Raw genomic sequence first — 57,311 nt, 5'->3', positions numbered from 1 at the left:
GGTCGAAGTTCACCTCCGGGTCCTCGGCCAGCAGGTAGAGCCGCCGTAGGTGTCTCCAGATCCGAAGGGAGCCGAGGTCTCTGGTCTCGTGGAGATTGATTTCCAGGACGCGGGCGCCGAGTGCGCGGGCGGTGCGGACGCAGTCGCGGTTGGCGTCGCGGGTAATGACGACCAGAGTGTTGCCCGGGGTGCGGATTTCTGCCACCGCCGCGACAATGGACAGGCAGTCGTCGTCGAGGCCGACGACCGCGGTGATGCGACGGGCGAAGCGAATCCGAGCGCGATCGATTTGTGAACGGAACAGTCGGAATCCGGTGGCGATGGCGGCGGTCAGAAGTGTTGCGATGGCGACGAATCGAGCGACGTCGAGGGCGACGGGCATCTGACCACACCACGCGTGGGTTGGGTCGGTCGGCGGGACCACGGGATTCTCGAAACTGCCGACGAACAGCGACAAGGACGACGCCAAGGGCCCTATGCCTGGCATCGATGCGCCGTGACAACGCCAGTACGACGAGACGGCGAGGAGCGCAGCTGCGATCGCCGTGGATGCCAGGACGATCGTGGAGAAGCCGATCGGCCAGCTGCGTCGGGCCAGCCAGTGAAAGCCGATCGCCGCGCCGAACAGAACCACGATGGTCAGCACGGTCACCCATGAACCGGGTGCGCCGAACCATCCGAGCCACCCGATCCCCGACGGCCGAACCCCTGGGGCCAGAGCGAGTACGCAGAGGTAGACGACGGCCGAGACGACCGCCAGACCGCTCGCCACAGCTACCCCCGTGAACGTCCGCGCGTACGGGTGGTTGCCGGCTCCGCTGGTCACCTCACGGCCTCGAGACGATGTCGTGCGCTGGCAACCTCGTGAAGTCATGGGTCATGAATAACATTGATGCGCGACCTATCCCTGGTACAGACCCAATTGTCGGGCGCGGGCGGTCAATTCGGCGGCGCGCCGCCTTTGATGGCCGAGGTCGGCGGCGTCAGGGTCGAGGTCGAGCCGGACCGCCGCACCATCGACGGTGACCGCGAGGAGATGGGTGTTCGTGGAGTCGAACGACAATCCTCGGATTCCGCCGGTGGTCGGCCGGTGGATGCCGATCGGTTCCATCGTGTCGGCGGTGAACACACGAACATGCCCGTCCGCGAATCCGAAGGCTACGTACCGGTTGTCGCCACTGAGCGTGACGCCACCCGCGCGGTCGATGGTCTGCCACGGGAAGTAGAAGCGATTCCATTCAGGCTTGTCGGGGTCGGTGAAGTTGCCGCGTGCGCCGCAACCGAGGTTCGCGGTGGCATCTCCGCCGTGGTACAGGAGGCGCCCGTCGTCGGTCACAGTCAGGGCTTCGATGTCCTGGGCGCAGCCCGTCCCACCTTCGGAGATCACCTTCATCGACGCGGGGTCGACGTGCAGTGTCAGGCCGATGTTGGTGCCCACGAAAATTCGGGAGCCGGTGCCGGCGACGCTCGTGGCGCGCGTTCCGGAGGGGAGAGATGTCACTCGAAAGTCCCCGGACGCCACGGACAGAACACCCAGTCCGGCGTTGCCGCACGCGACATACGCGGTGTCCGAGGTGGCCCAGGCGATGTCGAGCGGAACACAGTCAGGCAGCGGGATCGTGCTTGTCGGGCCGGCATTCAGTGGCACCAACAGAGCGCTGGTTTCGGAGGTGGCGGTGTCGACCGCGGTCACCAGTGCGGTGGTGCCGTCGGCAGACACTGCCACACTGCGCGCGAAGGTATCGTCGCCGACCGGCAGCCTGTGAGTGGACGCCACGGATGCATCGGTGACGTCGACGGTGACGAGGGATCCCGAATTCGACAATGCCAGTGCTTGGTCGCTGTCAGCGATCTGTTCGGCATCGCTGAAGGCGCCGCCGTCGACCTCGATTGGTGTGCCGAAAGGCGATGGCCAGTGGATGATCTGGCGGGTATTGGTGAGACCGGAGATTCCGCCGCCGTCGACGGTGAGGGCGGAGAGCGCGCCGCTACCACCGCGGAGCCGTTGCGGCGCGTTGCCGAATTCCACATCGTAGGCCACGACGTCCGGCCCGTCGGCGACCAGCAGCCAGTCACCGGCCGGCGACCAAGCCATGGCCGGCGCAACGGCATCGAGTCTGATGGTGCGGTACCTGACTCCGTCGCGAATGACGGACACGGTGCGGCGCGCGTCTTCGAGCTGCGCGACCGGACCCCGCGGTGAGGCGATACGCGACGCCCGAGAGGCGTCGAAGCCACGTGCTTGGGTGGGTGGGGAACCAGCGGTGACGGCGTCGGGGAGGGGGGTGCTGAATGCGCGACTGAACTGGGCTCGTATCGCGGTACCCGTCGAGTTCGATTGCGACAGAACGTCGAGATTCAAGTACGGATTGGTATCCCACGCCGCTTCGAACTGTTGAGAGCCGGAGAAGGATTGGATCGCGTCGTCGATGTTCTGCTGTGCCCCGCCGAGGCCGTTGAAGATGGTGATGCCGCCGAGGATCAGCAACACGGCGGCGAGGGAGCCGGCGCGGCGCCAGGTGGTGCGCCGACGCTGTCGGCGTTCGGATGCGGTCAGATAGGCCGCGACCTCGGTGGGGATGGCCGTGGTCTGCTGGGCTCGGGTGTACCCGCGATACTTTGTGAGTGATCGTCCCGATGCCAGCGATCGTGGTGGCCGTCCGTGATTGTTCCAGTGGTCGGCACGTTCGAACAGCTCACTGCGGGTGCGTTCTTCGTGAGGCAGTTGCCGGACGACGCCGGTCACCTCCGCGGCCGAGTGATCTGGGTGGGCGGTAGGAGACACCATGATCTGGGGTGCCGAGATATCCTGGGCGAACCGGGCCTCGATCTGGCAGTTCTCGGAGGAACGCCAGCCGGGGGTGTCGACCACCACGACGACGGCGGCACCCCAGATGCCGGACTTAATCTCCGCCATCCATGGGACGGTGACCGGGATGCTGCGTTGATCGATCCACACCTTGTGCCCCTGAGCACGGAGACGATCGGCGAGTGCGGTCGCGGGGCCGGAACCGTCCGACCGGCTGTAGGAGATGAAGACATGCCCGCTCATGAGGTGGCCTCGATCGGATCAGCGCAGGGTTTCAGTGCGAAGGTCGACCGGGTGCGGTCGGTGAAGATGTCTCGGGTCTCGGCCGGATAGCATACCCACTGCCGGTCCCGAATCCGTTGGAACAGAACGTCGGTGGAGATCCCGCAGCCTGCGCATGACGGGCCCCTCCACCATGTGCCGTTGCGTGCTTCCGTCCACAGTTCGTTCGTACCTTGCCAGGCGATCGAGGTGATGGGGCTGTTGTGTGGTCGCCATCGGCCGGCGAGGGCGATGGAACCGTCGGCGGGAAGGTCGATCTCGGTGACGACACCCGCGCTCGTCCCGATCGCAGCCGTTGTTCCGTCGGGTGTGAGTGCCACCGCGGTGGGTGTGCCCTCGCCGAAGATGGAGCCAGGTATCCACGGCAACGATTGTCCGGATGGTGCCACCACCGAGGTGCTGCTGGGGCGCAGGTCTACCGTCGTCGATCCGTTGACTACGTGAACGACGCCGTCGTCGGCGAGCCTGACCGACGCCGAACCTGCCGCAGCCGACCGTGAGGATTGCACGTTCAGTGCCGGAGGCCTGGGCGCGCTGGTGACCTCGGTGAGGTCGGCCAGCACGCCGACACCGACGGCCGAGCAGATGACGCTGTTCCCGTCGGTGCTCGGCGAGAAGTCGTCAACGGTGCTCACCGACCCGCACACTCGCGAGGTGGCACCGTCGACCGTATCCACCACCTGCGGCCCGCTGGCGGGGGCGGAAAGCAGGACGCGACCGCGGTTGTCGAGGACAAGAGTGCTCACCGAGCGTGGAGCGGCGAGCCCGGTCGGGGTGAATCGGCCGCCGACCGGTGCCATCCACAGCTGTCCGTCGTCGCCCACTGCAACCAGTTGCTTTCCTGATGGCGAGATCGCGGCGTCGTAGATCTTCCCGGTGGGGAGTGCGGACCGATGCGCGACCGCGCCAGACGCCGCATTGATCGCGACAAGGTCGCCGTTCTCCTCCGCGAGTGCCCAGACCGTGTCGCCGGGGCCACCCTGGAGGTCGTAGACGGCGTCGTAGGAGCCGAGCGTGCGCGTAACCGGTTGCCGCGCACCGCTGGGCACGGAGAGACGCGTGAGTGTCTCGGACCCGTAATAAGCCATCATTGTACCCGAGTCCGAGATCTGCAGGTGCGCAACGTTGGAGGCGGGTGCATTCACCGTGGCCCCGGAGGACACCTCGGTGAGACGGAGCGTGTTGTCGGCGGCGAACGTGGCTGCTATACGCCCGTCGGGTGTGGCGTCGACGAGGTAGAGCGAGGAGTCGGTCAGCCGTCGCCGGTCGGTCATCGCACCGGTCGTGAGGTCCCATCGGGCGAGCGTTCCTTCTCCGTCGGCGCTGATCGCGACGGTCGGATCGTCACCGACGACGAATCCGTTTATCGCGGCGTTGCGGGTGTATCCCAGGACGCCGAGATCCCACGGATGCGACATGGCCTGCATCAACACTCCGTACGTGGAGTCGGGCACGGCGCGGCCGTTGGCCGACTGCTGGTCGATGAGTCCGCCGAGCTTGAGTGCTTGCAGGTCAGCGCGGTCGGCGCTGTCGTCGACGCTGAGCAGAGTGCCGGCCAGAGTGTTCGCGGACTTCAGATTTTCGACGGTGCGCCAGCCGGTGACCGCGATCGCGATCACGCCCAGCAGCGCACCTGCGCGAAAGATCCAGCGCGCGTTACGCTTCCACCATTCGCGGCGAGAGGTGCGCTCGGATGCGGCGAGGTACTCGGTCAGCTGCGCGCTGGCCCCGGCCGGTGTCCCGTCGGCGGTGGCACGGGTGATGGCCTTGCGGTCGGCGATGAGGTAGTGCGGGTCTCGGTCTGCCGCAACCCACGCCGCGGCCTGCGCCTCGAGCCCCTGGGCGTCGCGGTAACGACCGAGATCGAACTGCAGGGCAGTGAGCAGGGAGGAGTTGCGTGTACCGATGTCGGCGGTGTCCCACAGAATCCAGTTGAGTTCACCGAGGAACGCCGGGACATCGCCGGCGCCCACCGGTGCGACTCGTACCGGCACGAGTCGGGTTCCGTCCCAACTGCGTAGGGTTTCCAGCAGCTCACGATCGGTGATCAGGCCGGGCGAAATGGCGACGATCGCGGCATTCGGTGCCGCGACCCCCGCGAGTGAGGTGGTCGGGATGGCGTAGACGCCGCGTTCCTGCAGGATTGTGGCGATGGTCCGGAGTGCGGTGATGTCGGCGCCGGAGCCGATTACGAGCGTGCGTTCGCCGACCTCGTCCATGCAGCCAGTTCCTCTCGGTACGCCACCCTTGTCGGTCGTCGGTGGCCGTGGTGTGGTGAAGCCGACGAGCGATAGCCCACCCAAATTACCCGGTGGCTCGACCCGGTGCATTCGCCCGAAGGGATGAATCCGGTGGGTGACTACGAGATTCGTCCCGAAGGAACTACGAGTAGGTGGAGCCGTTCCACCGCAGGGTTGTGGTCGTGATCGTCCCGTCGGCACAACTCGGTTCGCAGTTGTTCGCCGACGACTTGATCACGTAGCGGCCGTCGCCTCCGGGGCCCTCGAGTTCGGCGGAGTAGTAGGCATGGGTCGTGGTTTCGTACCCGAGGTCGTCGTGCTGCCACCCGATCTCCTCGTAACCGGATGCATTCGGCACCAGGGTGATCACCCCGTTGTAGCGTCCCGGATTGTAGGTGAGGAACGCGTTGCCGGTCGCGTCCGTGATCGGATCGGCGAAGCGGAGTTCGTCGTCGTAGATGGCGACGGTCTGCTGCAATAGCTTCTTGCCCGTGCGGTCGACCACGGCCACACAGCCGCGGCCACCGAGTCCTTGGCCGTCGCGGCTCAATCCGATGGTGACCGAGCCGATTTCAGGGTGCTTCATTGTCCGCTTCTCATCGATGGTCCCGCAGAGATTCTTCAACCCGGCGTCGGCGCCGATCCTGATGAACAGGCCTATCTCGTATGCACCCGACCCCAGGGCCAGTGTTGACAGTGTGTCGCCGATGACGACGGTGTACTGCGCAACCGTCAGCAGGGGGAGCAGCCGCGTCCGGAGGGAGGCGATCTTCTTGGTGATCTGATGTCTGCTCTGCAGTTCGTTCCATGCGGCATCGGGGATGTGACCGCTGATCTCTCCGACGATGTCGGGTGCGTGTTCGATCGCGCAGGTGGCGACCTGCGAGAGACCGGCTACGAGCGCGGCGGCGTCGGCTGCCGTCACCGCTGCTGTGGCGCTGTCAGCGGCGCACACGCCCATCACACCCATTTCGAGTGCGGTGAGTGCGGTGGGGTCATCGACGAGTTTCACCATCTCCTGCCAGATCAACCCGTATGCGACTGAGGCGGTCGAAATCCTTGTGGTGATCTTGGTGGCGAGCCGGCCACTGAACGACGCCTCGGTGAAGCCGATGTCGACCCCGGATCCAGGGGGTAGAACCCACGTGCGTGATCGTTCGGACGCCGGGATCCCGAGGCTGTCGGTACCTTTCGCGAGAAGGTTGGGCATCATGGCGGCGAGACTGCCGGAGAACGCCTCCTGGTGGGCCCACGCGGGTGTCACCGGAGCGGTGACGATCATCGCGACTCCGCGGTTGTTGCGAATCTTGACCACCGCGGTGTCGCTGTTGCCGGGATCGCTTCCGACGCAGACCAGCATGGGAGAGTCTTTGCCCTCGAGGAAGACAGGCGCTTCGAGCCATTCGGGCCTGGGTTGGCTCTCGCACGTGGGGCTGTGTGTCCGTAGTCCGGCTGCCTGGGTGAGGAAATGGTTGGCGTCGGTGAAGTAGACGCCGAAATTCGTGAGGTGAGAGATCTCGGCTGTGGCGGATCGCCTGTCTGCCGACAACACACTGACTGTTGCCGAGGCGGATGTCGGGTCATCCGGCGACGACCCGCTCGGTATACCGAGGAACACGACTTCGGTGTCGGCGGGGACCGGGTCGTCGAATCTGTAGGTGAACGTGAGGGGAGCGGCAGGTTGGCCCGAGGAGAGTGTCAGATCCGCGCGACTGATTTCGTGATCGTCGCCGGACGCGGCCGTCGCGGCCACGGTCATGGTTGCGTCTGGCGGAGCCGCTGTGCCTGGGACGGTGACGGTCCATGCCTCGGACACGGAGACTTCCGCGCCGTCGCCGATCGGGACGGTCGTGTCAATGACAGAGGGTCCCTGGGGAAGTGGGACGCCGGATGTCTCGTCGCCTGGCGTGCAGGCAACAGCAGTCAGGGCGAGCACCGCGCACAGCAGGAATGCAAGGAAACGTGCTGGAGCTGAGTTCATCTGGCTGTGCCTCCGACCGGCCGGTAGGGAGAACCCGCGTGTTCGCATGGGGTTACAGGGACCACGCGGGCGCGGTTGTTTACCAGTACTTTTTCTGCCATCCGGATCGGTCTCTGTTCAGGGCGTCGTGCTGCATTCTGAGGACCTGATCCTGACGGCGTTGCCGGCGACTCTGCTCTAGTTGCTGCTGCCGCTGGGCGAGGTCCTTCTTCTTTCGCTGTTTCTTGGACTTCCGGCTCGCGAGCCAGTCTTCGGCGGCCTGCTGGCGGGCTGCGCGGCGTTGCGCCTGCTCCGCACGCTGCTCCTCGCGGGCCCGCATGAATGCTTGGCGCTGTTCGAGTCTGAAAGCCTGCGGCGTCCCTGCCTTTTGCTCGAGTACGCGCGTCATCGTGATCGTTTGCCACTGCTGGTATTGATGGAGGTGAACGCTGGCGCCGATCCTGGGGACGCCTGCCGCCAACCATGCAATCACATCTTCGAGACCGTCTGCGGCGAGCCTCATTGGTGGGTGGTGACCAGCCAGCGAGTTGTCGACGGTGAGCCGCCCGGGCCGGCTCTGGTGGACGAGGATTGCTGCACTGACTTTCGCTGGTGCCACGATGGCCGCGAACTTCGCAACGGCATCGCCGAAATCGCTTCGGATGAGACGAGGGTTGTCGGCTGGCCCGGCGAGGATGGCGTCGCCATACCAACGGTAGTCATCGGGCGTCCACAGTTTCGAGTCGATCAGGAACACCCGGTCGCCGCAGACGAGGGCGTGGTCGATGTCGGCGTGGTCGGTGCCTGGATATCGGAGACCATGGACGATCTGGACCCCATCGGTTGCATGCAGCCTTGCCAGCTCAGAGATGAACAGCTCGTGGGATTTGCGTTCACCGACGAACCCTTTGAGTAACGCCTGATCGTCCATCCGGGACTGTAGCGCTGAGTTCGATACCAATCCCTCGCCGGGGTTTCCGTACACGCGTTGAGCAAGAATCTGCAAGTCGATAGGTGCCTGACCAGGCTGCCCGGTGGGAGTCGACATGGACGTACCGTATCGGACGCGTCCTGTCCCGCGCAGCCTTCGAACGGACGAGTCACGACTCCTCCGTGAGCCACTAGACTCCTCCTGACCATAGTCAGGCACTCACCTCCAGGGGGAAGTAGATGGGCGGTCCACCGCGTCCGACGATGACGGGTGAGAGTCCCGCCACGCATGTGACCTTCAACTCGATCACGAACAATCCACAGGTTGGAGACGAGCGGAACTTCGTGAGGATTCGTGAGGCTGGGGTAGGAAACTATGTGAACGAAATCGTGTTACGGCCGGGTAGTTCCTACCAGGTCATCACCTTTTTTCATAACAATGCCAAGTCGAGCTTGAATGATGGCGGCAAAGGGATTGCCAAGGATGTCTCCATCAAAGTGCATGCGCCGTCCGTGGTGCAGCCGAATGAGCGCGGCATGATATCCAGCACGATTTTCTGTAGTAACGCGGAACCGTTGCAAGTGTGGGACGAGGCGTACGTTACAGCGCACACGCCAGTGCAGCTGAGGTATGTATCCGGGTCAGCGCGAGTCACGAGCAACGGTGAGGTAAACGGTCAAACGCTCCCCGCTTCATTCTTCACGAGCGGTGCACTACTAGGCTATGACAATCTCGATGGCAATCTTCCCGGATGCGCTCAGTTCGCCGGAATGGTCGTGTATGAGATAACAGTTCAATCCGTCACGAAGCCATTGCCAGGCACGGCTGACCCCGACGACAGCCTCGCAGGACCCCAACAGAAAGCGCTGGCGCTCCTTCACGAGCAGGATTACGCCGGTGCGTATTCCGCTTTCACGTCTCTCCGGAAGCTTCGCGCCCGTCGCGAAGGCACCAGTTCGAAGATGTATCTGTCAAACCTACGGTCCTCTATCACGTGCCTACGATTACTCCATCGGTACGGCGAAGTACTGCCACTAGCAAAGGAGCTATCGCAGGCGAGTGACCGAGCGCTGGGGCCGACTCACTCCGATTCGATCGAGGCAAAGACTTGGTGGGCGGCTTCGGCGCAACACGCTGACGACCCTGTCACGATCGCAGACCTTCACATAGAGCTTGCCGACGCCTACTACACCAAAGGCGACATCCTTTCAGCTGAGCGCGCGATGGCCACAGCCGTCTATTTCGAGAACAAGGCCCTGAACGGTTCCGGCGACGCCACAGAAGAGGTCGCCGATAAGACGAGCAGGACACAGAACGGAGAGAAACTGAGAAAGCTGGCTAAGTCGGCCGGCGTCGGCGCGCTGGCTGCTGGCGCTACGGCGGCGATCGAAGGCGCGGTCGGGCAGCTCTTCGACTGAGTCGGTAGCAGAAGGGCCGCACGCTCTCGCGCGATCCACGCGGACCCTGGCCGGAAGGCATCTGGCAGGATCGAGGACGGGTGGTTCGGTGAAATCTCCTGGCCGACTACGTACTTCGTCACCGGTGAGCAGGGTGCGGAGACAATTGCGCGGAGTGGTGCCGATCAGGAGCCGGATGAGAAATACCCGGCCACCACATACGCAGCGTGGTCGTCGAGGACATGGCGACCGCGGTCGTAGCATCGCAAGGTGGTCGACAAGTCGGCGTGCCGTGCCGATAGCTGCACCGTGCGCGGCGGCGCCCCGGCATCCAACGCCCCCACCACAAATGTGTGACGCAATGTATGCGGTGACACCGAGACACCGGTGATCCGAGCCGTCTTCGCGAGTCTCTTGACCACACGGTCAGCCGATCGACGGGTCATCCGTGAGCCGTCGCGACGGACGAGCAGCGGTCCGGTGGACCGCGCTGCCGCAGCGTCGTCGACTGCGCGCTGCACGACTGGCGGCAGAGGTATCAGAGCGGGTTTGCCGCCCTTTCCGACGAAACGCACGCACCGGTGCGCTTCTGTGATGACGGCGCAATCCTCTACGTCGAGCCCACATGCTTCCGATACCCGTAGCCCCATATGTCCCATGAGAAGGACGAGGGCGAGGTCCGCCGGCCCCGACCGGCGCGCCGCGCCACTGAGCCGCTGCATCTCGTCACGGGTCAGCGCGATTCGGTCTCCGGGGTCACCGCCGGCACGCGGCCGCCGGACCAGGCGGCACGGGTTCTTCACCACCAGGTCGTCGTCGGCGGCGAGATCGAATAGCTGGCTGAGAGTTCCGACGCGGTGGTTGATAGTCGACGGGCTGTTCTTGCGGTCGTCGCGTAACCAGCGCATCCACAGTTCGATGAGCGGCCTGGTGATGCCGTACAGCGGATCCTGATTGTGTTCGTCGCACCAGCGCAACCACATCACGAGGTCTGACCGATACGCGACTTGCGTATTCGTGTTCTCCCACCGAGCCAGAAAGGTCTCGATGTAGAAGTCGAAATCGGCGCGTGAAAGTTGAGTCGCCTGCGACATGTCATCCTCCAAATCATTGTGGCGGTACTTCACGTGCCACCCTTCATGAAACTAATGAGTGTGACGAAATATATTGCATGCGATGGTAATTCGTAGCATTTGCGGGCCAAAATGCCGATCCGCGACATCTAAATGTGCGACGCTGGATACGCTGCGCGGCTATCCAGCTTGACGAACTCAGAGTAGAGATTCGAAATGAAGAGCACGAGACTGCTGGCGGTGATCGCTGCCGCCCTGTCGGCTGCGGCGGTGGGTGTCGCCGCACCGCTTGCGTCTGCTACGCCCGCCGGCAATCTGTCGCCGGTAGTGGAAGAGAAATGGAAACCTCTGCCGCAGGTCTACAGCGGGGTCAACGATCCTGGTAGCGGCCTGCAATTTCCCTATGGTGGAATCCTGAGTGTCAGTCAGACCCGCGACCTGTACCGATCCGGCGTCCTCCCGGCCGTTACCGGGCTCAACATTCGTGCCGGAGATCTCAGTGAGATCGCACGCGTCACGCGATCGACCATCGAAGAGCAGCGCTTGCTCACCGAGAACGGGTGCATTCTTCTGATGTACTCGCCGACAGCCATGTACAACCGAGACACCGGCGAGATGACTCACTGGGCAGGCCATTGGTACCGCGGTCTCGATGTATGTACTCCGTGACGCTGCGCAGCTCGTTCTCGGAAAGCTCCCGTGAGGTCTTGACCACCGACGCGGAGGCCATTCGAGATCTCGTTGAGTCCTTCACTGGCCAGACCGGCACCCCCGGATGGGCGGTCGCCAAATGGGGGTGGACCTGGGGTCCTTCGAGTGGACCAATCGGCGCGAGATGGCCTGTTCATGACGGGCTCGCTCTTTAACATTCGTGTCATGTCGATACTCAGTCTCTCGTGCCGGCCTACACGCGTCGCTGCATTCGTGGTCGGCGGCCTGTGCGCAGGCGGTGCCGCTCTGGCCACCCTCACTGCGCCGCCCGCCTCGGCCGAACCGACCGGGTGCATTGCCGGGTCGGCATTCATGGCGGCGGCCTCCTACTGCAGTGGTGGCACGGGCGAACACCGCGTTCAGGGAGCGTGTCTCACATCGTCGGGCGCGGCCACCCTGCTACCCGCATTCGGGCCCTGGCAACCGTCCGGGCAAATCTCGATCGTCACCGTCGGAGCCCCTACCCAAGGCGGCAGCTGCGTCCTACCGGTGCTCGCACGGACGGACATCCGATGAGAGTGACTGTCGATTCTGGGTGCACGATCGTCCTCCACGGGCGCGTGGGTTCGGCACCGAGTCATAGCGGGAGGTGACCATGAAGCGACGGCCGCGTCGAAGAGCCGACCGACCGTGGAGTACTGCCGCGGCGACCGCTTCGGTCGTCGTCGGCCATCCCCCGAGTTCGTGTGGACCTACATCACCGATCCTGACCACACCGCGCACGTGTTACCGGGGACGCTGACCACCCGCGCCGAGAAACCGCCGCCCTATGGTGTCGGCGACCTATGGCATGGCCGCGCGCGCTTCTTCGGCATGACCTACGACTGGAGCGGTGCGTTCACTCAGGTCGAGACGGACAAGCTCATGGAGTTCCGCTCGACTGAATCGCGATTCCCGTTCATCACCACCGACACCCTCGACGAGGTCGACGGAGGCACCCGCTACTCCTGCCGCGCGGTCGGCAAGCCCCTTATCGGTGGATGTGTCGGCCGACTTCTCGACGCGGCAATGGCAAGGGCCTACCAGCGCGTGCTGCAACGCCACCTGACGAAACTGCCTGGCCACATCGACACGTGGGCCGCCGGGCGGCGGTGACCGCGGCTCTTGGGGTCCCGACGCGTCTGGGGGCGAACATAGTTCAGGTTATGGGCGGTTCGTCACCTACCTCTTTGACAGGCCGCGTCGGGTTGCGCTGGTAGGTGTCGGCTGCGCTGATCTGGTGAGGGGGCATAACGAGCGTCGTCGACCGCAGCTGATTCGACTCGGCCAGCGACCGCCTGACACATCCGCCTACAGTGCTCGCGCAATCAGATTCGCGATCGCCCGGCTTCCAAGGGGCGTCGGGTGGCGGGGCTGGGTTTGGGACTGTGAAGCGTTGCCCTCGAACCAGCGGGCTGCGCCGGCGCACGCGTCATGGCCGACCGCGGCGGAGGCCACGTCGACGAATGTCATCGCCCGGGTGACTGCGGCTGTCCGGAGGATCGCGTCGAATCGCTTGAAGAAGGTCTGTAGGTAGGCTGCGTCGGCGTTGCTGATGTTCGCCTGGCCGGGGCACCCGGTCCGGCCGTAATAGCCGCCGTGTCCGACGAGGACCACGCGCGCGTGGGGTGCCCGAAGGGCGATGGAGTTCAGAGTCGCGCCGATCTTCGGTGCGACCGCGGTCAGGCCGGAGGTCATCCGGTCTGCCATCGCTCGATCGTGTCGACACCGAGCGTCCTGACCGAACCTGGGCGTGAAGCAGGAGGAGACGATCGACCACCAGCGGAGGTCGTTGCCACCGACGGAGAGGGTTACCAGTCGCGTGGACCACGACAGCGCGTTGATCTGGACGGGTCGGGGACCGAACGATGTCGTCTGTCGGCTGGTCGTGACGTCTGCCGTCGTGGCGTTGACACAGGCAACCGAGGTGAAACTCATCCGGAGCTGGGCGGCGAGGTGCGTCGGGTAGGCGTCGCGCGTGCGGCCGCACCCGTCCGGCTGCTGCGCTGAGGTCAGAGTTGGCGCTGCGGCGCGCGAGTCTCCCAGGGCGACGTAAGCGGGTGTCGCCGGCGCGGCGAGAACCGACGGTACCGACACACAACTGATCGCGAAGGCGAGAACGGCGATGAGCGCGAGGCGGAACCGGGTCACGGCAGGAGTATCCCAGCCGTATCGGCGAACGTTACGAGTGGTCTGGCTCGCCGTCTGACAGACCCGTCCGTGGCGCCCGTCTGCCGAGTGAGAACAGCCCGTTCAGTCGATACAGAGCTTCGAGTCGACGGGCTAGCGTCGGGGATGTCAACCCGCGGTTCGATGGGGTGCGGGCGGGTGTGATCCGTGCAACTTTGCCTCCGTGGTCAAGAAGCGTCGGTCATCATTGCCCCCATGGTGGTGCGACGGCGCGAGTGCGCGCGGATCGGAGTCGTCGATGATCACCCGTCGATCGTCGCCGGGCTGCGAGCGATTCTCAGTGACCAACCGGATCTGGTGTTCAGCGCCGGCGCGGCAACAGTGTCGGAGTTGCTGGCGACGACCCGAGATCTCGATCTGGTCGTCCTCGATCTCCGGTTGGAGGACGGGAGTTCACCGCAGATGAACGTCGACCGTCTCGGCGAACTCGACATCCCAGCTGTTGCCTACACCTCTGGAGACGAGCCCTATCTGGTCCGGTTGGCAGCCAGTGCGGGGGTGAAAGCGGTGTTGCGCAAGAACGTTGACGACGACGTACTTCTGGCTGCCATCCGAGCGGTGCTCTCGGGGGAGGAGACCCCGACGGTGGATTGGGCGGCTGCCATCGATGCCGACGACGACTTCGTCGATCTGCCACCACAGCTGCGACGTGTCCTCGAGCTGTACGCAGCAGGCGAATCCACTGCCGGGGTTGCCAAATCGATGAACTTGTCCCCGGACACCGTCAGTGACTACGTCGGTCGGATCAGAACGAAGTACGCCGCAGTGGGGCGACCCGCGCCTACCCGGCAGCATTTGATGTTTCGAGCGATAGAGGACGGATGGCTACCGATACCGCGGCGGCTACGACGGCGGAAATAGCGTCTGATCGCGACGTCGCACTCGACGAATCCGCGGGCCAGCGTATTCTCCGGCAGTTCGCTGTCTTCATCGCCTGCGGCTACCTGGTGTACCTGGTGCTCACTGCCCCGGCTATCGCCGCGTCACTGGCAGTGATGCACATGTGGTGGACGGTCCCCGCGCTGGCTGTCGTGTTCGGTCCCGGGCTCGCGCTGGGGCCGCTCGCGTGGCGAGGGTCGCCCCGAGCGCTGCGAGTGTGTGCAGGGGTTGCGGCCGGCGGATATCTGATGGCGGTGGCCACGTGGGGTTTCGGCTGGAACGGCGCGCACCTTTCCGGAACCACCGGCATATGGTTCTTCTCCTTTTGTGGATTGGCTGCGATCGCCGCCGCGTTGGCCATGCGTCCGACCTACGCCTTTGTCGTGCTTGTGGTGGTGGTGGTTTCGACCATCACAATCAACTATGTGGTCCGCGACGTCGCGCGCAGCGGCCTGTTCGTTCCGGACATGGCGTGGGCGTTCGCATTCTCGCTCGTGTACTTCGCCGCCGCCGTGATGGGGATGCGTACCGCAGCCGTTCTCGATGACACGCGGGCGCAGGCCTACCGAACGGCGGCGGCCGCCGCGGCGTCACAGGCTCGTGCCAACGAGCGGCAACGGTTCAATCAACTCACCCACGACGGCGTCATGGCGACCCTGCTGGTCGCTGCTCGCCGAGGGAACTCCACGCAGTTGGCAGCTCAAGCCCAGGCCACCTTGCACGCGCTCGACCGGATCCGAAGCGACACCGACACCGACGGCACGATGACCCCCGACGCTGTTCTGACGCATCTCAGCGAGGTGACGGCCACGGTGGACCCGACCCGGCGGTTCGAGGTTCGCCGGACAATCAACAGCTCAGACGCCGGCTATCCCGCCATGGTGGTCCGTACAGTCGCGGCAGCGGCAGGGGAGGCCGTGCGCAACAGCGGCCGTCACGCGCGGGCGTCGAAGACGATTGTTTCGGTGGAGATCACGGATGACCGGCTTCAGATAGAAGTAGCCGACGACGGGGAAGGTTTCGAACCGTCGGCAGTGCCGGCCGACCGTCTCGGAATCGCCATCAGCATCCGTGAACGGATGTCGCAGATCGGTGGTTCCGCCACCATCGAGTCGGCGCCGATGCGCGGTACTCGTGTGTGCTTGGAGTGGGAGCGGTGATGCTGACCCCGACCGGTGGGCGCGAGGACATTCGCGACCTGCTCGGAATGCGAACGCGCGGTGCGTGGCTCATCATCGGCAGCTACCTCAGTGCGATGGTCATCGTGACCGTGGCCACGGTCAACAGTTACACCACTCCCTGGGTGGCGGCACTGGGACCGCTCATCCTGATAGCCGCGACGCTCGCGCTCGTCCTCGTCCCCGGCGATCCGCTCCCGTTCGGGACAACGCTGGTGCTGACCGCCTCGGGGCCGGTGGCCTGTGCACTTGTGTTGTCGGCGACCCCCGCGGTTCTGAGTTCGCCTCTGCAGACCTGGGTACACGGCGGCGGGACGTCGATCTACTGCTTCATGAATGTCCGCGGCCGGCGGATCGCGCCCTGGGTCGGCTTGCTCGGAATGGTGCTTGTGTTCGCGGTGTGGGCCGTCGCTGATGGTCGGGGCGCTGCGTATGGCATCAGTTTTGTTGCCATCGACGCAGCCCCTCTGGCAATGGCGACTCTCCTGTCGTTCACTCTTCGGCCCACGGCGAAGGCGGTGTTCTCGCTGCGGGCGCAGACAACCGAACGCGTCGCCGAACTGGCTGCGCAAACCGCCGGTGCCGATGAGCGCGAGAAGCAATCGCGCCACCTCGATCGCCTGGCCCGTCCGATGATCGAGAAGATCGCGTCAGGCGAGACCCTCTCCACCGCAGAGCGAGCAGAGTGCGCTCTGCTCGAGGCCCACCTGCGCGACCGGCTGAGAGCGCCTATTCTGTCCACCCTCGAACTCGACGAAGCCGCGTACAGCGCGCGACAGCGGGGCGTGGAGGTCATCTTTCTCGACGACTCCGGAACGCCAGAACAGGACCCCGCCGTCATCGCCTCAGTGCGTGACGCAGCCGCACACGCCCTGCAGGAGGCGGCCGGCGGGCGCGTGTGCGTACGCATGTGGCCATCCGGCCGGGACACCCTGGCGTCGGTACTCGTGACCGATGCCGCCGGCACACGACGCACCGAGATCACCGCCGGCCAGATCGAGGAACGTCCTCGTCTCGGAACCTAGGCGACCCCCATACGCGCAGACCGTTCGCTTGACTATCCATGCCCCCCGGGGCGGTGGCACCAACTCGGGTGCCCCCGCAAGATCGGTCTGTCGCCGACACTAAGACCGTCATTAACGTCACTTCCATCGGCCATAGCAGACCAGCAGGAGTGCAACGATGACGATTCAGGCTCTTGATTCGGTAGGGCGGCCTGCCCTCAGCAAGCGGGAGATCGAGGTGCTGACCGTGTGGCTCGCGTGTGACTCCAAGCAGCAAGCCGCCCGACGACTCTTCGTCGGTGAATCCACGGTGCATACTCACCTCACTCGGATCCGCGACAAGTATCGAGTCGTCGGCCGACCCGCGCCGTCGAAGATCGCCCTGCTCATCAGGGTGATCGAAGACGGAATCTGCACACTCGAGGACATTGCCAGCCTTACTACGTTGTTTGACCAGGCAACTGAAGTGCAACGCAGGCAACAACATCCGAATAACGGTCGGAACCTCGGCTGAGGCGACTCCGCGATGATCTGAACGTCGTCAGAGCGCGTTCAGGATCAGATTTGCGATCGCTCTACTTCCGAGCGGCGTCGGATGGCGGGGTTGGGTCTGGGACTGCGAGGTGTTTCCTTCGAACCATCGGGCCGCGCCGGAACATGCGTCGTGCCCGACGGCGGCGGAGGCCACGTCGACGAAGGTCATCGATCGGTTGACGGCGGCTGACCGCAGGATCGCGTCGAATCGCTCGAAAAATGCCATCACGAATGCGGCGTCGGCGTTGCTGATGTTCGCCTGGCCGGGACAACCGGTACGACCGTAGTAACCGCCGTGTCCGACGAGAATCACCCGGGCATTGGGCGCGCGCGAGGCGATCGTGTTCAACGTTGCGCCGATCTTCGGTGCGACCGCTGTCAGGCCGGAGTCGATTCGTCGCGCCACGGAGCGATCGTTGCGACACCCAGCGTCCCGGCCGAACGCGCGCGTGAAGCAGGAGGAGATCAGCGACCACCACTGGAGATCGTTGCCGCCGATCGACAGGGTCACGAGTCGCGTCGACGTGGATAACGCACTGACCTGAACGGGGCGCAGGCCGAACAACGTCAGTTGCGGGTTGGTCGTGACGTCCCTCGTGTACGCGTTGACGCAGGCAACCGACTTGTAGAACACGCCGAGTTGCGCGGCGACATGCGTCGGGTAGCCGTCGGGCGTGCGGCCGCACCCGTCTGGCTGGCGGGCCGAGGTTCGGGTGGGCGCGGCGGCGCGGGAATCGCCCAGGGCGACGTACTCAGGCGCACTCGGAGCTGCCGGCGCCAGCGGCGCGACGATGCAGCTGACAGCGATGGTGAGAATGGCGATAACCGCCAGACGGGATCGGGTCACGCCGAGAGTATCGACGACATTTCGCCCAATGTGACTGTGCTGCCGGGTAATTCGTCCGTTCGGGTGAACCGTTGTCCATCGTTCGGCCCACGGCTCGGGCAGTACCTACCCTCTTGGTGCCCCCACCAGGGCTCGAACCTGGGACCTGCGGATTAAAAGTCCGTAGCTCTACCAACTGAGCTATAGGGGCAGGGCCCCGGCGAGCCGGGGCGTCGATGAGTTTACAACGTCGGACGGCGACCTGAACGGGCCCCTCTCCGTGCGTGTCGCGGGGGCGGCGACTTTCGCCCGTTTGCCTCCCTGAGCAGGCGATTTGTGGTTTGCGCGAGACGTGTCATAAGCTATCCAAGCTCCCAACGGAGAACACGACCGGCCCCCTTCGTCTAGCGGCCTAGGACGCCGCCCTTTCAAGGCGGTAGCGCGGGTTCGAATCCCGTAGGGGGTACGCCTGCCCGGTACTCGGCGACGAGGACCGTGCAGATAATTTAACAAGGCCCTGTGGCGCAGTTGGTTAGCGCGCCGCCCTGTCACGGCGGAGGTCGCGGGTTCGAGTCCCGTCAGGGTCGCCAAAAGGTTTCGGTTCTTTGAATCGGTTCCTTCCGGCCAGGTAGCTCAGTTGGTACGAGCGTCCGCCTGAAAAGCGGAAGGTCGTCGGTTCGATCCCGACTCTGGCCACCTGCAAATCCCCAGCAGTCCAACTGCTGGGGATTTTTCTTGCGCGGCGAGTGGCGTGACCGACCTGGGTGGATTTGCCCGCAGTGAGTCAATGCACAGTGGGTCAATGGTCCCAAAAGCCAACGGCGCCAATAGATTCACTCGAACGTACTACGCGGTGGGCTTTGCGGTTCGCCGCTCGAGCGGGCATCATTGTGCGGTGAACGCGATACCGGGGGGTACGCCGCGTGGACCCTCATACAGTCATCATCCGAGTACGACCGAGAAAGACGCCGCTCATCCGGCGTACAGGTACGAGTACAAGGACCCTTACGCACCCATGTCCACCGCGAAGCAGGTGGCGCTGGGGTGCGGGATCTCGCTGGTGCTGATCGCCTTCGCGGTCACAGCGTTTCTCCTCGGCAGTTCATGAGCTGAGTTCAGAACGGCGGCGGGTTGTCGAGGAAGTCCTGACGGTCGGCCTCGAGTTCGGCTTCGCGCTGTTTCCGATTGCGGGCACGCTCCGCCCGCCGACGCGCCAGTTTCGCGGCGAGTCGGTTCGTGGTCGGACGCGGATCGTCGTCCGGTGCGATCGTGCGCGGTGACGGCGGCGCCTGCGCTGCCTGTTCGAACCGGATTCGACGCAGGTTGGGGAACAGATCCTCCAGGGTCTCCGCGTCGCCGCGGATGGTGACACCCTCCGGAGTGACGTACTCGGTGACCAGGCGGCCGTCCTCGTCGCGGTACTGCTCGTCGACCCAGTCGCCATGTGTCTTGAGGAGATGACCCGCGCGGCACTTCGCGTTCAGGTTGTCACTCGACGTCGCGCCGCCTTGGGCGGGGCTGGTGTGGTCGTACTCGGTCACATGGTCGAGATCGCACTCGAAAGCCGAACGCTCACAGCCCGGCTCGGTGCAGTACCCGTCCCGGACCCGAACGAATTCCGCGCAGGCGGAGGTCGGGCGATAGGGATCGGACGGCTGCGCGCCGGGGTAGACGACTGTGGTGCCCCCCTCGGGGTCGGTATCGCCGGGGATGGGTCGCGTCCGTTTGGGGGTGACGGGTGTCAGCGTGGCGTCCTCGCGGGCGGCGAGGTCGCGGACGTGTTCGTCGGAGATGACGCCGTACCCGTCGAGGAACCCGGGCCCGGATGCGCCGGCGAGAGTCGCGGCGTCGGTGACGACATGGATGACGACCTCGGCCCTGAGGGCGGCGAGGAGTGAGTCGGCATCGGGAATGGCGGCGCTGCAATCGTCACGGTCGCAGTGACATTCGAACGCGGTGCGGGTGAGCAACGCGAACATCGCATCGGAGGTGCGGACACCCAGAATGCGGCCGTCGTGCTCACACACCGAATCTGCCAGTATACGAACTGCTTTGGCGCTGATCCGGATGTTCTCGGCCGACATGACAGCGGTGATCTCCCCGACACCGTCGTGGAAGTTGTCGGTCCACACGCCGCGAGAGTCGAGGGCGTCGCGGCGTCGCTCGCGGACGAGGTCGGGGTCGTGGCGAAAGATGAGTCGGTCGACCATGTCGCGTAGGCGTGAACGATCCCACGAGCCTCGGCGGTTACGGATGGTCCTGGCGATCTCGGCGTCGACGGTCGGGATGATCGGATCGTCGGCGGGGATGAGTTCGGTACGTGAGATGATCAGGCGGATCTGCTCTTCGGTGAGGATCCCGTCGCGCAGGGTCGTGGCCACCTCGGGCAACCGGTCGCGCAGGGTCAGTGCCTCGTCGATCAATATCTCGGCGCGGCGACGCGACATGGCCGACTGGCGCGCGATCCGTGCGGCGCAGTCGGCGTAACCGTCCATCACAAAGGCGTCAGTGTGTTCGCGTGCGGCGACGAGTCGGTCGTACATGACCGCGACCGTCTGGTATCGGCTCCACGCAAGGTAGGAGAGGCCGCGGCTGCCGGCGCCGAGGCCGTTCATCAGGGTGACCATGTCGTCCTCGTCGGCGTAGGCAGGATCGATCCCGGCGAGAAACTCGCTCGGTAGATCGGTCCATGCCCGCACGATGACTCCGGACTGTCGCGGGCCGGTCCCCATCCCGGCCCTCTGACCACCAATCTAAACCACCCCACCGACAACCCCGCATCGCAATCCACAGGAGCGGTAAGCGGTTGAGAGAGAGCGGGTTTGGCGACGGGGCGCAGCCAGCAGCAGGTGCCACTGACTGCGCTCGTCGCCGGCGCGACCGGCAAGGGCGGGTTGCAGGTCGCGCTCAACGCCGGCGCAGCCAGCGAGGGGCGCTGGCCGGGAGTGTCGTCGGCGCGGCGTCCGGCGTCAGGCGGCGTCGGACTCGCTTTCTGTCGAGTCAGAGGATGTGTCCGTCTCGGTATCCGCCTCGGAGTCGGGAGTGTCGTTTCCGGTGTCCGCGTCCGGTGTGCTGACGTCTGGTGTGCTCGATGCGTCGGTTGGCGCTTCGGTGCTGTCGGACGAGGGTTCGGCATCCGTGGAATGGCGCCCGACTCCGGTCAGGCGGTGGCGTCCACCCTCGGTGGGCGCCTCGATTTCGGGCGTGCTCCCGGAATCGGTGGTTTCGGGCGCACGATGGCGCCCACCGGCCGCGGTCTCGGTGATCTGTGGTTCGGCGGTGGTTTCGACACGGCTCCTCGCTGCGCTCGTCGCCTGCTCAACCAGCGGGGGAACGCTGCTCGCTGCGCTCGTCGCCTGCTCAACCAGCGGGGACGTCGTATCCACAACCGGTACTGCGGCGTTCGATGGGGTCGGCGTCACCAGGGGATAGAAGGCATTGTTCACCGCGTCCCACCGAGCGATGTCGGATTCGCTCGGATCGAGGCCCACGGCGTCGTTGAGGATCATGGCGACCAGAGTCAGTGGGTGGTGCTTCGGCTGGTAGACGACGTAGGTGGTGTTGCCGTCCCGGCTCCGCATGGTCGTCGGCGGTTCGGTGTAGTCGATCAGGTTGCCGTAGTTCTCCTCGCCGAGGCCTGAGTGAATGGCGATGAACCCGGCTCCGTTGACGAGGAGCGAGGACAGCGGGCGGTGCGCTCGCCACTGGAAGTTGGCGACCGGGTCGCCGACCACGATGACCGATGTGACCGGCAGGTCTTCGCCGGTGGCGCCCGGATCGCGCGCGCCATTGCTGGTCGCGCCGAACAGTTCGAAGACGGTGCCGACGACAGGGTGATCGTCGGCCCAGGCCTTCAATCCCCAAGGGCTGCGAGGATCCGAGATCAGCAGGATCAAGGAGTTCGACGCGTCGATGGTGCCATCGGCGACGGCCGCTTCCGCAGCATCCCCGAGTGCGTCAGCTCCCTGGGAGTACCCGGTGTACACGACAAACGGTTGTCCGTCGGTTTGCTGGGCGAATGCCCGCATGACGGCCAGGTTGTTGTCGATGGCGACATCGCGCGAGGCGTCGTAACCCGGTGCGAAGATCGGCAGTACCGCGCCCGAACGACCGGAGACCAACGGTCCCAGCGCCTCTGGGTAGTCGATGATCAGGGTCTGGCGGCCCGCGCGCAGACCTTGAATGCGCGGGAACAGGGTGCCGTCGTCGGTTCCGGGTGTCACCACGACGATCGTGTTGCCGTCCGCTCGGGGAAACGATGTGGACAGCCAGTCCGGCCCGAGCCCGTCGTCGGGCTCGGCAGGGCGGAAGACGCCGTCACCGTTTAGCTCGGCAATGGTCTGCTGCGTCTGTGGCGACAGCACCGGTGCCGCAACCGCGGTCGACGCCAGTGCCGTCGGAACGACGAGGCCGAGGCACAACGCGCACCCCACCGAAGATGCGCGTAGCGCCTGTCGAATGCCCGCCATTTTCTTCCCCGCTCCCGGTGAATATCGCGTCGTCGCGACACCCCGTGTTGTCATACCCAATCGTCGCTCCGCGATCTCGAAACTCGATCAAGTGTCCCCAGGTGCAGGCGGTCGGGACAAGTTACCGGCGGGTTTTCACCCGATCAGGGGAACGAGATTCACCAGCTCAGCGAGCGGAGTTTCGACCGGCGGGATCGGTGAGCGTCCATACTCGTCCAATGAGAACTCGCACGACCACGGTGGTCGTCCGCAGCGTGTACGGCACCGCGGCCGTCGAGTGGTTCCTGATCATCGCGATCGCGACGATCATCGTCACTCGGTTGTATCTGCACCTCACGGGGTATCCGCAGATCGGTGGCGGCACCCTGCACATCGCGCATGCGCTGTGGGGCGGGGCGCTGATGATGCTGGCGCTGATCACCGGATGGCTGTTCCTCGGGGCGACTCCGCGGATCGTCGCGATCATTCTGGGCGGCATCGGTTTCGGCCTGTTCCTCGACGAGGTCGGCAAATTCGTCACCCGCACCAACGACTACTTCTACGGGCCGTCGGCGGAGATCATGTACGTGCTCGTGGTGATGATCCTGCTGATCAGCCGCGTCGTGCGAGATATGAAGCGGCCCACCGGCGCCGAGGCCCTCGCCAATGCGGCCGTGATCGCGGCCGACGGCGTCGCGCACGGACTTCCGGAGCGTCGTCGGCGCCAGGCCGAGGAATTTCTCGTGATCGCCGAGGACAAGGGGCTCGACACCGAGACGATCGGGCACGTCCGAGCGCTCCTCGAGTCGAGCGAGGGCACCCCCGACCGGTTGATGCGGCTCCGCGACCGTGCGGTGGGACTGATCCCGGACTTCTTCCGGAGTCCCCGATGGATCCCGGTCGTCGGATGGGGGCTGGTCGTGGGGTCCGCCCTCACCATCGTCGTCGGCGTCCTGAGTTTCTACTTCACCGGCGACCGCAGCGAGGAACTCGACATCTACATCGAGCTCACCGGCAGTACCCCGGCCACGTGGATCCTGTTGATCAGCGGGGTAGTCACCCTGGCCTTGGCCCTCCCGGCGATGGTCGCGCGCCGACGCGGTGTCGAACCGACCGGGCCGCTGCGCGGGCTTCGGATCGCCGCGCTCGTGTTCATGCTGTCGAACGCACTCGTCGACTTCGCGCTCGAAGGGTTCGGTGCCCTGTTCAACCTCGCCCTCGGGCTGTTCGCCCTCAGTATCGTGAGCTACCACCTCGCGCGCGCCGCCACGTCGAACGACGGACATGATCAACTGAGGGTGTGACTCACCTCGATCGGACCGTGGCCGCCGCCCGCGTCGAAGGCTTCGACCGTCGCACCGCGGATGTCCCCGACGCCCGGGCCGCCTCGGTCGTGCTCGCGGTCGCGGAGAAGGACGGACGCCAGGGGATCTGGTTGTGCAAACGCCCTCCGACGATGCGACGCCACGCCGCCCAGTTCGCACTCCCCGGCGGCCGGCTGGACCCCGGTGAGGACCACGTCACGGCCGGCCTGCGCGAACTCGACGAAGAACTCGGCATTCAACTGCCGCCGAGTTCGGTACTCGGGGCGCTCGACGACTATCCGACACGTTCGGGATTCGTGATCACGCCGATCGTCTGCTGGGCCGAGGAGTATCAGGAACCGACGCCCAACCCCGACGAGGTGGCGCTGCTGTTCTTCGTCACGTTCGAAGAACTGCTCGTCGAACCGCGGTTCCTCACCATCCCGCAGTCGGACCTGCCGGTCATCCAGCTGCCGATCGTCGGGTCCCTCGTCCACGCGCCGACGGCCGCGGTGATCTACCAGTTCGCGGAGGTCGTCCTGCGGGATCGACAGACGCGGGTCGACGGCTTCGAGCAGCCGGTGTTCGCCTGGAAATGAGTGTGTGACGCACATCACTGCAGAGTGAGGGATGAAATCGGACCGTGGTCCGGTTAGTGTCAGGTGAAGCATGACAACCCCCTCTGGAAGGACCACGACATGACCTCCGCAACCACCGTCAAGGCACCCATCCCCGCCGGCACCTGGACCATCGACGCCGTGCACTCGGCGGTCAACTTCTCCGTCAAGCACCTGATGGTCAGCAAGGTCCGCGGAAGCTTCGACAACTTCTCCGGCACCATCACCGTCGACGAGAACGGCACCCCCTCCGTGCAGGCCGAGATCGACGTCACCTCGATCAACACCCGCAACGAGCAGCGCGACGGCCACATCAAGTCCGCCGACTTCTTCGACGCCGAGAAGTTCCCGACGGCCACCTTCGTGTCGACCGGCGTGCGCCAGAACGGCGACGACTACCTGCTCGACGGCGACTTCACCCTGAAGGGTGTCACCAAGCCCGTCACGCTCGAGCTCGAGTTCGAGGGCACCAACCCGGGCATGGGCCAGGGCACCGTTGCCGGCTTCGAGGCAAAGGTCGTCCTCAGCCGCAAGGAATTCGGCATCGACATCGAGATGCCGCTCGAGGGCGGCGGCGTCGTCGTCGGCGACAAGATCACCATCAACCTCGAGATCGAGGCCCTGCAGGCCTGATCCGCGCATGACCCCGGTCGGACTCACCGGAACCCCCGAGTCCGACCGGTCGATGGACCGGCACCGCGCCCACCCCGCGGCGGTGCCGGTCCATTTGTGGTTTCGGCCCCTTTTCCCTTCGGTAGGCTGCGGGGAACGCCGTCAGGCAGGAGAGGCCGATGGGACGACCACGCCGGACCCGTCGTGGTGCGCCGTGGACACGTCTGCGCCGACGCACTGCGGGTTTTCTGTGGGGCGTGTCCACGGTCCCGAGTCCGCGCGGATGGGCCCGGATCGGTCCGCCGATCCGCAGCAAGATCGCTCGCCACGCCACCGTCACCGCGATGACCGCCGTGATCGCCAGCAATGCGGTGATCGGCGTCGAGACCTTCCTGCTCGTCCAACTGGCCTTCAACGGCGGACAACTCACCTTCGACGAGACGCTGGGCGCGCCCAATTTCCCGGTGGTCGTGGGTGCGATCGTGGTCGGAATCCTCACCAATCTCATCTTGGGACTGTTCGCCGTCCGGCCGCAGCTCCGGTGGTTCATCAGCTGCGAGCCCGCCGATCACGCGCGGCGGCGCTCGGTCCAGCGGATACCGATCGTCCAAGTCGTGGTCACCGCGACGGCCTGGTCGGCGGCGGTGCTGTTCTACGTACTCATCGCCGACCAACTGACCACCGCGACCGTCGCCGGGGTGGCGGTGGCCTTCGCGCTCGCCGGGTCGTCGAGCGCCTGTCTCACCTATCTGTTCGCCGAGCGCGCCGCCCGTCCGCTGGCCGTCGTGGTGCTCGAGGACTTTCCCACCAATCACGTCATGAACGGCGTGCGCGTGCGGATGCTGGCGGTGTGGGCGGTGAGTTCGGCGGTGCCGATGGTCGGTCTGCTGACCGTCAACGCCGGCCGGTGGACCGGTCTGCTGCCCGATGTCCACGGTGCCGTCGACTGGACGACGGTGATCCTGACCCTGGTCGGTCTGGCGTCCGGAGCGCGCGTCATCGCGCTTGTCGGACAGGCGATCACCGACCCGCTGACCGAGATGCGCCGCGCGGTACACCGCGTCGACCACGGCGACTACCGAGCACGCGTCCCCGTCTACGACTCGTCGGAACTCGGTGTGCTGCAACACGGTTTCAACCAGATGGTCGAGGGCCTCGCCGAACGTGACCGCATGCGTGAGATATTCGCGCGACACGTCGGGGACACCGTGGCCGATCTCGCGATCTCCGACGGGGTCGGCATGCACGGAACCAATACCCGCGTCGGCGTCCTCTTCGTCGACATCGTCGGATCGACCGCGCTGGCGCAGCAACGCAGTCCCGATGACACCGCCGCCCTGCTCAATGCGTTCTTCAGCATCGTCGCGGACGTCGTCGATCAGCACTCCGGCTTCGTCAACAAGTTCGAGGGCGATGCCGCGCTCGCCGTCTTCGGTGCACCCGTCGACATCGACGACCCGGCCGGTGCCGCGCTGGGTGCTGCCCGCGACCTCGCCGACCGCCTTGCCAACAGCCTCGACATCCGTTGGGGGATAGGCGTTTCCTACGGCGAGGCATTCGCCGGAAACATCGGTGCCGAACGGCGCTACGAATACACCGTCATCGGCGACCCGGTCAACGAGTGCGCTCGGTTGTCCGACATGGCCAAGACCGGACGCATCCCGGCCCTGGCGAGCGGTGCCGCCGTCGAGTCGGCGGGCGAGGAAGCCGAGGAATGGAAGCTTCTCGGCACGCGGATCATGCGCGGCCGGTCGGAGCCCACCGCCTTCTACGCGCCGATCCAGCTCGTCGAGCGTCTCGGGTCGTCGACCAATCTGATCGCGGAATTGTTGCGGCCCGCCCGGCGGATCGTCGGGGCGAATCCGTTGCGGCTGATGACATTCTTCAGCGGATGACCCCGCTTCACGTTCACGGCGCCGGAGTCGACTCGTTGACGTCGTCCCCACCGGTCAATAGCGTGGGCCGCACGGACCCGGCGTCGGTGCCGGACGAGACAACGCATCCCAGGGGGTCGCGATGAGTGGTTGGACGACAGCAGACATTCCGGACCAGTCCGGCCGGACGTTCGTGGTGACCGGTGCCAACAGCGGACTCGGCTACCAGACGGCGAAGGCGCTCGTGCGCGCCGGCGCCGACGTCGTGCTCGCCTGTCGCAACACCGCGAAAGCCGACGCCGTGGCCTCGGAGCTGGGATCGAAGGCGACTGTCGCGAAACTCGACCTCGCCGATCTGGAGTCGGTGCGCACCTTCGCCGCCGGCGTCACCGGGGCCGATGTGCTCGTCAACAACGCCGGTCTCATGGCGGTGCCGCTTCGACGAACCGCGGACGGCTTCGAGATGCAGATCGGTACCAACCATCTCGGCCACTTCGCGCTGACCGCGCTACTGCTGCCGAAGATCTCCGATCGCGTGGTCACCGTGTCGTCGACCGTCCATCAGATCGGTCGCATCCAGCTCGACGACCTGAACTGGGAGCAGCGGCGCTACCGGCGCTGGCGCGCCTACGGCGACTCCAAGATGGCCAACCTCATGTTCGGCAAGGAGCTCGCCGCGCGACTCGACGCCGCCGGGTCGTCGAAGAAGTCGCTGGTGGCCCATCCCGGTTATGCCGCAACCGAATTGCAGGGCCGCAGCGAGAATTTCTCCGACTTCTTCGCGAAGCTCGGCAACAAGCTGCCCATCGCCCAACCGGCTGCCGACGGTGCGCTCCCGCAGTTGTACGCGGCCACGACGCCGGATCTGAAGTCCGGGACGTTCTTCGGGCCGAGCGAGTTCTTCGGTATGCGAGGCGCCCCGGGACGCAGCAGCTACCGCAAGGCCGCCGACGACGCGCAGTTCCGGGCAGCGCTCTGGGAGGAATCGGAGCGACTGACGGGTGAGAAGTTCGACGTCGCCGCCGCGGGCTAAGAGGCGTGACGACTCGAGCCGTCAGTATCGCACCCCTCTCGGACCGACCCAGATGGTCTGGTTGTTTCGTTTGGGAGTGACGACGACGGAGACTGCGTGGCTCGCCCTGGCCAGCACACCTGGACGAGAACTGGCGTTCTTTCCGCACCATACGCCGACAGAAGCGCGGTTCGGCTTGTTGAGAAGAACCTTGGGATAAATCAGGTCATCGCCGACGTCCCAGTTTCGCAGCTCCCATGAGTAGACCTGTGTGGTCCCGGTGACGGAGCCGTTGATCGCCCGAACGCTGCCACCCGCTGGGCAGTTTCCCTGCCAGGTGGGGAACGAGATGTATACGTGGCCTGTCGCTGCGTGGGCTTCGCCAACGTTGCTCCACGTTCCCACTACGGCCGCTGCGGATAAGACGGATGCAGCAATCGCGCGTCGCACAACGGACTTCGTCATTAGTCAATCGCCTGTCGTAGATGGGGTATGCCGGCGCCTGCGCGCCGTCACCGACCCTAACGAGCCCGTTGCTGCGCCACCATCCCCCGGACGGACGAAGGAGGCGTGGGCGCGTCAACGCTCGTTCGCAGGACCGCCACGCACTCGGGCAGGCCGTTCCCACGAACAGACCAATACTGTTCGAGGTAGCGAATTTCGGGCGCACCGTTCTCTAGCATCAAGCCCATGCCTATCTCGAAACGAATCGCGCGCGTCCTGCTTGCCGGAGGGGTGTGCGCGGCCGGCGCGGCCTTGACCACGCTCACAGCACCGCCCGCATCGGCCGAGCCCACCGGCTGTGTCGCCGGGGCAGCCGTCGTCGTCGCCGCGTCGTATTGCAGCGGCGGCACGGGGGAGCACCGGGTGCAATCCGCTTGCCTCGACTCGACTCTCGTCGCGACATTCACGACCGCCAACGGTCCTTGGCGCGCCCCGGGGCAGTTGTCGGTCGTGACCATCGGCGCACCGACGAACGTAGGAGACTGCATACTTCCGATCCTCGCGATCACTGGCGTGCGGTGATCTTCGCGCGCATCCTGGCCGCCGGCGCCGTGTACGTCGGCGGCGCTGCGCTGGCGACGATGGCCGCGGCGCCGGCATCAGCCGAATCCACCGGTTGCGTGGCGGGGTCGCCGATTGTCGTCTCGGCGTCGTACTGCAGTGGTGGTACCGGGGAGCATCGGGTGGAGATGGGCTGCATCGTTCCGTCGCTCGCCGCCACGACATTCGGTGCCTACGGGCCCTGGAGAAGCCCGGGCCAACTGTCCGTCGTGACCATCGGGGCGCCCACGAGAGCGGGGGAGTGCATTCTCCCCATCCAGGTCTTCGTCGGGGTGCGCTGAGGCAGTTACTGGACGCTGAAAGCGATGCTGTTCGACGCGCCGGAGATGGTGTCGGTGACGCGGATGGTGAAGTCGCCCGCGCCCTTGAAGAAGTAGGACTTGACCGCGGTGCAGTCCTGAGTCTTGAACAGTGCGGCCTGCTTGGGGACCTTGGGTCCGGCCAGGCGGACCTCCATCCGGCACTCGTTGCCGTCGACGATCGGCCCCGCGTCGATGATCGAGTTCCAGCGCACACCCAGTCGCGAGTTCTTCGGGAAGGTGTTCGGCACGACCGCCGGGGTCTTGTCGGGCGTGTAGACCCACACGTTGATCGACTTGATGCCGTTCGGTGCGCCGGGACGGCCGAGCTTGCCGTAGTGCGTCACCTTGTCGCCTCCCGACGAGCCGAGCGCGGCACTTCCGGAGTCGAGGCTGCCGCTGGCGCTGCCGAACAGCGTGTCGAGCGGATTGGCGGCCGCCGGCGCGACCGGCAGGGCCAGGGCGGCGGCGGCGAGCAGGGCGGCGGCGATACGGGTGCGCTTCATGGCTTCTCTCGGTCCTCGCGGTTTATAACGAAATGATTAAAGCACGACCTCCCTCGTGTGCGTGGTTGGTGATCACCACACCCCGGGCGGCCTCAATTGAATGCTGATCCGCGCGCCGACGCCGCGAACCTTGGGCACTGCGTGTTCCCAGGTGCGTTGACAACTTCCGCCCATCACGAGTAGATCGCCCGAGGAGAGGGTGAACTTCAGCGACCGCCCGCCACCGCGGGGTCTGAGCATCAGGGGCCGAGGGGCACCGAGAGAGATGATGGCAACCATGGTGTCGTGTGTGGATGCTCGACCGATGCGGTCGCCGTGCCACGCGACTGAGTCCTCGCCGTCGCGATAGAGGCTTATCCCGGCTGTCGCGAATCCCTCTGGCAGTTCATCGCGGTAGTGCTCGGTCAGGGCGGTGCGAGCCTCGGCGATGATCGGGTCGGGGAATCGGTGATCGGCCTGGTATATCGAGACGAGCCGCGGTACCTCGACGACCCGTTCGTACATACGACGACGCTCGGCGCGCCAGGGGACGGACTCGCGGAGCCGGTCGAAGAGTACGTCGGCCCCGCCGATCCAACCGGGGCAAAGATCAACCCATGCCCCCTCGGTCAGTGGACGACGCGAGAGCGAGGCCGACAGATCGCCGAGTATTGGCTCCGCAGACTGTTCCGAGAACAACGAGCCCTGAGTGCCGACAGACATGAGCGCAGTCTACACCGTTTTCGCACATGTGTTCGACTGATCTCTATCCTGTGTCCGACCGCGACAGTTTAGGAAGCAGGTCGAACTTCCCTTCGACGAGCGCGATGCGTTTCGCGCGAGACCATCCGTGAACCCGGCGTTCCGCTGTGTAGGCCTCGCCGATGTGCGGGAACTCCTGCTGGTACACAAGCCGAACCGGCCGACGAGGCCGCGTGTACCGCGATCCATTCCCGGTCTGATGCTGGTCGACGCGGTGCTCGACGTTGCGGGTGCTGCCGACGTAGAGAGTGCCGTCTGAGCATTCGAGGATGTAGAGGAATCCGGGCATGGGACGACTGTCGAGGATGGCTGCGACGAATCAGCCAAGGTTTCCACAGCCGACGGTGAGCGGCGAGAGTTTCCACAGGTGCCGTGTGGGGTGAGTTCCGGCGTTTGGGTCACCAGGTGGCTTCGACTCGGCGCCTCGCTTCGCTCGGTGCCGGCTCAACCAGCAGTGGGTGGCGGCGAGCTCAACCAGTGGGTGTCACCAGGTGGTTTCGACTCGGCGCCTCGCTGCGCTCGGTGCCGGCTCAACCAGCGGGGGGGGCTGGCTGCCGGCTCAACCAGCGGGGGGCTGGCTGCCAGCTCAACCAGCGGGGGGGCTGGCTGCCAGCTCAACCAGCGGAGGGGAACCGGCTCAACCAGCGCGTGAAGTGTTGGACACCGGCGTGATCGGGAGGCGGAGCGCGCCGGGTGCGTGCGCCGGCACGGTCGGGTGATGGGGCTCGACCGGCTCGACCGGCCGGTACGACGCGCCGAGTTCGGGTCGTGGGTCGGCCTCGCCGGCATTCGGCCACATCGCCAGCGCGCGTTCGGCCTGCGCGGTGATCGTCAGTGACGGGTTGACACCGAGGTTGGCGGAGACGGTCGCACCGTCGACGACGTGCAGGCCCGGGTGGTTGAACACTCGGTGGTACGGATCCACCACACCGTCCTGCGCCGACCGCCCGATCGAACAACCGCCCAGGAAGTGCGCGGTCATCGGGATGTTCAGCAGGTCGACGATGGAACCGCCCGCGTCGCCGTCGATCTCGCGCGCGACGGCGCGCACCGCGTCGTGCCCTTCCGGAATCCATGTCGGCGGCGGATCGCCCGCACCCTGCCTACTGCGCAGCATCGGGCCGAATCGGCCTCGGCGGGAGAACAGTTCGAGGGAGTTGTCGGCCGTCTGCATGACGAGCGCGATGATCGTGCGCTCCGACCAGCGGTGGACGGAGAGGCCACGAAGTGTGATCAGCGGATGGCGGACCATCTCGACGAGTGCCTGCAACGGGCGCGGCAGGCGTCCGTCGCCGTCGACGAGGATGGCCTGCAGCAGGCCGATCAGGTTGCTGCCCTTGCCGTATCGCACCGGCTCGATGTGGGTGTGCGCATTGGGATGGAACGACGACGTGATCGCCACACCCTCGGTGTAGTCGGTCTCGAGGTCGCGGGCGGTGGCGGCCAGGACCGCCTCGGAGTTGGTGCGGACCACCTTGCCCAGGCGAGACGACAGCCCGGGCAGGTGGCCGCCCTGCTGCATGTTCAGCAGCAGCTTGTTGGTGCCGTAGGTGCCTGCGGCGAACACCACGTGATCGGCGGTGAACGTGCGGCGTCCGCGGCGTGACCAGCGACGGCCCGACCGGTGCGACTCCACGACGTAACCACCGCGCGAACGCGGCCGGACGGTGTCGACGGTCGTCATCGGGATGATCTCGGCGCCGGCCTGTTCGGCCAGGTAGAGATAGTTCTTGACGAGGGTGTTCTTCGCTCCCACCGGACATCCCGTCATGCATGCACCGCAATCGGTGCACCCGGTGCGCGCGGGGCCGGCGCCGCCGAAGAACGGGTCGTCGACGGTCTTGCCCGCCTCGCCGAAGAACACGCCGACCGGGGTGTGGACGAAGGTGTCGCCGACACCCATCTCCTCGGCGACCTTGCGGATCACGCGGTCGGCGGGCGTCACCTTCGGATAGGTGGTCACGCCGAGCATGCGCGAGGCCTGGTCGTAGTACGGGTCTAGCTCGGACGCCCAGTCGGTGATCGACCCCCAGTGCGGGTCGTCGAAGAAGGCGGGCAGCGGCCGGTACAGGGTGTTCGCGTAGTTCAGCGATCCGCCGCCGACGCCGGCGCCGGCCATGACGAGGACGTCGCGCAGCAGATGCATGCGCTGCACACCGAACAGTCCGAGCGCGGGCGCCCACACATAGTCCTTGAGGCGCCAACTCGTCTTGGGCAGATCGCCGTCGGTGAAACGGCGTCCGGACTCGACGACGGCGACCCGGTAACCCTTCTCGGTGAGTCGCAGGGCCGCAACCGAACCGCCGAAACCGGAGCCGATGACGATCGCGTCGTAGTGGTCAGGGGTGGAACTCACGGTGCGACGGTCCTCTCGGTGTCGGTCTCGGTGGCGCTGTGCACGGATGCGGCGGCGGGGATTGCATCGTCGAACCGGTGGTCGGCGGGGTCGAACGACGACATCATCCGACGGAAGTCGCTCGTGAACTTCGGCCACATCACCGAGTTGCGTCCGGTGGAGTCGAGGTACCAGCTCGAGCATCCGCCCGAATTCCACACCGTGCGTTCGAGTTCGGGGTCGAGGTCGGAGTTGTAGCGATCCTGGGCGGCTTCGGTGACCTCGACCGCCGAACGGCCGCTGCGGGACAGTTCGGCGAGTGCCTTGCTCATGTAGTACGCCTGCGGTTCCAGCATCAGCACGATCGAGCTGTGGCCCAGGTTGGTGTTGGGGCCGTACAGGAAGAACAGGTTGGGGAAGCCGTGGATCTCGACCCCGCGGTAGGCGCGGGGCGAACCGGCCCACGCCTGGGCGAGGGTGCGGCCGTCGCGTCCGGTGATCGCCGACGCGATCGGCGGTTCGGTGGGGGTGAACCCGGTTGCGAACACGACTGTGTCGACCTCGTGTTCGCGGCCCTGGTCGTCGACGGCGCCACGCGCGGTGAGGCGGGTGATCGCGCCGGTCACGGTGGCGTTGTCGCGCTGGAGCGCGGGAAACCACTTGTTGGTCAACAGCATCCGCTTGCAACCGATGGTGTAGTCGGGGGTGAGCCGACGACGTAGGGCGCGGTCGCGGACCTGGACGCGCAGCTGTGCCAGGGCGATGGTCTTCGCGATCGGGAGCAGCTTGGGATTGCGGGCCATCATGAGCACGTAGGCCTCGCGATAGGTCCACACCATCCTCCGGACGAGCCGGTGGACTCCGGGAACGCGACGATAGAGCGCGCGCTCGAGCGTGCCGATGTTGCGGTCCAGACGCGGCACCACCCAGGCGGGAGTGCGCTGGAAGACCGTCAGATGTCCTACCTCGTCGACGATCTCGGGCACGATCTGGATCGCCGACGCGCCGGTGCCGACGATCGCGACGCGGCGGCCGCGCAGGTCGTGGGAGTGGTCCCATTGCGCGGAGTGGAACATCGTGCCGGTGAACTCATCGGCGCCGGCGACGGCCGGCAGTCCCGGTTCCGAGAGGGCGCCGGGTGCGGCGACCAGGTAGCGGCACCGGATCTCGCCGTCGGTCGTCGACACGACCCACTCCTGTTCGCCGCCGTCCCACCGTGCCGACGTCAGGCCACAGTTGTAGCGGACCTGATCGGCGAAACCGGCTGCGACCGAACGCAGATAGCGGTGGATCTCGTGGCGTCGACCGTAGGTGTTGGACCAGTCCGGGTTCGGCGCGAAGGACAGGGAGTACAGCGACGTCGGGACATCGCACGCCGCTCCCGGGTAATCGTTCTCCCGCCAGACGCCGCCTGCGCCGTCGGCGCGTTCGATGGCCAGGGTCTGCAGTTGCGGATGATCTGTGCGGAGCCTGTGCAGGGCCGCGAGTCCGCCGAACCCGACGCCGACGACGAGGACGTCGACGCGTCGGGGCAGCGTGTTCTCGTGCAGGGGAGCGAGACTGGTGTCAGTCATGGGTCAGCAGTTCCTTCCAGACGGGCAGGAGATCGTCGAGCAGGGCGCGGTCGGCGTCAGGGGAGCGCAAGATGCGCGACACGGCCAGACCACGTGCGAGTTCGATGGAGAGTTCGAGTTCGGCGGCGGTGTAGCGGTCACCGAACAATTCGGCACACCCCACGGCGAGCGCGTCGGACACCTGCTGTTCGAGCGGGATGATCGCGGTCCGCAAGCCGACGTCGCACCGGGCGGCGACCCACAACTCGAGCGCGGCGTCGAACAGTGGCCCGCTGAACGCCTCGATGAGGATTTCCAGACCCTCGTCACCGGTGCGGGGCCGCGACAGGATCTCTGCCAGCCGGCGTTCGACGAGGTGTCCGACGGCGGCGACCACGAGCGATTCCCGGGTGGGGAAGTGGTGCAGCAGGGCCCCGCGGGAGACGCCGGCCCGCCGGTTCACCTCCTGCGTGGTGGTGGCCGCGTAACCGACGTCGACGAGGGCGTCGACGGTCGCGTCGAGGATCAGCGCACGCGTTGTCGCGGTGCGCTCGGCCTGGGTGCGTCGACGCGGGGTTCGGGTGGGCTCGGTCACATCGGCGACGATAGCACAAACAGTCCGGACTGCTTGTAAGTTTCGTTGACTCGGCGCCCTGGGGACGAACGATCCGCCCGGTACGGGGTGGCCGGGCGGATCGCTGAACGGGAGAAACGGTGCGTCAGTGCATGTGGCTTCCGCCGTTGATGTCGATGGTGGTGCCGGTGAGATAGGCGGCGTCCTGGGAGCTCAGGAAGGTGATGACCGACGCCACCTCTCGGGTGGTGGCCACGCGTCCGAGCGGGATGCTCGCGGCGATCGCCGCCTCCTGTTCGGCGGTGCTGCCGACCCGGATCGCGGTGTCGGCGGCGCCGGGCGCGACGGCGTTGACGGTCACTCCGCAATCGCCGAGCTCGCGCGCGAGACTCTTGGTGAAGCCGAGGACGGCGGCCTTGGCCGACGAGTAGGGAACCTTGCCGAAGACGCCGCCGCCGCGCTCGGCGGACACTGACGACATGTTGACGATGCGACCCCAGCCGTTGTCGATCATGTCCGGCAGGAACGCCTTCGTGACGAGATAGGTGCCGGTCGCGTTGACCGCCATCACCCTGTTCCACAGGTCGAGGGTGGTCTCGAGGAAGGGGACCGGCGAGGTGATGCCGGCGATGTTGGCGAGTGCGCCGACCGCGGGCAGTGCGCCCGAGGCGACCTCGGCCGCGATGGCCGTGTGGGCCCGAGTGGCCGAGGACTCGTCGGCGACATCGATGGCGGTGCCGAACGCGGGAACGTCATAGGCGTTCCCGATCTCGGCGGCGACCTTGGCCGATGCCTCGCCGTCGAGGTCGAGAACGACGACGGCCCAACCGTCCTCGGCGTAGCGCGCGGCTGTTGCCCGGCCCAGGCCGGTCTCGGATGCGGCGCCGGTGACGATGGCGGTGCGTTGGGTGCTCATGGTGGATCTCCTTGCTGTGAAAGACGTTCAGGTACTGACGGAGTCGAGGTTCAGGAGCGATTCGATGGTGTCGGCGGCCGCCGCCGCGGCTGACGCACGATCGGCGTCGTCGACGTCGTGTGTCTCGAGCTCCAAGGTGAGATGACCGTCGAAGGCATTGCGCTGCAATGCGATCAGGCCCTGGGCGAAGTCGACGACGCCACGCCCGATGCTGAGGTTGATGTCGCCGGGAGTGGCGTCGCGGAGATGGACGTGGGCGATGCCCCGACCGAGGGCGTCGATCGTCTCGGCAAGGTCGGCCCCGGCGGCGACGACGTGGCTGAAGTCGATGACGTGCCGAACCGTGCTGCCCTCCAGGCGCGCGGCCAGTGCCAGCGCGCGTTCGGCGGTACAGCACAAGCGGTGAACGTGGAGTGACTCGGTCCACAGTTCGACGCCGTAGGTCGAGGCGGCTGCGGCTGCCTCGACCAGCCGGTCGGCGACCCGATCGAGGTCGGCGCCCAGCGTCTCGACCGGGTCATGGGAGAGCGCGCCGTTCGGGAGTACCACGGCGGTCGCCCGCACATCGGTCGCCAGCGCCAGCAGGTTGTCCAGGTGCACGCGAGCGGCGTCGAGTTCGGCGCGGGTGGCGGGCCGGTTCAGATCGCCGATGTCGGCGTTGATCGAGCGAACCGCCAGTCCGCTGTTCCGAACCGCGGTGACGACCCGGCATCGGGACCGGCCGTCGAGCCGGAGCGGGACGTGTTCGCACACCGCCGGTAGTGAACCCAGGTCGACCTCGCGAAAACCCAGCTCGGCGATGGTGCCGAGGGCACGGTCGAGATCGAGTCGACGAAACGTGATCGTCGAGCAGCCGAGTCGCGGATGGCGCATCGCCCACCTCCTTGTCGTGATGCAGCACACATTAGGGGTCGACGAACTAACAGTCAACCGGCAACCGTTGACTGTTGTCAATGAAAGTGCGACGGGTCACACTCGTGGTTGTTGAGGCCCAACGCTCACTGAGAAACTTGACCCACTATTCGAAGGAGGGGTGTGCGATGACGACAGCGGCACTCCAGATGCGCGGCCCGATCGAGGGCACGCCGGATGCAAAACGCGTTGCCGTCGGCTCCTCGGTCGGCGCCGTGATCGAGACCTACGACTTCATCGGCTTCGGTACGGCTGCGGCCCTGTACTTCGGCACCGCGTTCTTTCCCGGACAGAGTTCGGTGGCCGGCACTCTCGCCGCGTTCGCGACGCTCGGCGTGGGATTCGCCGCCCGGCCGATCGGCGGCATCATCGGCGGACACCTCGGTGACCGGGTCGGCCGCAAACCGGTCCTGGTCGCCTCGCTGATCGTGATGGGCCTGGCGACCTTCGTCATCGGCCTGCTCCCGACCTACGCCCAGGTGGGCGTGATCGCGCCGATCCTCCTGGTCATCGTGCGTATCGTGCAGGGGCTCGCCTTCGGGGCGGAGTGGGGTGGCGCGATCTTGATGAGCTACGAGCACGCGCCGTGGCGGTCGAAAGGGAGATACACCGGCATCGTGCAGGCCGGGTTCCCGGTAGGGCTGCTGCTGGCCAACCTGGTGTTCCTCGGCAGCGTCCACCTCGGCGGCGACTGGGCGTGGCGGGTGCCGTTCCTGGCCAGCATCGTGCTGGTCGCGGTCGGACTGATCATCCGCGCGAAGGTCCCCGAGTCCCCGGTCTTCGACGAGGTCAAGGAGTCGGGCCGGGTCGAGAAGTCACCGGTGATGGAGTCGATCAAGCACGACTGGCGAGACATCCTGCGCGGCATCGGACTTCGCATCGCCGAGACCGCCGGTTACGCCGTGTCGATCACCTACATGATCTCGTACCTGCACAGTGAGGAACTCGCCACCAAGAGCGAGACCCTGACGGCGCTCTGCATCGCGTCCGCGATCGGAGTGGCCGCCACCGTCGGATGGGCCACGCTCACCGACAAGGTCGGCCGGCGCCCGGTCTACATCGGTGTGTGCGCCTTCGCCGTACTCTTCGCGATCCCCATGTTCCTGCTGGTCAATACGGGCATGATCCTGTTCATCGCCGCGACGATCATCCTGTCCTATGCCGTCTGCCAGAACGCCTTGGCAGGTGCGCAGGGCGCGTGGTTCCCCGAGTTGTTCGACGCCGCGCGCCGCGCTTCGGGGGCCTCTCTCGCTTATCAGATCTCGGCCATGGTCTCCGGCTTCACGCCGTTCATCACGACCCTGCTGTTCATCTGGCTCGGCTGGGTCGGACCGGCCCTGCTGTTCGCCGCCTACGCCGCGATCGGCCTCGTCGCCGCACTGTTGACCCGCGAGACGTGGGGCCCCGCAGAGCGTCGCATGGTCGCCGACGCACAGCGTGATGCCGCCGAGCACGACCTCGTCGCCGAACGCCCATTCGTATCCAATCCCACCAAGGAACTGCTGTGACTCTCACCTCCACCACCGTCGCCGAGGCCGGCACCACCGATCGGTTGTCCGCCGTCACCGACTTCGCCTACCGGATGCGCCACCATGTCATCGACATGGGCGAGGTCCAGGGCCAGGGATATGTCGGCCAGGCGCTCGGTGCCGCCGACATCTTCGCCACCGTCTACGCCGGCCGACTCCGTCACCGTGCCGACGACCCGGAATGGCCTGAACGCGACCGCTTCCTGCTGTCGACGGGGCACTACGCCATCGGTCTCTACGCGGCGCTGGCAGCAGCGGGCATCATCGAGACCGAGGAACTGCTCACCTACGCGGCCGACGACTCCCGGCTTCCCATGTCCGGGATGGCCTCGTACACACCGGGAATGGAGATCTCCGGCGGCTCACTGGGCCACGGACTGACCGTCGCGGTCGGGATGGCCCTCGGACTGCGCCATCAGGGTTCGGGCTCCCGGGTCTTCAACTTCCTGTCCGACGGCGAACTCGACGAGGGCTCGACGTGGGAGGCTGCCATGGGGGCGCATCACCATCAACTGGGCAACCTGATCGCGATGGTCGACATGAACGCACTGCAGGCCGACGGCCCGACGGCCGGGATCCTGAACATCGAACCGGTCGAGCAGAAGTGGGAGGCCGCCGGCTGGTACGTGCGGCGGGTCGACGGCAACGATCCGGCAGCGCTCCTCGAGGCCTTCGACGACGTGACCTCCCGGGCCACCCCGCGGGGGATACCGTCGATCGTCATCTGCGACACCAGAGTCGGCTACGGCGCGACGATCCTCGAGGAACGCGAGAAGGCGCACTTCATGCGGATCGAGGACCACGAGTGGCAGATCTGCCGCGACCAGCTCACCGAACGTTTCACATCGAACAGTACGAAGGCTTGACATGACCACCACCGCACCGAAACTCAAGACGTCGGCGATGATCGCCTCGTTCGTCGACCCCGGTCAGCGAACCGTGGCAGCGCCGTTCGGCCACGCACTCGTTCGTGCCGCGGAGGCCGATCCGCGGATCGTCGGCCTCAGCGCCGACCTCGCGAAGTACACGGACATGCACATCCTCGCGCAGGCGATGCCCGACCGATTCTTCCAGATGGGTATGGCCGAGCAGCTGCTGTTCGGTGCCGCGGCCGGTATGGCCGAGACCGGCCTGATCCCGTTCGCGTCGACCTACTCGGTCTTCGCCGCGCGCCGCGCCTACGACTTCCTGTGCCTCGACATCGCCGAGCCGAACCTGAACGTCAACATCGTCGGCGGGTTGCCCGGCCTCACCACCGGTTACGGCCCGAGCCACCAGGCCACCGAGGACATGGCGATCTTCCGCGGCATGCCGAACCTCACCATCGTCGACCCCTGCGACTCGGTCGACCTGGAACAGGCCGTACCGCAACTCGCGGCGGCGCCCGGGCCGTCGTACCTGCGCCTGCTGCGCGGCAAGGTGGCCACCGTTCTCGACGAGTACGACTACACCTTCGAACTGGGCAAGGCGAAGGTGCTGCGCCCCGGCAACGACGTCGTGTTCGTCTCCTCCGGTTTGATGACCATGCGTGCGCTGCAGGCCGCCGAGCGGCTCGAGCGGCACAACGTGGACGTGAGCGTCGTCCACACGCCGACCATCAAACCGTTCGACTCGGCCACTGTCCTCGCGGAACTGGCGAAGGGGCGACGCGCCTACACCCTGGAGAACCACACGCGGGTGGGGGGACTGTTCGAGACCGTGGCCGCGGCCGTCGTCGAACGCGGACTCGGTGTCCAGGTCGGTGCCATCGCGCTGCCCGACGAGTTCCTCGCCGCCGGCGCGCTGCCGACCCTGCACCATCGGTACGGACTGTCCACCGACAGCATCGAGTCCCGAGTCCTCGCCGAACTCTGACCGGCGGCTGCCATGCGCCCTTCTGGACATGCCGTGCACGTAGACTCTTGTCAACAAACAGCAGTCAACATCGTTGGTGTCGACAGGAGGACGGGCATGGCGGACCAGAAGGGCGCGCTGCTGGGTCTGCAGCGGACAAACCTGCGTGAGCAGGCCGTCGCGGCCCTGCGTACCGCCATCACCAGCGGTGAGCTCCGCCCTCGCAGTGCGCTCGTCGAAACCGAGTTGTCCGAACGTCTGGGTATCAGCCGCGGAACGCTGCGCGAGGCATTGCGTCAGCTGCAACAGGAGGGCCTCGTGGTGTCGGGCGCGCGTGGCCGGCTCTCGGTGCGCAGCCTCGATCAGAAGGAGGTCCGCGACATCTTCGCCGTGCGCGGTGCCCTCGAATCCCTCGCCGCATCCGAACTCGCCGCGCAGCCCGAACGAGACGGCCATGTCGCCGAGCTGAGGGACACCCTGTCGCGGATGGAGAGCGCCGGCACCGAACGGCTCGACGATCGCATCGAAGCCGATCTCGACTTCCACCGCGCGTTGTGTCGCCTCACCGGCAACGACACACTCGTGCACTCGTGGACCTCCCTCGAGGGTTCGATCCGCATGTCGATCATGTACGCCGGCACCGATCGTGCCGTGGGCAACATGGACGTGGCCCGTCACGCCGTCATCATCGACGCCATTGCCGCCGGGGACCCGGGCGGAGCGCGGGACGCTGTTGTCGCACATCTGAACTGGGCTGCCGACAACCTCATCTCGACTGCGATCTGATGCGCAATCACGTCCCCGCGTAAGTTGGACGCCATGCGATTCGGACTCTTCATTCCCCAGGGCTGGCGTCTCGATCTCGTGGGTGTGGAACCCGCGGACCAGTGGGGGGTGATGTCGTCGGTTGCCGACCGCGCCGAGTCGGGCGGATGGGACTCGGTGTGGGTCTACGACCATTTCCACACCGTGCCGCTGCCGACCGACGAGGCCACCCACGAGGCGTGGACCCTGGTGGCGGCGCTCGCCGCCACCACCAGTCGGGTCGAGATCGGGCAGATGTGCACCGCGATGAGTTATCGCAACCCGATGTACCTGGCCAAGGTCGCGGCCACCGCCGACCTGATCTCCGGCGGTCGCGTGCAGATGGGCATCGGTGGCGGGTGGTACGAACACGAGTGGCGGGCATACGGTTACGGATTCCCGTCGGCGGGTGAGCGCCTCGCGCGACTCGACGAGGGCGTGCAGATCATGAAGCAGGCCTGGGAGACCGGACGGGCGACCCTCGACGGCAAGCACTACACCGTCGACGACGCCATCTGCGCCCCGCAGCCCACGGCCGGACGGTTGCCGCTGTGGATCGCCGGCGGTGGGGAGAAGAAGACCCTGCGGATCGCGGCGCAGTACGCCGACTACACCAACTTCGACGGCACCCCGGAAGGGTTCTCGCACAAATCGGAGGTGCTGAAACAGCACTGTGCCGATCTCGGACGCGACTTCGAGTCGATCACCCGGTCGGCCAACTACAACGTCATGCTCGGTGAGACCGAGGCCGACGTGGAGCGCAAACTCGCCGACCTCGAAGCCCGGCTGAGCAAGACCGTCGGACCCGACGCCGCCGCCGGCAGTCTCGGAGCATTCCGGGGTATGCCCGCGGTCGGCACACCCGAACAGGTCGCGGAGAACCTGCGGGGCCTCGCCGACGCCGGTATGGCATACGGGATCTGCTACTTCCCGAACATCGCCGTCGACCGCGAGGATCTCGAACTGTTCGAGGAGCGGGTCATCCCGGCGTTGCGCTGAGCGTCTCGCACCTCAGCCGGCAGTCAGAGTCGGCGTAGCCGCTCGGCGGCCTCCGCGATCACGTCGTCGCGTTTGGCGAAGGCGAATCGGAGCAGATGGTGCCAGGGCTCGCGGTCGTCGGTGAACACACTCACCGGCACCGCGGCGACGCCGGTGCGTTCGGGTAGCGATCGGCAGAATTCGATGCCGTCGTCGACGCCGAGCGGCCGTGGGTCGGCGCAGACGAAATACGTTGCCTCGCTCCGGTGTACCGCGAAACCCGCATCGGTCAGGGCGGTCGAGATCAGGTCGCGTTTGGCCTGCAGCGACAGGGCGGACTCGCGTACCCAACCCATTTCGTGGTCCAGGGCGTGCGCCACCGCGGGCTGGAACGGTCCGGAGCCGACGTAGGACATGTACTGCTTGGCCGTTCGTGCCGCGGCGACGAGCTCGGGCGGTCCGCTCACCCAGCCGACCTTCCAGCCGGTGCAGTTGAAGGTCTTCGCGGCGCTGGAGATCCGCAGCGTGCGTTCACGCATGCCCGGCAGCGTCGCCAGCGGGGTGTGGGTCCGTCCGTCGAAGACGAGGTGTTCGTAGACCTCGTCGGTGACGGCAACCACGTCGTGTTCGACGCACAGCCGGGCGATCTCGGCGAGATCGTCGGGCGACAGGACGGTGCCCGTCGGGTTGTGCGGGCTGTTCACCAGCACCATCGACGTCTTCGGCCCGAAGGCCGCGGCGAGACGATCCCGATCCAGGCGGAAACCGTCGCCGTCGGGGACCAGCGGTACGACGCGCCGCACACCCCCGGCCATCGCGACGGTGGCGGCGTAGGCGTCGTAGTACGGCTCGATCATGATGACCTCGTCGCCCGGTTCCACCAGCCCGACGACGGCGCCCGCGATCGCCTCGGTGGCCCCGACGGCGATCAGCACCTCGCGGTCCGGGTCGTAGTCCAGGCCGTACAGGTCGTGTTGCTGCCGCGCGACGGCGTCACGCAACTCCGGCACCCCGATCCCCGGCGGATACTGATTGCGCCCGTCGGTGATGGCCTTCCGTGCGGCGTCGAGCATCGACGCCGGCCCGTCGGTGTCCGGGAAGCCCTGTCCGAGGTTCACGGCGTCGTGCGCGACCGCCAGCGCCGACATCTCGGCGAAGATCGTCGTGGCGAACGGACGCAGGCGGCGGGTTGTCCTGTCCTCGAATGACATGGATCCCACAGTGGCACAGGTGCACTCTGCGAGGACACCGGACCTGTCCCGAACTGCGGGTTCGACGGGGTCGCGGTGGGTGCTGCCGGAGTGACAGACTGACCCCAGTCGCCGACGGATGAGGAGGAGCGATGCCGCGCAATCCCGGCGAGCACTTCGCCGGCTACACCATCATCCGACTCGTCGGCCGCGGCGGGATGGGCGAGATCTATCTCGCGAGACACCCGCATCTGCCACGCAACGAGGCGCTGAAAGTCCTGCCCGCCGATCTCAGCCGTGACCCGATGTACCGGCAGCGCTTCGTCAAAGAAGCCGAGCACGCCTCGAGTGTCGTGCACCCGGCGATCGTGACGATCTTCAACTCCGGCGAGTACGACGGCCACCTGTGGATCGCGATGGAGTACATCGACGGAATCGATGCACTCAAGTTGCTCCGGCAGAACCCGCAGGGGCTCGACACCCCGACGGTGATCGCCATCGTGCGTGCCGTCGGCGCGGCGCTGGACCGCGCGCACGCAACCGGACTCCTGCACCGCGACGTCAAGCCGGCCAACATCCTGCTCCAGGGCGTGGGTGGCCCGGAGCCGCGAGTGTTGCTCGCGGACTTCGGGATCGCCAAATCCGAACAGGACGTCAGTCACCTCACCTCGACCAACGTCTTCCTCGGCACCGTCGCCTACGCGGCCCCCGAGCAGCTGCTCGGCGATCCGGTGGACCCGCGGGCGGACCAGTACGCCCTCGCCGCCACCGTCTTCGAACTGCTGACCGGCCGGCCGCCATTCCAGGGTGCGAGCACCGCGTCGATCATCGCCCATCACCTGCAGTCGATGCCGCCGCGCCCGTCGACCCTGCGCCCGGGCATCTCGGGCAGCGTCGACGCGGTGTTCGGTCGCGCGCTCGCGAAGGAGCCCGACCGCCGCTACGGGTCCTGCCGCGAGTTCGCCGCGGACCTCGAACGCGCGCTCACGGCACCGCAGCTGTCCAAGGAGCCGACGGTGCGTGCACCGGCGCGCGTGCCACCGCCGGTGCCGGTTCCGGGACCGCCGGCGAGCCATCCACCTGGACCGCAACCGTATTCGAACCATCTCCCGCCGCCCGGTACGTATCCCGGCGGGTATCCCTCGCAGGCCGGCTTCGCGCCGCCCCCGCCGAAGAAGCGGTCCGGGCTGCTGATCGCCCTGGGCTCGCTCGCGGCGATCCTCGTCCTCGCGATCGCCGCCGGGGTCGTGTACGTCGCGACGCAGGTGTCGAGCGCGCCGTCCGCGGGCGGCACCTCGACGTCGCGATCCACCACGGCCGCCGGGCCGGAGACCACCACCTCCGCTGCGGGCACCTCGGCGCCCCGCACGCCCGACGCCTCGACCTCGGCGGTCAACGGGCCAGGCGACGTGCAGGTCGGTGAATGCATCGGCATCGCCACCGATTCCGGGTCGGCGACGAGTGTGAACGCCTCGAAGGTCGACTGCGATTCAGCCGGTCTCAACTTCTACACCGCGTCGAAGATCGCCTCGTCGACGTCATGCGCGAGCCCGCAGAATTCGACGCTCACCTTCCCGGACAGCACCGACAAGCTCTGTCTCACACCGAATTTCTACGAGGACCTCTGTTATCTGGTGCCGCTCTCGGGTGGTTCCCTCGCCGACTATCGGGAAGCCCCGTGCGCGAGCGCCGCGACGGCGCAGACGGTCCTCGCCCGTGTCACCACGCGCTCGGACGCCTCGGTGACCTGCTCCGGCGACGAGACCAAATGGGTCTTCTACGAGCCGGAGTCGATCGGGTACTGCCTCGTCGAGACGTGAGGAGCGGGGGGCTCAGTCCGCGGACGTCGTGTCACCGATCGTCGGGCCGAGGAGGTCGTCGGCGTCGGTGATGCGGTAGGCGTAACCCTGCTCGGCGAGGAACCGCTGGCGGTGGGCCGCGTAGTCGGCGTCGAGGGTGTCGCGGGAGACCACGGAGTAGAAGTGCGCCTGTCCGCCATCGCGTTTCGGACGCAGCAGCCGGCCGAGGCGCTGTGCCTCTTCCTGACGTGAGCCGAAGGTCCCCGACACCTGCACCGCGACCGACGCCTCGGGGAGGTCGATGGAGAAGTTCGCCACCTTCGACACCACGAGGGTCTGCAACTCGCCGGAACGGAACCGGTCGAACAGCACCTCGCGTTCCTTGTTCTTGGTCGAACCCTGGATCACCGGAGAGTCGAGCTCGCGACCGAGCTCTTCCAACTGATCGATGTAGGCACCGATGATCAGGGTCTGCTGGCCCTGGTGCTTGTCGAGGATCGCCTTGACCACGTTGACCTTGGTGTGGGCCGTCGAGCAGAGCTTGTACTTCTCCTCGGGCTCGGCGACCGCGTACTGCAGACGCTCCTCGTCGGTCAGGGTCACGCGCACCTCGACGCAGTCGGCCGGGGCGATCCAGCCCTGCGCCTCGATGTCCTTCCACGGTGCGTCGTAGCGCTTGGGACCGATGAGGCTGAAGACGTCGCCCTCACGGCCGTCCTCGCGGACCAGGGTCGCGGTGAGACCGAGTCGACGGCGCGACTGCAGGTCGGCCGTCATCCGGAAGACGGGAGCGGGGAGCAGGTGGACCTCGTCGTAGATGATCAGGCCCCAGTCGCGCGAATCGAACAGGTCGAGATTGCGGTACTCGCCCTTCGACTTCCGCGTCATCACCTGATACGTCGCGATCGTGACCGGTCGGATTTCCTTGCGCTCGCCCGAGTACTCGCCGATCTCTTCCTCGGTGAGCGTCGTCCGCGCGATCAGTTCGCGTTTCCACTGCCGCCCGGCGACCGTGTTGGTCACCAGGATCAGCGTCGTCGCGCCGGCCTTGGCCATCGCCGCGGCGCCGACCATCGTCTTGCCCGCCCCGCAGGGGAGAACCACCACGCCGGAGCCGCCGGCCCAGAACGAGTCGGCAGCCATCTCCTGGTAATCGCGCAGTTGCCAGTCGTCCTGGGCGAGCTCGATGGCGTGCGCCTCGCCGTCGACGTACCCGGCCAGGTCCTCGGCGGGCCACCCCACCTTCAGCAGCACCTGCTTGAGGCGACCACGCTCCGACGGATGCACGATGACGGTGTCGTCGTCGATGCGCGCGCCCAGCATCGGTGCCACCTTCTTGTTGCGCATCACCTCGATCAGGACAGCCTGGTCGAAGCTGACGAGGGTGAGGCCGTGCGCCGGGTGCTTCACCAGCTGGAGCCGGCCGAACCGCCCCATGGTGTCCACGACGTCCATCAGCAGCGGCTGGGGCACCGCGTAGCGCGAGTACGTCACGAGGGCGTCGACGACCTGTTCGGCGTCGTGACCTGCGGCGCGGGCGTTCCACAGCGCGAGCGGGGTGACCCGGTAGGTGTGGACGTGCTCGGGGGCACGTTCGAGTTCGGCAAAGGGTGCGATCGCCGCGCGGGCCGCCGCGGCGTCGGGGTGATCCACCTCGAGCAGCAGCGTCTTGTCGGATTGCACGATCAGGGGTCCGTCGGTCACCCGGTCCATTGTCCAGAAAGCACCGACGGTTGTCAGCGACGGGGCACGATGTGGGTCAGAACACGGGGATTCCGAGCTTGCGTCGAATCCGCAGGTCCACCAGGTTGAGCCGGAAGATCCCGCGCAGCACGGGCGCCACCAGGGGGTCCACGAGACGGAATCCGGCGAGCGCCCGCTGGTACCGGCGCTCGTCGCGTTCGGTCCACCGCCACCGCATCATCTCGCGGAACTCCGGCGGGAGACCGGCCTTGATCGCGTAGGCGAGCGACGATCCGAGCGTGATGTGAGCGAGCGTGCCGAGCGGGCCCACGCGGTACTCCAGGAACGACAGGTCGGCGAGGCTGCGCAGCTCGTCCCGGACCGGGTCGTCGATCCGCAGCGAGGCCAGTTCGGCGTTCCAGTAGACGAGGAGGTCGTCGTAGGTCGCCGGCCATCTCTCGCGGGGCACGTTGAGTGCGGTGCCCAGCGGGTGCGCCTGGGTGAGCACCATCTCCTTCTCCTCGGCACTCAAGGGGCCGTAGAGCAGTTCGTACTGGTCGATGAAGTATTTGAGCAGGCACACCGCGACCCACAGCTGCAGACGCGAGTCGTTCCCGCTGTAGCGCACGGGACTCGTCGCGGTCGAGTACACCTGGTCGTGGACGCGACCGACGGCGTCGTGGATGTAGGCCTTGTCGTCGTCGGTGCCCATCAGTGCGACGGCGAGGAACGTCCCGGTGGTCCGCCCGCGTTTGATGGGCCGCTTGATCGCGTTGCCCGACGGCACCCGGCTCTCGTGGACGCCGTAACCGACCTTCGGGTTGGCCAGCTGCATGATCACGTTGGCGCCGGCGAGCGATGGCCCGATGGCGGTGACCAGATCGGCCGGTCGCGTCACCCGGGGACGCTTGCGCGAGGGTTTCATCCGGGTGACGAGGTCGTGCTGATAGGTGTCGGCGACAGAGCCGTCGAGATGGTCACCTGCGGGGAGGTCGCGTGCCGCGGTCATACCCGAGCTTACCAAGGATGAGACGTCTGTCACAGGACGTCTCTATCGGCCGGATTCAGGCGTCGAGGAGCTCGACACTGGTGAGCCGGTGCAGCGAGAATCGCTGCTCGTCGTCGCTGCCCTCCTCGACGGCCACCAGCTGGCCCGCGCCGAGGATCTTCGGCGTCACCACGTGCCGGCTCGCCGAACCCTGCGCGTCGACGTACCCCACGCGCAGCCTGCGGTTGGCGCGCAGGGCGAGCTGTATGAGCGCGGTGGCGGATTCGCCCCCGCCCGTGGCCCGGACCGGGGTCGTCGAGGCCGCGCCGCGAACCGGGGTCGCCGCCGCCGCGCGGTCGGTCGAGCGGATGCGGGTGACCACCGACCGCAGCTGCGCCTCCGACGGCGCGTTGCGTCGCGGTTGGCTCTGACGCCGCGCCCGCGACACCGTGACCCGGCTGCCCCGCTCGCGCAGATCGACCAGGGCGCCCGACGAATCCTCGCCTGCCGGAGCGAATCCCGCCGCCCGCAACTGGTCGATGACGTCACGGACCTCCGACGGCGAGACCGCCACCGTCGGCGCCAGTGCGCGTAGAGCGAGTGGCTCGGCGGCCGCACTGCGCAACACCGCGGCCAGCACCGTCGGATCCTCGCAACGGATGAACGCCGACGCCACGCCCACGCGCAACTGGCCGTGTCTGCGGGCGACGTCCTCGATGAGATACGTGAGCGACTGTGGCACCGGGGTTCTCGAGTGCGTCGTGAACATCGACAGCAGTTCGTTGCTGCTGCGGCCCGCGTCCAGGGCCCGGCGCACGCTCTCCGGCGAGACCCGGTAGACCGACGCCGCACCGCCGGACTCGAGGTCGGCGACGAGCTCGACCTGTTCGGCGAGTTCCGACGTCATCGGGCCGGGGACGGTCAACGTCAGATCGGCCTGCGTCAGGAAGTGGTCCACCGGCTCGGGCAGAGCCTTGCGCATCGCGGCGAGCACCGCGGCATCGACGTCGGCGGGGTCGGAGTCCGGCGATTCCTCGACGGTGTACGCGCGGCCGACCGTGGTCAGGGCATCGTGCGCGACAAGGCCCAACTCCCTTGCCTCACGCAGTGTCTCACCGACGACGCGGCGACTGAAACGGCGGATCTGGCGGGGGCGGTGCCAGTGGAGGTTGGCGAGGACGGTGTCGGCCGGCACGCCCACCGCGGTACCCGCGTGGGCGAGTGTGGACAGGATCAGCTGCCGCTGCACCGGCGCGTAGGCGTCGTGCAGGTCGGCGGCCAGGGTGGGCAGCGCGTTGCCGTCCCGGTCGGGTTCGCCGACCTGCCAGGCTCGGCGCGGCATGTGCATCCACGCATCGGCCAGTGCGAGCCACTGACGCTCCCGCGGCTGGTGCAGCCAGGTGTCGGCGGTGGAGGTGGGCGCGAACGACTGCTCACCGGAATCGTTGGGCGGCGCGGGTTCCGGGAAGCCTGCGTCGATGAGCCGCAGGTAGGCGGCGAGTTCGATCAGGAACGCGACCCGCTGCGTCTCGAGACCGGTCAGCTTTGCCAGGCGTCGCAATTCGCGGACGCCGAGAGCGCCGGAACGCAGCACCGCCGCCGGCGTCGCCCCGAGGATCGTGATCAACTGGGTGAGGTGACGGATGAGCTCGAGTGCCTCGCCGCCGGCCGCAGCGTCGACCGCCTTGGCCCCGAAACGCGGCTTCGCACCGGGATCGTGCAGCGGCGGTGGCGTGAGAACATCGGTGCGCCAAGCGGGTTCGTCACGGAGGACGGCGCCCACCATCGGCGGAAGCTCGACCGTCTGGTCGTCGACGCGGGCCAGCAGTCCCGACGAGATGAGGCGCGCGACCGGGGACTCCGGGTCGGCGTCGGGTGCCGCGTCGCGACTCCGGCCGAGGGCCGGTCCGCGTGCGAGGGTCTGCAGCAGGCCGAGCGGACGCTCGTCGAGACCGGCGATCATCTCGGCGATCTCCTCGCCGGAACGGCCGACGAGAGGTCCGGTGAGATGCCTGCCTTTCCAGGGCATCGCGGATGCGACGTGCTCGCCCGAGTGCAGGGCGGCGTCCTCACCCCAGAGAATCGCGCGGCGCCGGAGGAGATCGATGCGGGCGCGGACGGCGTCGGCATCGGCACGCCCGGACAGGGCCTTGACCACCGTCGCGACCGACGGGCGTCTGGCCTTCCCGATACTGCGGCTGTGGCGGGCGATGATCTCCTCGAGCACCGCGACCGCGAGAACGTCGAGGTCCTCGCCCGCCAGGGACAGCGACGCCGCCGACAACGCCCGCTGGGCGAGCACGCGGGTGCCCGACGGCGTCGGCGAGGCGAGGTCGGGGCGTTCGAGGAGGAGCTCGGTCAGCGCGTCGTCGGAACGCGCGGCCAACTCATCGGCCAGGCCGGTGTGCTGGTCATCCGAACTCATTCGATCGAGCTTACCGGCGGCCTTCGACGGGGCTCAGGCAGCAGGGGGGAGGTCAGACGTCGCCGCGGCGGAGCATCCGCCCGCGGGCGGTCTCGAAGTCCACCTGCTGACCGCGCACCCAGGTTCCCTTGACCACGCCGGCGAGTGCCCGACCGTCGTACGGGCTGACCGGGTTCTTGTGGTGGAGCCGGTTGACGTCGACGATCTGCGCGGATTCCGGCTCGAAGATCGCGAAGTCGGCGTCGCACCCGAGAGCGATGCGACCCTTGGTCGGCAAACCGGCGAGATCCGCCGGCCGCGACGCCATCCACTCGATCACCTGCGGCAGGTCGATGCCGCGCTTCTTGGCCTCCGACCAGATGAGCGACAGTCCGAGCTGCAACGACGCCACTCCACCCCACGCAACCCCGAAGTCGCCGTTCTCGGGATCCTTGAGATCGACGGTCGACGGCGAGTGGTCGGAGACGATGCAGTCGATCGTGCCGTCGAGCAGTCCCTCCCACAGCAGTTCGCGGTTGCCGGCCTCGCGGATCGGCGGGCAGCACTTGAAGGCCGTCGCGCCGTTGGGCACCTCCTCGGCGAGCAGGGTCAGGTAGTGCGGGCAGGTCTCGACGGTGATCTTCACACCGTCGCGCTTCGCGCTGGCGAGCATCGGCAGGGCATCCGAGGACGACAGGTGGAGCACGTGGGCGCGGACCCCGGTCCAGCGTGCGCGCTCGATCACTTCGGCGATCGCGAGATTCTCGGCGCCGCGCGGCCGCGATGCGAGGAATCGCTGGTACTCGTCACCTTCGGGTGACGGTGCCTTGTCGATGGCCCGGGAATCCTCGGCGTGGACGATCATCAGCGAGTCGAACTCGGCGAGCGTGGCCATGTCGGCTTCCATCTCGTCGGCCGTCAGGTGCGGGAACTCGTCCACTCCGGAGTGCAGGAGGAAGCACTTGAACCCGAACACACCCGCGTCGTGCAGGCCGCGCAGGTCTTTCTCGTTGCCGGGGATGGCCCCACCCCAGAAGCCTACGTCGATGTGGGTCTTCCCCTGCGCGGCAGCGCGCTTCTCGGCCAGGGCGTCGACGTTGACCGTCGGCGGGATCGAGTTGAGCGGCATGTCGATGAGGGTGGTGACGCCGCCGGCGGCGGCCGCGCGGGTGGCCGAGTCGAAACCCTCCCACTCGGTGCGGCCGGGCTCGTTGACGTGCACGTGTGTGTCCACCAGCCCAGGGATCATCACCTGATCGTCGGCCAGCTCGACGATCTCGGTGCCCACGAGTCCGCTTCCGAGCGGCTCGATGGCGACGACCCGACCGTCGCGGATCCCGATCTCGCGGGCCACGATGCCGGCCGTGGTCAGCGTCTGCTCACCCCGCACGACCAGGTCGAACGGTGTGTCTGGGAAGGGGGCCGGGGCATCGGGTGCTGCGGTCATGGGGCGGGACTCCTTGCTGGTCGCCGTATCCTGGGTCGATCCAGAGACTAACCCAGGTTATTCCTCATCATGGAATGAACTGCTGTCATTTCGGAACTCAACTCGCGAGTAGCGCAGTGTCGTGCTATTGACAACGCCCTCGATCGTCAGGCTAACTGTCTCGAACGCGGAATCTTCATTCCACATCACGGAACTCCGCGAGTGTAGGAGCGCGGTCATCGTCGACCGTCCGACCGAAAGTGCAGAGATGAGCACTGAGCAGCACACAATTCCCGTCGGTGAGAACGCCTCCGGTGCCACCGGAGCCGTCCCGGACGGGTTGAGCCCGAAGCTCTACAACGACGACCTGGCGCCCACGAGCCGCGTCGGCCGTCGCTGGAGCAGCTACAACATCTTCACCCTGTGGGCCAACGACGTCCACAGCCTCGGCAACTACGCCTTCGCCATCGGACTCTTCGCGCTCGGGCTCGGCGGGTGGCAGATCCTGACGGCGCTCGTACTGGGCGGCGTCTTCCTCTTCCTGCTGCTGAATCTCTCCGGGTTCATGGGCGAGAAGACCGGCGTGCCCTTCCCGGTCATGAGCCGCATCTCGTTCGGCATCCGCGGAGCCCAGATCCCCGCCCTCATCCGTGGCGGTGTGGCGATCGCATGGTTCGGCATCCAGACCTACCTCGCGTCCGTCGTGCTCCGGATCATGCTCGTCGCACTGTTCCCAGGGGCCGCCGACCTGGACACCAACCGCTTCCTCGGGCTCTCGACCCTGGGCTGGATCTCCTTCGTGTCGCTGTGGGTGATCCAGGTGATCATCGTCAGCTACGGCATGGAGATGATCCGTCGCTACGAGGCCTTCGCCGGCCCGGTCATCCTGATCACGATGGTGGCGCTGGCCATCTGGATGCTCGGCAACGCCGACTGGACCATCGCGTGGTCGACGCCCGACTCACTGACCGGTGTGGACATGTGGCTCCAGATCATCGGCGGAGCCAGCCTCTGGGTCGCGATCTACGGCACCTTCGTCCTCAACTTCTGCGATTTCACGCGCAACGCGGAATCGCGAAAAGCCATCGTGCGCGGCAACTTCTGGGGTATCCCGCTCAACATGCTGCTCTTCGGCGGCATCGTGATCGTCCTGGCCGGTGCGCAGTTCCGGATCAACGGCACGGTCATCGAGTCGCCGTCGGACATCGTCCAGACCGTCCCCAACACCTTCCTGTTGGTGCTGGCCTGCCTGGCCCTGCTGATCCTCACCGTCGCGGTGAACCTCATGGCCAACTTCGTCGCGCCGATCTACGCGCTGTCCAATCTGTTCCCGCGTCATCTCGACTTCCGGCGCGCAGCGCTCGTCGCCGCGATCATCGGACTGGTCATCCTGCCGTGGAACCTCTACAACTCACCCGCGGTGATCAACTACTTCCTCGGCGGACTCGGGGCACTGCTCGGCCCGCTGTTCGGCATCGTGATGGCCGACTACTGGCTCGTCCGCCGCTCGCGGATCGACGTGCCCGCGTTGTTCACCGAAGCGCCGGACGGCGCCTACCATTACCGCAACGGTGTGAATCCGCGGGCGATCGCCGCACTGGTACCGACCGCCGCCATCGCCCTGGTGATGGCCTTTGTTCCGGCCTTCGAGGTGGTCTCGGAGTTCTCCTGGTTCATCGGCGCCGGTCTCGGCGCGGTCGTCTACCTGGCGGTCGCCGACCGTCGTGGACCGTTCGCCGAGGTGTCGGGGGAGCCGATCTCCGTCGCCAGCACCCACTGATCGCTGAAGGAGGACATCACCGTGCGCATCCTCGTCGCCAACGTCAACACGACCGTGTCGATGACCGAGGCCATTGCCGACTCGGCGCGTTCGGTCGCCTCGCCGGGGACCGAGATCGTCGGCATCACACCGCGTTTCGGTGCCGACTCGTGCGAGGGCAACTTCGAGTCCTACCTCGCCGCCCTCGCCGTGATGGACGCGGTCCTCGCCTATCCCGACCCGTATGACGCCGTGATCCAGGCGGGCTACGGCGAACACGGCCGGGAAGGACTACAGGAACTCCTCGAGGTCCCCGTCGTCGACATCACCGAAGCCGCGGCGTCGACGGCGATGTACCTGGGACACCGGTTCTCGGTCGTGACGACGCTGGACCGGACGGTCCCACTCATCGAGGACCGGCTCAAGCTCGCCGGCCTCGACCAGCGCTGCGCCTCGGTCCGGGCGTCGGGACTCGGTGTGCTGGAACTCGAGTCGGACCCCGACAGGGCGGTCAAGGCGATCGTGGAACAGTCCACCCGTGCCGTCGTCGACGACCACGCCGAGGTGATCTGCCTCGGGTGTGGCGGGATGGCAGGGCTCGAGGAGCAGGTCCGCGAGGCAACCGGGGTCCCGATCGTCGACGGCGTCCGGTCGGCCGTCACCATCGCCGAAGGGCTTGTCCGGATGGGACTCTCGACGTCGAAGGTCCGGACCTACGCCCCGCCGCGGGAGAAGAAGATCACCGGCTGGCCGTTCAACCGCTAGCGCTGCGGAGTTTCCTGCGGCCACCGCGGATCCCGGCCGGTCAGGCCGGCGAGCCGGTCGACGAGCGGTGCGTCGTCGGGCACCTCGACCACCGGTCCGAACATGCCCTCGCGCTCGTCCTGCGGCTGGGGCGGGTGGTGGAGGTCGAAGACGACCTGGAGGATCTCATCGGGGACGTCGAACCGGACGCCCGCGGCGTGTGCGACGTCCCAGCCGTGTAGCACCAGTTCCGACAGGGCGACCCGTCCCATGATCTCGGCGGGCAATTCGACGCCGCCGGCCTGGGTCATGCCCTCCCAGGCGTCCGGGTCGTCCCATGACTTCGCGAGGTCGTGCACGTGATGGCGCAGGTCGTCTCGCCACTCCGCCGGCAGGTGGCTCCGGTTCTGGGCCGGATCCGGCGGCGTGGAGGTCAACGGGCCGAAGTCCTTGCGCGCCGCGGCCGCGAACGCCTGCGACAGGCCGTCGACATGGGCCAGCAGCGCGGCGAGGTCCATGCCGAGACATGGTGTCGGGCGGTCCAGATCGGTGTCGGCGATCGTGGCGGTCATTGCAAGCATGTGATCGGCGGCCGCCGATATCGATCGCGACTGGGTGGTGTCGGTGGGCATGGGACTCCCTCTCGTGGTGTGAGCACTCATCGGGGCTGACCCGCCCGACGCCGGTTTCTCATCGGTGGCGCACCGGATGTGCCCGTACTCTGACCGGGTGACCTCTCCGATTCGCGAGTACACGACCATCAGTCATCCACAGCCGAAAACCCGTGTCTGGCATGAGATCCAGGGGGACGGTCGACCCGTCGTCCTGCTGCACGGCGCCTTCTCCGGCGCGTCGTCGTGGGGCGGGCAGGTACCTGCCCTCGTCGAGGCGGGGTGGAAGGTGTTCTCTCCGGAGCGGCACGGCCATGGCCACAGCCCGGACGTGATGGACGAGTTCCACTATGCGGACATGGCCGAGGAGACGATCGCGTATCTCGACGAGGTCGTCGACGGCCCCGCCGAGATCGTCGGGTGGAGTGATGGTGCGGTCGTCGGCGTGCTGGTGGCGCTGCGCCGGCCCGATCTGGTCCGTCATCTGGTCCTGATCGGTCAGTACTACAACAGTTCAGGGCGTGCCGTCGGTGGCATTCTCGATGCACTCGACACCGCCGACGACGAGCTGATGGGTTTCTTCGCGGCGGAGTACGCGTCCGAATCCCCGGACGGGGCGGACCATTTCCAGGTCGTGTTCGACAAGACGATGGCGATGATCAACTCCGAGCCCGAGATCGATCTCGGCGATCTGGCGGCGATCACCGCACCGACGCTGGTGATGCAGGGCGATCGAGACGAGGTGACTCTCGAGCACAGCCGCGACGTCGCCGCCGCCATACCGGGAGCCCGGTTGGCCGTGATCCCCGGGACGCACCTCATCCCGATCGAGGCGCCTCAGGCGGTGAATGCGGTGATCGTGCAGTTCTTGAGTGAGGAGTGAGCGCGACGCCTTGTCAGTCCTGGGTCATCGCCGTGAAGGCGTCCGCCATCGAGGGGTAGAGGCCGAGTGTCTGATCGAGCCCGGACAGCCGCAATGGCCGCGTGACCGCGGGATGTTCGGCAACGACGCCGAACCGGCCGCTCGGGGTGACGGCCGCGCGCGCGGCGAGGAGCGCAGCGATGCCGGAGGATGCGAGGAAGTCGGTGGCGGTGAGATCGATGATCAGTCCGCGGGGTTGCTCGCTCACCGCTTCCAGAACGGCTGCGCCCAACCGCGGAACGGTGAGCAGATCGATGCTGCCGTGAGAGGTCAGGATGACGAGCTGATCGCGCTTCGTGGAGATCACCGCCAGTGCGCGACCTGCTGAGGAGGCGTCGTGGTCATCGTCGACGACCACCGGTTCGAACCTGTCTGCCTTCATGTAGCGCTCCCTGTCCGCTCGACATCGCCCATCGGTGAGATGGCAGCGCATCGAGATTCGCCTGTGCGGCTACGGCAGTTGGCTTCGCCGGTGCCTTCGGTGTGTCTCTCGGTATGACGTTCGGCGCGGTAGGCGATACGGATTGCCACGGGGAAGCCTCATGCGCGCGGGCCGACGGTGGCGGAGTACGCGGCCACCGCCACCACACCGATGAGCAGCAGATACCACCCCGCGGCGTGCTGGAACGCCAACAGATAGAGCGCGGTCAGCGTCGTGGCGCAGAGTGCCGCGGCCAGCACGGCCGGGAGCCATCGACCGTCCCGCAAGACGAGTATCGCGGCCTGGCACTGCAGCCCGAGATGGGTGAGCGTCAGGACCGCTCCGGCGCAGCCCGTCCCGACCCACCCGGGCACAGTGCCGAGGCCGTACAGGGAGGCGGTCGCCGGCGTCGCCAGGACCGCGATCGAGCCCAGCCACGCCCGGATTGTCGGGGACGTGAAACGTGCGAAGTCGCGGTTTGCAGAAGCGCTCTCGCGTCGATCGACGGAACTGTGCATGACTTCTGTCTAACGCACTACGTGCATCGGCGGTAGTATGCACAATATTGTCCATATGGACGAGAATGTCCACGAGAAAGCCTTCGGGAGGTCGACGATGGACAGTGAGGGCGAGCCCACCCTGCGGGACCCGGTTCGACGTGCCTACGAGGTGTGTCCGGTCGAAGTGAGCGTCGCCGTTCTCGGCGGCTCCTGGAAGATGACCATCGTCAAGAACCTCCTCGAGGGGCCGATGAGGTACGGCGCTCTGGGGCGTGCGGTCGGTCCGGTGACGCCCCGAGTGCTCACCCGCCAGCTTCGTGAACTCGAGAGCGACGGCATCGTGCAGCGCACCGCCTTCCCGGAGGTCCCGCCCAGGGTCGAGTACTCGCTCACCGAACAGGGGCAGGCGCTGGGCCCGTTCGTGTCGGCACTCAACGAGTGGGGGAAGAACTACGCGACCGAGGTCATCGAACCGAAAGTCGCTCGGCAGGGGAGCTTGGCGCCGGCGCTGTAGTGTTCCGCGGAACACTCGTGACCTCGGGTTGAGGCCTGAGCATTGTCGGTGCTGGACGATACATTTCTCCTGTTCCTGTCGGTCGGATCTGGGGGTTGCGTTGGGGGTCAGTGCTTTCGTTCTCTTGGGGACGTTGCGTCGATGTTCGACGGTGCGGATCCCGGGTCGTTGTCTGATGAGGTTCTCGAGGCGAGGGTGTTGGGGTATGCCGCGCAGATCACGGTGCTGACAGCGGGTTTCCTTGAACTGGTGGGGGAATTGGATGAGCGGGAGTCGTGGCGGGGGCCGGGGATTCATTCACTCGCGCATTGGTTGTCGTGGAAGGCCGGCATTGCACCGCGAACGGCGCATGAGTACCTGAGAGTCGCAAAGGCGATACGAGAGTTGCCGGTGATCCGCAAGGCTTTTGGCGAAGGTCGGTTGTCGTATTCGAAGGTGCGGGCGT

Annotated in this window: 51 protein-coding genes and 4 tRNA genes (1 of these 55 running past the window's edge); 28 read left to right on the top strand and 27 right to left on the bottom strand. The window is 66.6% G+C overall.

Annotation, left to right across the window (positions count from 1 at the left end; genetic code table 11):
* The 5 genes from AMD30_RS15575 to AMD30_RS15555 all read right to left on the bottom strand — a co-directional run.
* On the bottom strand, window positions 1-826 hold the beginning of the coding sequence (locus tag AMD30_RS15575) for a hypothetical protein (RefSeq protein ID WP_055476241.1). The gene continues 1,913 nt to the left of window position 1, outside the view; the window shows 826 of its 2,739 coding nt (coding positions 1-826); the start codon lies at window positions 824-826; its stop codon lies off the left edge, out of view.
* 75 nt (window positions 827-901) lie between these two features.
* Entirely contained in the window at window positions 902-3,052 is a 2,151-nt protein-coding gene (locus tag AMD30_RS15570; RefSeq protein ID WP_055476240.1) for a toll/interleukin-1 receptor domain-containing protein, read from the bottom strand.
* On the bottom strand, window positions 3,049-5,310 hold the full coding sequence (locus AMD30_RS15565; RefSeq protein WP_055476239.1) for a WD40 repeat domain-containing protein: 2,262 nt from the start codon (window positions 5,308-5,310) through the stop codon (window positions 3,049-3,051). Before AMD30_RS15565 ends, AMD30_RS15570 begins: the two co-directional genes overlap by 4 nt.
* A 163-nt stretch (window positions 5,311-5,473) precedes the next feature.
* Window positions 5,474-7,090: a hypothetical protein gene (locus AMD30_RS15560; protein WP_055476238.1), complete on the bottom strand. Its 1,617-nt coding sequence runs from the start codon at window positions 7,088-7,090 to the stop codon at window positions 5,474-5,476.
* A gap of 301 nt (window positions 7,091-7,391) precedes the next feature.
* Entirely contained in the window at window positions 7,392-8,339 is a 948-nt protein-coding gene (locus AMD30_RS15555) for a nuclease-related domain-containing protein (protein ID WP_156354280.1), read from the bottom strand.
* Between the two features lie 173 nt (window positions 8,340-8,512).
* On the opposite strand from AMD30_RS15555, the gene AMD30_RS25045 reads away from it, so the two are divergent.
* Entirely contained in the window at window positions 8,513-9,640 is a 1,128-nt protein-coding gene (locus AMD30_RS25045; RefSeq protein WP_156354278.1) for a hypothetical protein, read from the top strand.
* A gap of 164 nt (window positions 9,641-9,804) precedes the next feature.
* On the opposite strand, the gene AMD30_RS15545 is transcribed toward AMD30_RS25045, so the two are convergent.
* Complete coding sequence (locus tag AMD30_RS15545; RefSeq protein ID WP_156354276.1) at window positions 9,805-10,713, bottom strand: tyrosine-type recombinase/integrase; 909 nt, start codon at window positions 10,711-10,713, stop codon at window positions 9,805-9,807.
* A gap of 195 nt (window positions 10,714-10,908) precedes the next feature.
* Here AMD30_RS15545 and AMD30_RS15540 point away from each other — a divergent pair, with 195 nt between their 5' ends.
* Together AMD30_RS15540 and AMD30_RS15535 are read left to right on the top strand one after the other, a co-directional pair.
* Complete coding sequence (locus AMD30_RS15540; protein WP_055476234.1) at window positions 10,909-11,361, top strand: hypothetical protein; 453 nt, start codon at window positions 10,909-10,911, stop codon at window positions 11,359-11,361.
* 726 nt (window positions 11,362-12,087) lie between these two features.
* Window positions 12,088-12,498 (top strand): hypothetical protein, encoded by a 411-nt coding sequence (locus AMD30_RS15535; RefSeq protein WP_197282792.1) that lies wholly within the window; start codon window positions 12,088-12,090, stop codon window positions 12,496-12,498.
* A gap of 195 nt (window positions 12,499-12,693) precedes the next feature.
* Here the strand turns inward: AMD30_RS15535 and AMD30_RS15530 are convergent, their stop codons facing one another.
* Window positions 12,694-13,533 (bottom strand): SGNH/GDSL hydrolase family protein, encoded by an 840-nt coding sequence (locus AMD30_RS15530; protein ID WP_055476232.1) that lies wholly within the window; start codon window positions 13,531-13,533, stop codon window positions 12,694-12,696.
* Window positions 13,534-13,767: 234 nt separating this feature from the next.
* On the opposite strand from AMD30_RS15530, the gene AMD30_RS15525 reads away from it, so the two are divergent.
* The 4 genes from AMD30_RS15525 to AMD30_RS15510 all read left to right on the top strand — a co-directional run bounded on the left by AMD30_RS15525 (window position 13,768) and on the right by AMD30_RS15510 (window position 17,147).
* A complete protein-coding gene (locus tag AMD30_RS15525; protein ID WP_055476231.1) occupies window positions 13,768-14,433 on the top strand; it encodes a response regulator transcription factor in 666 nt (221 codons plus the stop codon).
* Complete coding sequence (locus AMD30_RS15520) at window positions 14,394-15,611, top strand: sensor histidine kinase (protein WP_055476230.1); 1,218 nt, start codon at window positions 14,394-14,396, stop codon at window positions 15,609-15,611. The genes AMD30_RS15525 and AMD30_RS15520 overlap by 40 nt, the downstream gene beginning before the upstream one ends.
* Window positions 15,611-16,654: a hypothetical protein gene (locus tag AMD30_RS15515; RefSeq protein ID WP_055476250.1), complete on the top strand. Its 1,044-nt coding sequence runs from the start codon at window positions 15,611-15,613 to the stop codon at window positions 16,652-16,654. Before AMD30_RS15520 ends, AMD30_RS15515 begins: the two co-directional genes overlap by 1 nt.
* A gap of 157 nt (window positions 16,655-16,811) precedes the next feature.
* Window positions 16,812-17,147: a LuxR C-terminal-related transcriptional regulator gene (locus AMD30_RS15510; protein WP_055476229.1), complete on the top strand. Its 336-nt coding sequence runs from the start codon at window positions 16,812-16,814 to the stop codon at window positions 17,145-17,147.
* A gap of 27 nt (window positions 17,148-17,174) precedes the next feature.
* Here the strand turns inward: AMD30_RS15510 and AMD30_RS15505 are convergent, their stop codons facing one another.
* Entirely contained in the window at window positions 17,175-18,014 is an 840-nt protein-coding gene (locus AMD30_RS15505; RefSeq protein ID WP_055476228.1) for an SGNH/GDSL hydrolase family protein, read from the bottom strand.
* Between the two features lie 114 nt (window positions 18,015-18,128).
* Window positions 18,129-18,204, bottom strand: a tRNA-Lys gene (locus AMD30_RS15500).
* 182 nt (window positions 18,205-18,386) lie between these two features.
* Here AMD30_RS15500 and AMD30_RS15495 point away from each other — a divergent pair.
* From AMD30_RS15495 to AMD30_RS15485, 3 genes are all read left to right on the top strand, one after another.
* Window positions 18,387-18,459: transfer RNA gene (locus AMD30_RS15495), tRNA-Glu, on the top strand.
* A gap of 47 nt (window positions 18,460-18,506) precedes the next feature.
* Window positions 18,507-18,583 (top strand) — tRNA-Asp (locus tag AMD30_RS15490).
* Window positions 18,584-18,615: 32 nt separating this feature from the next.
* Window positions 18,616-18,689 (top strand) — tRNA-Phe (locus AMD30_RS15485).
* Between the two features lie 419 nt (window positions 18,690-19,108).
* Here the strand turns inward: AMD30_RS15485 and AMD30_RS15475 are convergent.
* Both AMD30_RS15475 and AMD30_RS15470 read right to left on the bottom strand, forming a co-directional pair.
* Window positions 19,109-20,725, bottom strand: a complete 1,617-nt coding sequence (locus AMD30_RS15475; RefSeq protein ID WP_055476226.1) for an HNH endonuclease signature motif containing protein — start codon at window positions 20,723-20,725, stop codon at window positions 19,109-19,111.
* 237 nt (window positions 20,726-20,962) lie between these two features.
* Window positions 20,963-22,462, bottom strand: a complete 1,500-nt coding sequence (locus AMD30_RS15470; protein ID WP_055476225.1) for a PE-PPE domain-containing protein — start codon at window positions 22,460-22,462, stop codon at window positions 20,963-20,965.
* Between the two features lie 239 nt (window positions 22,463-22,701).
* Here AMD30_RS15470 and AMD30_RS15465 point away from each other — a divergent pair, with 239 nt between their 5' ends.
* From AMD30_RS15465 to AMD30_RS15435, 7 genes are all read left to right on the top strand, one after another.
* Entirely contained in the window at window positions 22,702-23,745 is a 1,044-nt protein-coding gene (locus AMD30_RS15465) for a hypothetical protein (RefSeq protein ID WP_055476249.1), read from the top strand.
* Window positions 23,742-24,344, top strand: coding sequence for an NUDIX hydrolase (locus AMD30_RS15460; protein ID WP_055476224.1), 603 nt, complete (start codon window positions 23,742-23,744; stop codon window positions 24,342-24,344). The genes AMD30_RS15465 and AMD30_RS15460 overlap by 4 nt, the downstream gene beginning before the upstream one ends.
* A 99-nt stretch (window positions 24,345-24,443) precedes the next feature.
* Complete coding sequence (locus AMD30_RS15455; protein WP_010844148.1) at window positions 24,444-24,995, top strand: YceI family protein; 552 nt, start codon at window positions 24,444-24,446, stop codon at window positions 24,993-24,995.
* 158 nt (window positions 24,996-25,153) lie between these two features.
* The gene (locus tag AMD30_RS15450; RefSeq protein WP_055476223.1) at window positions 25,154-26,869 is read left to right on the top strand and encodes an adenylate/guanylate cyclase domain-containing protein; all 1,716 of its coding nucleotides are present in this window, start codon (window positions 25,154-25,156) and stop codon (window positions 26,867-26,869) included.
* A gap of 121 nt (window positions 26,870-26,990) precedes the next feature.
* Window positions 26,991-27,881 (top strand): oxidoreductase, encoded by an 891-nt coding sequence (locus tag AMD30_RS15445; RefSeq protein WP_055476222.1) that lies wholly within the window; start codon window positions 26,991-26,993, stop codon window positions 27,879-27,881.
* Between the two features lie 669 nt (window positions 27,882-28,550).
* Window positions 28,551-28,886, top strand: a complete 336-nt coding sequence (locus AMD30_RS15440; RefSeq protein WP_035718051.1) for a hypothetical protein — start codon at window positions 28,551-28,553, stop codon at window positions 28,884-28,886.
* Complete coding sequence (locus AMD30_RS15435) at window positions 28,883-29,206, top strand: hypothetical protein (protein WP_010844152.1); 324 nt, start codon at window positions 28,883-28,885, stop codon at window positions 29,204-29,206. The genes AMD30_RS15440 and AMD30_RS15435 overlap by 4 nt, the downstream gene beginning before the upstream one ends.
* Before the next feature lie 5 nt (window positions 29,207-29,211).
* Here AMD30_RS15435 and AMD30_RS15430 read toward each other — a convergent pair whose 3' ends face one another.
* The 8 genes from AMD30_RS15430 to AMD30_RS15395 form a co-directional block, all read right to left on the bottom strand.
* The gene (locus AMD30_RS15430; protein WP_055476221.1) at window positions 29,212-29,730 is read right to left on the bottom strand and encodes a hypothetical protein; all 519 of its coding nucleotides are present in this window, start codon (window positions 29,728-29,730) and stop codon (window positions 29,212-29,214) included.
* Window positions 29,731-29,802: 72 nt separating this feature from the next.
* The gene (locus tag AMD30_RS15425; protein WP_055476220.1) at window positions 29,803-30,432 is read right to left on the bottom strand and encodes an alpha-ketoglutarate-dependent dioxygenase AlkB; all 630 of its coding nucleotides are present in this window, start codon (window positions 30,430-30,432) and stop codon (window positions 29,803-29,805) included.
* Window positions 30,433-30,475: 43 nt separating this feature from the next.
* On the bottom strand, window positions 30,476-30,760 hold the full coding sequence (locus AMD30_RS15420; protein ID WP_055476219.1) for a GIY-YIG nuclease family protein: 285 nt from the start codon (window positions 30,758-30,760) through the stop codon (window positions 30,476-30,478).
* A 348-nt stretch (window positions 30,761-31,108) separates the two neighbouring features.
* Window positions 31,109-32,827, bottom strand: a complete 1,719-nt coding sequence (locus tag AMD30_RS15415) for a GMC family oxidoreductase N-terminal domain-containing protein (protein ID WP_055476218.1) — start codon at window positions 32,825-32,827, stop codon at window positions 31,109-31,111.
* The gene (locus AMD30_RS15410; protein ID WP_055476217.1) at window positions 32,824-34,380 is read right to left on the bottom strand and encodes a flavin-containing monooxygenase; all 1,557 of its coding nucleotides are present in this window, start codon (window positions 34,378-34,380) and stop codon (window positions 32,824-32,826) included. Before AMD30_RS15410 ends, AMD30_RS15415 begins: the two co-directional genes overlap by 4 nt.
* On the bottom strand, window positions 34,373-34,954 hold the full coding sequence (locus AMD30_RS15405; protein ID WP_055476216.1) for a TetR/AcrR family transcriptional regulator: 582 nt from the start codon (window positions 34,952-34,954) through the stop codon (window positions 34,373-34,375). The genes AMD30_RS15410 and AMD30_RS15405 overlap by 8 nt, the downstream gene beginning before the upstream one ends.
* A 124-nt stretch (window positions 34,955-35,078) precedes the next feature.
* Window positions 35,079-35,849 (bottom strand): SDR family NAD(P)-dependent oxidoreductase, encoded by a 771-nt coding sequence (locus AMD30_RS15400; RefSeq protein ID WP_055476215.1) that lies wholly within the window; start codon window positions 35,847-35,849, stop codon window positions 35,079-35,081.
* A gap of 27 nt (window positions 35,850-35,876) precedes the next feature.
* Window positions 35,877-36,722 (bottom strand): sugar phosphate isomerase/epimerase family protein, encoded by an 846-nt coding sequence (locus AMD30_RS15395; RefSeq protein WP_055476214.1) that lies wholly within the window; start codon window positions 36,720-36,722, stop codon window positions 35,877-35,879.
* A gap of 167 nt (window positions 36,723-36,889) precedes the next feature.
* Between AMD30_RS15395 and AMD30_RS15390 the strand changes: the two genes are divergently transcribed.
* The 5 genes from AMD30_RS15390 to AMD30_RS15370 all read left to right on the top strand — a co-directional run bounded on the left by AMD30_RS15390 (window position 36,890) and on the right by AMD30_RS15370 (window position 41,926).
* A complete protein-coding gene (locus AMD30_RS15390) occupies window positions 36,890-38,269 on the top strand; it encodes an MFS transporter (RefSeq protein WP_055476213.1) in 1,380 nt (459 codons plus the stop codon).
* Window positions 38,266-39,156 carry a transketolase gene (locus AMD30_RS15385; protein ID WP_055476212.1) on the top strand — a complete coding sequence of 297 codons (891 nt, stop codon included), beginning with the start codon at window positions 38,266-38,268 and terminating at the stop codon, window positions 39,154-39,156. Before AMD30_RS15390 ends, AMD30_RS15385 begins: the two co-directional genes overlap by 4 nt.
* A 1-nt stretch (window position 39,157) precedes the next feature.
* Complete coding sequence (locus AMD30_RS15380; RefSeq protein WP_014925711.1) at window positions 39,158-40,144, top strand: transketolase family protein; 987 nt, start codon at window positions 39,158-39,160, stop codon at window positions 40,142-40,144.
* 96 nt (window positions 40,145-40,240) lie between these two features.
* A complete protein-coding gene (locus AMD30_RS15375) occupies window positions 40,241-40,909 on the top strand; it encodes a GntR family transcriptional regulator (protein WP_055476211.1) in 669 nt (222 codons plus the stop codon).
* 33 nt (window positions 40,910-40,942) lie between these two features.
* Window positions 40,943-41,926, top strand: a complete 984-nt coding sequence (locus AMD30_RS15370) for an LLM class F420-dependent oxidoreductase (protein WP_055476248.1) — start codon at window positions 40,943-40,945, stop codon at window positions 41,924-41,926.
* 23 nt (window positions 41,927-41,949) lie between these two features.
* On the opposite strand, the gene AMD30_RS15365 is transcribed toward AMD30_RS15370, so the two are convergent.
* Window positions 41,950-43,116: a pyridoxal phosphate-dependent aminotransferase gene (locus AMD30_RS15365; RefSeq protein WP_055476247.1), complete on the bottom strand. Its 1,167-nt coding sequence runs from the start codon at window positions 43,114-43,116 to the stop codon at window positions 41,950-41,952.
* A gap of 131 nt (window positions 43,117-43,247) precedes the next feature.
* On the opposite strand from AMD30_RS15365, the gene AMD30_RS15360 reads away from it, so the two are divergent.
* Window positions 43,248-44,915: a serine/threonine-protein kinase gene (locus AMD30_RS15360; protein ID WP_055476210.1), complete on the top strand. Its 1,668-nt coding sequence runs from the start codon at window positions 43,248-43,250 to the stop codon at window positions 44,913-44,915.
* A 12-nt stretch (window positions 44,916-44,927) separates the two neighbouring features.
* Here AMD30_RS15360 and AMD30_RS15355 read toward each other — a convergent pair whose 3' ends face one another.
* The 4 genes from AMD30_RS15355 to allB are packed head-to-tail and all read right to left on the bottom strand — an operon-like array spanning window position 44,928 to window position 51,416.
* Window positions 44,928-46,598, bottom strand: coding sequence for a DNA repair helicase XPB (locus tag AMD30_RS15355; RefSeq protein ID WP_014925716.1), 1,671 nt, complete (start codon window positions 46,596-46,598; stop codon window positions 44,928-44,930).
* A 55-nt stretch (window positions 46,599-46,653) separates the two neighbouring features.
* Window positions 46,654-47,586 carry an oxygenase MpaB family protein gene (locus AMD30_RS15350; RefSeq protein WP_010844163.1) on the bottom strand — a complete coding sequence of 311 codons (933 nt, stop codon included), beginning with the start codon at window positions 47,584-47,586 and terminating at the stop codon, window positions 46,654-46,656.
* Window positions 47,587-47,641: 55 nt separating this feature from the next.
* Window positions 47,642-49,990 carry a helicase-associated domain-containing protein gene (locus AMD30_RS15345; protein ID WP_055476209.1) on the bottom strand — a complete coding sequence of 783 codons (2,349 nt, stop codon included), beginning with the start codon at window positions 49,988-49,990 and terminating at the stop codon, window positions 47,642-47,644.
* 52 nt (window positions 49,991-50,042) lie between these two features.
* Entirely contained in the window at window positions 50,043-51,416 is a 1,374-nt protein-coding gene (allB, locus tag AMD30_RS15340) for an allantoinase AllB (protein ID WP_055476208.1), read from the bottom strand.
* A 247-nt stretch (window positions 51,417-51,663) separates the two neighbouring features.
* On the opposite strand from allB, the gene AMD30_RS15335 reads away from it, so the two are divergent.
* Together AMD30_RS15335 and AMD30_RS15330 are read left to right on the top strand one after the other, a co-directional pair.
* On the top strand, window positions 51,664-53,175 hold the full coding sequence (locus tag AMD30_RS15335; RefSeq protein ID WP_010844166.1) for an NCS1 family nucleobase:cation symporter-1: 1,512 nt from the start codon (window positions 51,664-51,666) through the stop codon (window positions 53,173-53,175).
* Window positions 53,176-53,196: 21 nt separating this feature from the next.
* Complete coding sequence (locus tag AMD30_RS15330) at window positions 53,197-53,919, top strand: aspartate/glutamate racemase family protein (RefSeq protein WP_014925721.1); 723 nt, start codon at window positions 53,197-53,199, stop codon at window positions 53,917-53,919.
* Here the strand turns inward: AMD30_RS15330 and AMD30_RS15325 are convergent.
* The gene (locus tag AMD30_RS15325) at window positions 53,916-54,530 is read right to left on the bottom strand and encodes a TIGR03086 family metal-binding protein (protein WP_055476207.1); all 615 of its coding nucleotides are present in this window, start codon (window positions 54,528-54,530) and stop codon (window positions 53,916-53,918) included. The genes AMD30_RS15330 and AMD30_RS15325 overlap by 4 nt on opposite strands.
* 97 nt (window positions 54,531-54,627) lie before the next feature.
* On the opposite strand from AMD30_RS15325, the gene AMD30_RS15320 reads away from it, so the two are divergent.
* Window positions 54,628-55,392 carry an alpha/beta fold hydrolase gene (locus tag AMD30_RS15320; protein ID WP_055476206.1) on the top strand — a complete coding sequence of 255 codons (765 nt, stop codon included), beginning with the start codon at window positions 54,628-54,630 and terminating at the stop codon, window positions 55,390-55,392.
* A 13-nt stretch (window positions 55,393-55,405) separates the two neighbouring features.
* On the opposite strand, the gene AMD30_RS15315 is transcribed toward AMD30_RS15320, so the two are convergent.
* Complete coding sequence (locus AMD30_RS15315; protein WP_055476205.1) at window positions 55,406-55,813, bottom strand: STAS domain-containing protein; 408 nt, start codon at window positions 55,811-55,813, stop codon at window positions 55,406-55,408.
* Window positions 55,814-55,971: 158 nt separating this feature from the next.
* A complete protein-coding gene (locus AMD30_RS15310; protein WP_055476204.1) occupies window positions 55,972-56,370 on the bottom strand; it encodes a hypothetical protein in 399 nt (132 codons plus the stop codon).
* A gap of 97 nt (window positions 56,371-56,467) precedes the next feature.
* On the opposite strand from AMD30_RS15310, the gene AMD30_RS15305 reads away from it, so the two are divergent.
* Window positions 56,468-56,866, top strand: a complete 399-nt coding sequence (locus AMD30_RS15305) for a winged helix-turn-helix transcriptional regulator (RefSeq protein WP_055476246.1) — start codon at window positions 56,468-56,470, stop codon at window positions 56,864-56,866.
* A 141-nt stretch (window positions 56,867-57,007) separates the two neighbouring features.
* Window positions 57,008-57,311: DUF222 domain-containing protein (locus AMD30_RS15300; protein ID WP_156354269.1), on the top strand; the 304-nt coding region annotated here is incomplete at its 3' end.

The organism is Gordonia sp. HS-NH1 (assembly GCF_001418765.1).
Lineage (GTDB): Bacteria > Actinomycetota > Actinomycetes > Mycobacteriales > Mycobacteriaceae > Gordonia.
The sequence above is the reverse complement of the archived record's forward strand: the minus strand, read 5'-3'. Positions and strand labels throughout refer to the sequence as shown.

Excerpts from the sequence above, each read along its gene's own strand:
- AMD30_RS15470 (WP_055476225.1), bottom strand. The coding sequence starts at position 22,462 with ATGGCGGGCATTCGACAGGCGCTACGCGCATCTTCGGTGGGGTGCGCG.
- AMD30_RS15350 (WP_010844163.1), bottom strand. The coding sequence starts at position 47,586 with ATGACCGCGGCACGCGACCTCCCCGCAGGTGACCATCTCGACGGCTCT.
- AMD30_RS15570 (WP_055476240.1), bottom strand. The coding sequence starts at position 3,052 with ATGAGCGGGCATGTCTTCATCTCCTACAGCCGGTCGGACGGTTCCGGC.
- AMD30_RS15430 (WP_055476221.1), bottom strand. The coding sequence starts at position 29,730 with ATGAAGCGCACCCGTATCGCCGCCGCCCTGCTCGCCGCCGCCGCCCTG.
- AMD30_RS15395 (WP_055476214.1), bottom strand. The coding sequence starts at position 36,722 with ATGCGCCATCCGCGACTCGGCTGCTCGACGATCACGTTTCGTCGACTC.
- AMD30_RS15380 (WP_014925711.1), top strand. The coding sequence starts at position 39,158 with ATGACCACCACCGCACCGAAACTCAAGACGTCGGCGATGATCGCCTCG.
- AMD30_RS15555 (WP_156354280.1), bottom strand. The coding sequence starts at position 8,339 with ATGTCGACTCCCACCGGGCAGCCTGGTCAGGCACCTATCGACTTGCAG.
- AMD30_RS15360 (WP_055476210.1), top strand. The coding sequence starts at position 43,248 with ATGCCGCGCAATCCCGGCGAGCACTTCGCCGGCTACACCATCATCCGA.
- AMD30_RS15315 (WP_055476205.1), bottom strand. The coding sequence starts at position 55,813 with ATGAAGGCAGACAGGTTCGAACCGGTGGTCGTCGACGATGACCACGAC.
- AMD30_RS15375 (WP_055476211.1), top strand. The coding sequence starts at position 40,241 with ATGGCGGACCAGAAGGGCGCGCTGCTGGGTCTGCAGCGGACAAACCTG.
- AMD30_RS15475 (WP_055476226.1), bottom strand. The coding sequence starts at position 20,725 with ATGGGGACCGGCCCGCGACAGTCCGGAGTCATCGTGCGGGCATGGACC.
- AMD30_RS15540 (WP_055476234.1), top strand. The coding sequence starts at position 10,909 with ATGAAGAGCACGAGACTGCTGGCGGTGATCGCTGCCGCCCTGTCGGCT.
- AMD30_RS15440 (WP_035718051.1), top strand. The coding sequence starts at position 28,551 with ATGCCTATCTCGAAACGAATCGCGCGCGTCCTGCTTGCCGGAGGGGTG.
- allB (WP_055476208.1), bottom strand. The coding sequence starts at position 51,416 with ATGACCGCAGCACCCGATGCCCCGGCCCCCTTCCCAGACACACCGTTC.
- AMD30_RS15450 (WP_055476223.1), top strand. The coding sequence starts at position 25,154 with ATGGGACGACCACGCCGGACCCGTCGTGGTGCGCCGTGGACACGTCTG.
- AMD30_RS15510 (WP_055476229.1), top strand. The coding sequence starts at position 16,812 with ATGACGATTCAGGCTCTTGATTCGGTAGGGCGGCCTGCCCTCAGCAAG.
- AMD30_RS15565 (WP_055476239.1), bottom strand. The coding sequence starts at position 5,310 with ATGGACGAGGTCGGCGAACGCACGCTCGTAATCGGCTCCGGCGCCGAC.
- AMD30_RS15455 (WP_010844148.1), top strand. The coding sequence starts at position 24,444 with ATGACCTCCGCAACCACCGTCAAGGCACCCATCCCCGCCGGCACCTGG.
- AMD30_RS15305 (WP_055476246.1), top strand. The coding sequence starts at position 56,468 with ATGGACAGTGAGGGCGAGCCCACCCTGCGGGACCCGGTTCGACGTGCC.
- AMD30_RS15445 (WP_055476222.1), top strand. The coding sequence starts at position 26,991 with ATGAGTGGTTGGACGACAGCAGACATTCCGGACCAGTCCGGCCGGACG.
- AMD30_RS15425 (WP_055476220.1), bottom strand. The coding sequence starts at position 30,432 with ATGTCTGTCGGCACTCAGGGCTCGTTGTTCTCGGAACAGTCTGCGGAG.
- AMD30_RS15310 (WP_055476204.1), bottom strand. The coding sequence starts at position 56,370 with ATGCACAGTTCCGTCGATCGACGCGAGAGCGCTTCTGCAAACCGCGAC.
- AMD30_RS15515 (WP_055476250.1), top strand. The coding sequence starts at position 15,611 with ATGCTGACCCCGACCGGTGGGCGCGAGGACATTCGCGACCTGCTCGGA.
- AMD30_RS15545 (WP_156354276.1), bottom strand. The coding sequence starts at position 10,713 with ATGTCGCAGGCGACTCAACTTTCACGCGCCGATTTCGACTTCTACATC.
- AMD30_RS15410 (WP_055476217.1), bottom strand. The coding sequence starts at position 34,380 with ATGACTGACACCAGTCTCGCTCCCCTGCACGAGAACACGCTGCCCCGA.
- AMD30_RS15420 (WP_055476219.1), bottom strand. The coding sequence starts at position 30,760 with ATGCCCGGATTCCTCTACATCCTCGAATGCTCAGACGGCACTCTCTAC.
- AMD30_RS15390 (WP_055476213.1), top strand. The coding sequence starts at position 36,890 with ATGACGACAGCGGCACTCCAGATGCGCGGCCCGATCGAGGGCACGCCG.
- AMD30_RS15400 (WP_055476215.1), bottom strand. The coding sequence starts at position 35,849 with ATGAGCACCCAACGCACCGCCATCGTCACCGGCGCCGCATCCGAGACC.
- AMD30_RS15520 (WP_055476230.1), top strand. The coding sequence starts at position 14,394 with ATGGCTACCGATACCGCGGCGGCTACGACGGCGGAAATAGCGTCTGAT.
- AMD30_RS15345 (WP_055476209.1), bottom strand. The coding sequence starts at position 49,990 with ATGAGTTCGGATGACCAGCACACCGGCCTGGCCGATGAGTTGGCCGCG.
- AMD30_RS15525 (WP_055476231.1), top strand. The coding sequence starts at position 13,768 with ATGGTGGTGCGACGGCGCGAGTGCGCGCGGATCGGAGTCGTCGATGAT.
- AMD30_RS15365 (WP_055476247.1), bottom strand. The coding sequence starts at position 43,116 with ATGTCATTCGAGGACAGGACAACCCGCCGCCTGCGTCCGTTCGCCACG.
- AMD30_RS15325 (WP_055476207.1), bottom strand. The coding sequence starts at position 54,530 with ATGCCCACCGACACCACCCAGTCGCGATCGATATCGGCGGCCGCCGAT.
- AMD30_RS15370 (WP_055476248.1), top strand. The coding sequence starts at position 40,943 with ATGCGATTCGGACTCTTCATTCCCCAGGGCTGGCGTCTCGATCTCGTG.
- AMD30_RS15335 (WP_010844166.1), top strand. The coding sequence starts at position 51,664 with ATGAGCACTGAGCAGCACACAATTCCCGTCGGTGAGAACGCCTCCGGT.
- AMD30_RS15560 (WP_055476238.1), bottom strand. The coding sequence starts at position 7,090 with ATGACCGTGGCCGCGACGGCCGCGTCCGGCGACGATCACGAAATCAGT.